This window comes from Herbaspirillum sp. C7C2 (assembly GCF_022627865.1).
GTDB classification, from domain to species: Bacteria; Pseudomonadota; Gammaproteobacteria; order Burkholderiales; family Burkholderiaceae_D; genus Herbaspirillum; species Herbaspirillum frisingense.
This window is the reverse complement of the sequence record NZ_JABXGI010000020.1, coordinates 1-56,382: the sequence shown is the minus strand read 5'-3', so window position 1 is coordinate 56,382 and position 56,382 is coordinate 1. Positions and strand designations below refer to the sequence as shown.

General features: G+C 61.8%; 50 protein-coding genes and 1 pseudogene (1 of these 51 only partly in view). 29 read left to right on the top strand and 22 right to left on the bottom strand.

What is annotated here, in order from left to right; all coding sequences use genetic code 11:
- From nagA to HWE04_RS19990, 6 genes are all read right to left on the bottom strand, one after another.
- Positions 1-1,014 carry the 5' portion of an N-acetylglucosamine-6-phosphate deacetylase gene (nagA, locus tag HWE04_RS20015; protein ID WP_241813500.1) on the bottom strand. Its footprint begins 114 nt before the window's first position, so 1,014 of the gene's 1,128 nt are visible here — the first part of the coding sequence; the start codon lies at positions 1,012-1,014; its stop codon lies off the left edge, out of view.
- The gene (locus HWE04_RS20010) at positions 1,011-1,955 is read right to left on the bottom strand and encodes a BadF/BadG/BcrA/BcrD ATPase family protein (RefSeq protein WP_241813499.1); all 945 of its coding nucleotides are present in this window, start codon (positions 1,953-1,955) and stop codon (positions 1,011-1,013) included. Before HWE04_RS20010 ends, nagA begins: the two co-directional genes overlap by 4 nt.
- Positions 1,956-1,958: 3 nt before the next feature.
- Complete coding sequence (locus tag HWE04_RS20005) at positions 1,959-3,092, bottom strand: ABC transporter ATP-binding protein (protein WP_241813498.1); 1,134 nt, start codon at positions 3,090-3,092, stop codon at positions 1,959-1,961.
- A 15-nt stretch (positions 3,093-3,107) separates the two neighbouring features.
- Positions 3,108-3,962: a carbohydrate ABC transporter permease gene (locus tag HWE04_RS20000; protein WP_102662666.1), complete on the bottom strand. Its 855-nt coding sequence runs from the start codon at positions 3,960-3,962 to the stop codon at positions 3,108-3,110.
- Between the two features lie 72 nt (positions 3,963-4,034).
- Positions 4,035-4,949 carry a carbohydrate ABC transporter permease gene (locus tag HWE04_RS19995; protein ID WP_006461227.1) on the bottom strand — a complete coding sequence of 305 codons (915 nt, stop codon included), beginning with the start codon at positions 4,947-4,949 and terminating at the stop codon, positions 4,035-4,037.
- 186 nt (positions 4,950-5,135) lie between these two features.
- Complete coding sequence (locus HWE04_RS19990) at positions 5,136-6,428, bottom strand: ABC transporter substrate-binding protein (protein ID WP_102662667.1); 1,293 nt, start codon at positions 6,426-6,428, stop codon at positions 5,136-5,138.
- 412 nt (positions 6,429-6,840) lie between these two features.
- Between HWE04_RS19990 and HWE04_RS19985 the strand changes: the two genes are divergently transcribed.
- The 4 genes from HWE04_RS19985 (at position 6,841) to mgrA (ending at position 11,752) form a co-directional block, all read left to right on the top strand.
- Complete coding sequence (locus HWE04_RS19985) at positions 6,841-8,235, top strand: ABC transporter substrate-binding protein (RefSeq protein ID WP_077234899.1); 1,395 nt, start codon at positions 6,841-6,843, stop codon at positions 8,233-8,235.
- Between the two features lie 59 nt (positions 8,236-8,294).
- A complete protein-coding gene (locus HWE04_RS19980) occupies positions 8,295-9,008 on the top strand; it encodes a response regulator (protein WP_006461231.1) in 714 nt (237 codons plus the stop codon).
- Complete coding sequence (locus HWE04_RS19975; RefSeq protein ID WP_446719243.1) at positions 8,992-10,545, top strand: ATP-binding protein; 1,554 nt, start codon at positions 8,992-8,994, stop codon at positions 10,543-10,545. The genes HWE04_RS19980 and HWE04_RS19975 overlap by 17 nt, the downstream gene beginning before the upstream one ends.
- Positions 10,546-10,717: 172 nt before the next feature.
- Complete coding sequence (gene mgrA, locus HWE04_RS19970; RefSeq protein ID WP_241813497.1) at positions 10,718-11,752, top strand: L-glyceraldehyde 3-phosphate reductase; 1,035 nt, start codon at positions 10,718-10,720, stop codon at positions 11,750-11,752.
- 60 nt (positions 11,753-11,812) lie between these two features.
- Here mgrA and HWE04_RS19965 read toward each other — a convergent pair whose 3' ends face one another.
- Together HWE04_RS19965 and HWE04_RS19960 are read right to left on the bottom strand one after the other, a co-directional pair.
- A complete protein-coding gene (locus HWE04_RS19965) occupies positions 11,813-12,280 on the bottom strand; it encodes a YbaN family protein (protein WP_241813496.1) in 468 nt (155 codons plus the stop codon).
- A gap of 6 nt (positions 12,281-12,286) precedes the next feature.
- Positions 12,287-12,877, bottom strand: a complete 591-nt coding sequence (locus HWE04_RS19960) for a biliverdin-producing heme oxygenase (protein ID WP_077234903.1) — start codon at positions 12,875-12,877, stop codon at positions 12,287-12,289.
- 401 nt (positions 12,878-13,278) lie between these two features.
- Between HWE04_RS19960 and HWE04_RS19955 the strand changes: the two genes are divergently transcribed.
- Positions 13,279-15,069, top strand: coding sequence for a methyl-accepting chemotaxis protein (locus HWE04_RS19955; protein ID WP_241813495.1), 1,791 nt, complete (start codon positions 13,279-13,281; stop codon positions 15,067-15,069).
- Positions 15,070-15,121: 52 nt separating this feature from the next.
- On the opposite strand, the gene HWE04_RS19950 is transcribed toward HWE04_RS19955, so the two are convergent.
- Together HWE04_RS19950 and HWE04_RS19945 are read right to left on the bottom strand one after the other, a co-directional pair.
- The gene (locus tag HWE04_RS19950; RefSeq protein ID WP_006461237.1) at positions 15,122-16,579 is read right to left on the bottom strand and encodes a sensor histidine kinase; all 1,458 of its coding nucleotides are present in this window, start codon (positions 16,577-16,579) and stop codon (positions 15,122-15,124) included.
- On the bottom strand, positions 16,579-17,253 hold the full coding sequence (locus tag HWE04_RS19945) for a response regulator (protein WP_180669520.1): 675 nt from the start codon (positions 17,251-17,253) through the stop codon (positions 16,579-16,581). The genes HWE04_RS19950 and HWE04_RS19945 overlap by 1 nt, the downstream gene beginning before the upstream one ends.
- A gap of 291 nt (positions 17,254-17,544) precedes the next feature.
- Between HWE04_RS19945 and HWE04_RS19940 the strand changes: the two genes are divergently transcribed.
- The 5 genes from HWE04_RS19940 (at position 17,545) to HWE04_RS19920 (ending at position 24,142) form a co-directional block, all read left to right on the top strand.
- Positions 17,545-18,516 (top strand): Bug family tripartite tricarboxylate transporter substrate binding protein, encoded by a 972-nt coding sequence (locus HWE04_RS19940; protein ID WP_241813494.1) that lies wholly within the window; start codon positions 17,545-17,547, stop codon positions 18,514-18,516.
- A gap of 79 nt (positions 18,517-18,595) precedes the next feature.
- Positions 18,596-19,702, top strand: coding sequence for an ABC transporter substrate-binding protein (locus tag HWE04_RS19935; protein ID WP_241813493.1), 1,107 nt, complete (start codon positions 18,596-18,598; stop codon positions 19,700-19,702).
- A 177-nt stretch (positions 19,703-19,879) separates the two neighbouring features.
- Positions 19,880-21,691 carry an ABC transporter permease gene (locus HWE04_RS19930; protein ID WP_241813492.1) on the top strand — a complete coding sequence of 604 codons (1,812 nt, stop codon included), beginning with the start codon at positions 19,880-19,882 and terminating at the stop codon, positions 21,689-21,691.
- A gap of 85 nt (positions 21,692-21,776) precedes the next feature.
- Positions 21,777-22,865 carry an ABC transporter ATP-binding protein gene (locus HWE04_RS19925; protein WP_102662675.1) on the top strand — a complete coding sequence of 363 codons (1,089 nt, stop codon included), beginning with the start codon at positions 21,777-21,779 and terminating at the stop codon, positions 22,863-22,865.
- 197 nt (positions 22,866-23,062) lie between these two features.
- The gene (locus HWE04_RS19920) at positions 23,063-24,142 is read left to right on the top strand and encodes a porin (protein ID WP_077234910.1); all 1,080 of its coding nucleotides are present in this window, start codon (positions 23,063-23,065) and stop codon (positions 24,140-24,142) included.
- 112 nt (positions 24,143-24,254) lie between these two features.
- Here the strand turns inward: HWE04_RS19920 and HWE04_RS19915 are convergent, their stop codons facing one another.
- On the bottom strand, positions 24,255-24,884 hold the full coding sequence (locus HWE04_RS19915) for a disulfide bond formation protein B (protein WP_241813491.1): 630 nt from the start codon (positions 24,882-24,884) through the stop codon (positions 24,255-24,257).
- Positions 24,885-25,234: 350 nt separating this feature from the next.
- Here HWE04_RS19915 and HWE04_RS19910 point away from each other — a divergent pair, with 350 nt between their 5' ends.
- The 4 genes from HWE04_RS19910 (at position 25,235) to HWE04_RS19895 (ending at position 29,800) form a co-directional block, all read left to right on the top strand.
- Positions 25,235-26,206: a 3-hydroxyacyl-CoA dehydrogenase NAD-binding domain-containing protein gene (locus HWE04_RS19910; protein ID WP_006461245.1), complete on the top strand. Its 972-nt coding sequence runs from the start codon at positions 25,235-25,237 to the stop codon at positions 26,204-26,206.
- Between the two features lie 65 nt (positions 26,207-26,271).
- Positions 26,272-27,201, top strand: a complete 930-nt coding sequence (locus HWE04_RS19905) for a LysR family transcriptional regulator (protein ID WP_077234913.1) — start codon at positions 26,272-26,274, stop codon at positions 27,199-27,201.
- A gap of 245 nt (positions 27,202-27,446) precedes the next feature.
- On the top strand, positions 27,447-28,796 hold the full coding sequence (locus HWE04_RS19900) for an MFS transporter (protein ID WP_241813490.1): 1,350 nt from the start codon (positions 27,447-27,449) through the stop codon (positions 28,794-28,796).
- Between the two features lie 20 nt (positions 28,797-28,816).
- Positions 28,817-29,800, top strand: a complete 984-nt coding sequence (locus tag HWE04_RS19895) for a M14 family metallopeptidase (RefSeq protein WP_241813489.1) — start codon at positions 28,817-28,819, stop codon at positions 29,798-29,800.
- A gap of 247 nt (positions 29,801-30,047) precedes the next feature.
- On the opposite strand, the gene HWE04_RS19890 is transcribed toward HWE04_RS19895, so the two are convergent.
- The 3 genes from HWE04_RS19890 to HWE04_RS19880 form a co-directional block, all read right to left on the bottom strand.
- Positions 30,048-30,527 (bottom strand): nuclear transport factor 2 family protein, encoded by a 480-nt coding sequence (locus HWE04_RS19890; RefSeq protein ID WP_102662687.1) that lies wholly within the window; start codon positions 30,525-30,527, stop codon positions 30,048-30,050.
- 9 nt (positions 30,528-30,536) lie between these two features.
- On the bottom strand, positions 30,537-31,148 hold the full coding sequence (locus tag HWE04_RS19885) for a TetR/AcrR family transcriptional regulator (RefSeq protein ID WP_241813488.1): 612 nt from the start codon (positions 31,146-31,148) through the stop codon (positions 30,537-30,539).
- Between the two features lie 211 nt (positions 31,149-31,359).
- Positions 31,360-32,253: a LysR family transcriptional regulator gene (locus tag HWE04_RS19880; protein WP_241813516.1), complete on the bottom strand. Its 894-nt coding sequence runs from the start codon at positions 32,251-32,253 to the stop codon at positions 31,360-31,362.
- 107 nt (positions 32,254-32,360) lie between these two features.
- Here HWE04_RS19880 and HWE04_RS19875 point away from each other — a divergent pair, with 107 nt between their 5' ends.
- From HWE04_RS19875 to HWE04_RS19840, 8 genes are all read left to right on the top strand, one after another.
- Positions 32,361-33,293, top strand: coding sequence for an NAD-dependent epimerase/dehydratase family protein (locus HWE04_RS19875; RefSeq protein WP_241813487.1), 933 nt, complete (start codon positions 32,361-32,363; stop codon positions 33,291-33,293).
- Between the two features lie 448 nt (positions 33,294-33,741).
- Positions 33,742-34,515: an enoyl-CoA hydratase/isomerase family protein gene (locus HWE04_RS19870; protein WP_241813486.1), complete on the top strand. Its 774-nt coding sequence runs from the start codon at positions 33,742-33,744 to the stop codon at positions 34,513-34,515.
- Between the two features lie 72 nt (positions 34,516-34,587).
- Positions 34,588-35,646 (top strand): ABC transporter substrate-binding protein, encoded by a 1,059-nt coding sequence (locus HWE04_RS19865; RefSeq protein WP_241813485.1) that lies wholly within the window; start codon positions 34,588-34,590, stop codon positions 35,644-35,646.
- Positions 35,647-35,810: 164 nt separating this feature from the next.
- Entirely contained in the window at positions 35,811-36,863 is a 1,053-nt protein-coding gene (locus tag HWE04_RS19860) for an ABC transporter ATP-binding protein (protein WP_241813484.1), read from the top strand.
- 12 nt (positions 36,864-36,875) lie between these two features.
- A complete protein-coding gene (locus HWE04_RS19855; protein ID WP_241813483.1) occupies positions 36,876-38,591 on the top strand; it encodes an ABC transporter permease subunit in 1,716 nt (571 codons plus the stop codon).
- A gap of 27 nt (positions 38,592-38,618) precedes the next feature.
- Positions 38,619-40,169, top strand: a complete 1,551-nt coding sequence (locus tag HWE04_RS19850; RefSeq protein ID WP_241813482.1) for an AMP-binding protein — start codon at positions 38,619-38,621, stop codon at positions 40,167-40,169.
- 58 nt (positions 40,170-40,227) lie between these two features.
- The gene (locus HWE04_RS19845; RefSeq protein WP_241813481.1) at positions 40,228-41,043 is read left to right on the top strand and encodes an IclR family transcriptional regulator; all 816 of its coding nucleotides are present in this window, start codon (positions 40,228-40,230) and stop codon (positions 41,041-41,043) included.
- Positions 41,044-41,151: 108 nt separating this feature from the next.
- Positions 41,152-41,643 (top strand): DinB family protein, encoded by a 492-nt coding sequence (locus tag HWE04_RS19840; RefSeq protein WP_241813480.1) that lies wholly within the window; start codon positions 41,152-41,154, stop codon positions 41,641-41,643.
- A gap of 59 nt (positions 41,644-41,702) precedes the next feature.
- Here the strand turns inward: HWE04_RS19840 and HWE04_RS19835 are convergent, their stop codons facing one another.
- The 3 genes from HWE04_RS19835 to HWE04_RS19825 all read right to left on the bottom strand — a co-directional run bounded on the left by HWE04_RS19835 (position 41,703) and on the right by HWE04_RS19825 (position 45,117).
- Positions 41,703-42,674 (bottom strand): PDR/VanB family oxidoreductase, encoded by a 972-nt coding sequence (locus HWE04_RS19835; protein ID WP_241813479.1) that lies wholly within the window; start codon positions 42,672-42,674, stop codon positions 41,703-41,705.
- 26 nt (positions 42,675-42,700) lie between these two features.
- Positions 42,701-43,855, bottom strand: coding sequence for an aromatic ring-hydroxylating dioxygenase subunit alpha (locus tag HWE04_RS19830; protein ID WP_102662697.1), 1,155 nt, complete (start codon positions 43,853-43,855; stop codon positions 42,701-42,703).
- Between the two features lie 140 nt (positions 43,856-43,995).
- Positions 43,996-45,117: an FAD-dependent monooxygenase gene (locus HWE04_RS19825; protein WP_241813478.1), complete on the bottom strand. Its 1,122-nt coding sequence runs from the start codon at positions 45,115-45,117 to the stop codon at positions 43,996-43,998.
- A gap of 271 nt (positions 45,118-45,388) precedes the next feature.
- Here HWE04_RS19825 and HWE04_RS19820 point away from each other — a divergent pair, with 271 nt between their 5' ends.
- The 4 genes from HWE04_RS19820 to HWE04_RS19805 are packed head-to-tail and all read left to right on the top strand — an operon-like array spanning position 45,389 to position 48,452.
- Positions 45,389-46,552 carry an alpha/beta hydrolase family protein gene (locus tag HWE04_RS19820; protein WP_241813477.1) on the top strand — a complete coding sequence of 388 codons (1,164 nt, stop codon included), beginning with the start codon at positions 45,389-45,391 and terminating at the stop codon, positions 46,550-46,552.
- Positions 46,549-46,854: a subunit of meta cleavage enzyme gene (locus HWE04_RS19815; RefSeq protein WP_006461264.1), complete on the top strand. Its 306-nt coding sequence runs from the start codon at positions 46,549-46,551 to the stop codon at positions 46,852-46,854. The genes HWE04_RS19820 and HWE04_RS19815 overlap by 4 nt, the downstream gene beginning before the upstream one ends.
- Positions 46,847-47,674 (top strand): DODA-type extradiol aromatic ring-opening family dioxygenase, encoded by an 828-nt coding sequence (locus tag HWE04_RS19810; RefSeq protein WP_241813476.1) that lies wholly within the window; start codon positions 46,847-46,849, stop codon positions 47,672-47,674. Before HWE04_RS19815 ends, HWE04_RS19810 begins: the two co-directional genes overlap by 8 nt.
- 1 nt (position 47,675) lies before the next feature.
- Complete coding sequence (locus tag HWE04_RS19805) at positions 47,676-48,452, top strand: alpha/beta fold hydrolase (protein WP_241813475.1); 777 nt, start codon at positions 47,676-47,678, stop codon at positions 48,450-48,452.
- Between the two features lie 101 nt (positions 48,453-48,553).
- On the opposite strand, the gene HWE04_RS19800 is transcribed toward HWE04_RS19805, so the two are convergent.
- The gene (locus tag HWE04_RS19800) at positions 48,554-49,564 is read right to left on the bottom strand and encodes a helix-turn-helix domain-containing protein (RefSeq protein ID WP_241813474.1); all 1,011 of its coding nucleotides are present in this window, start codon (positions 49,562-49,564) and stop codon (positions 48,554-48,556) included.
- Positions 49,565-49,887: 323 nt separating this feature from the next.
- Here HWE04_RS19800 and HWE04_RS19795 point away from each other — a divergent pair, with 323 nt between their 5' ends.
- The 3 genes from HWE04_RS19795 to HWE04_RS19785 are packed head-to-tail and all read left to right on the top strand — an operon-like array spanning position 49,888 to position 52,891.
- Positions 49,888-51,000, top strand: a complete 1,113-nt coding sequence (locus HWE04_RS19795; protein ID WP_241813473.1) for a porin — start codon at positions 49,888-49,890, stop codon at positions 50,998-51,000.
- A 41-nt stretch (positions 51,001-51,041) separates the two neighbouring features.
- Positions 51,042-52,313, top strand: coding sequence for an MFS transporter (locus tag HWE04_RS19790; RefSeq protein WP_006461269.1), 1,272 nt, complete (start codon positions 51,042-51,044; stop codon positions 52,311-52,313).
- An 11-nt stretch (positions 52,314-52,324) separates the two neighbouring features.
- Positions 52,325-52,891 (top strand): carboxymuconolactone decarboxylase family protein, encoded by a 567-nt coding sequence (locus tag HWE04_RS19785; protein ID WP_241813472.1) that lies wholly within the window; start codon positions 52,325-52,327, stop codon positions 52,889-52,891.
- 199 nt (positions 52,892-53,090) lie between these two features.
- On the opposite strand, the gene HWE04_RS19780 is transcribed toward HWE04_RS19785, so the two are convergent.
- The 4 genes and pseudogenes from HWE04_RS19780 to HWE04_RS24550 all read right to left on the bottom strand — a co-directional run bounded on the left by HWE04_RS19780 (position 53,091) and on the right by HWE04_RS24550 (position 56,068).
- Positions 53,091-54,437: a type II toxin-antitoxin system HipA family toxin gene (locus HWE04_RS19780; RefSeq protein ID WP_241813471.1), complete on the bottom strand. Its 1,347-nt coding sequence runs from the start codon at positions 54,435-54,437 to the stop codon at positions 53,091-53,093.
- 2 nt (positions 54,438-54,439) lie between these two features.
- Positions 54,440-54,700 carry a helix-turn-helix domain-containing protein gene (locus HWE04_RS19775; protein WP_102662707.1) on the bottom strand — a complete coding sequence of 87 codons (261 nt, stop codon included), beginning with the start codon at positions 54,698-54,700 and terminating at the stop codon, positions 54,440-54,442.
- 686 nt (positions 54,701-55,386) lie between these two features.
- Positions 55,387-55,662, bottom strand: a pseudogene (locus HWE04_RS19765) (IS3 family transposase); the annotation flags it as partial.
- On the bottom strand, positions 55,631-56,068 hold the full coding sequence (locus HWE04_RS24550; protein ID WP_446719242.1) for an antitoxin Xre-like helix-turn-helix domain-containing protein: 438 nt from the start codon (positions 56,066-56,068) through the stop codon (positions 55,631-55,633). The pseudogene HWE04_RS19765 and the gene HWE04_RS24550, both read right to left, overlap by 32 nt.
- Between the last annotated feature and the right edge of the window lie 314 nt (positions 56,069-56,382).

The following is a 56,382-nucleotide window of genomic DNA, read 5'->3' as shown; positions in this document are numbered from 1 at the left end:
GGACAGACCCAGATAATCGGCGGCATAGGTCGAGGTGCGTAGCGAGGCTTCGGCCACGTCCATGCCCAGCGTGATCAGGTTGCGCAGTGCCTGGTCCATGGTCAGCACGCTGCCGGCCAGGGTGCCGTCATCCAGTCGTACGCCGCCGGCGCACTTGTGCACCACCTGCCGGCCCAACGCGTAGTCGCCATCGGGCATGCCGGCGGCGGCCGTGGAATCGGTCACGCAGAACAGGCGCGGGATGGCACGCAGGGCGGCACGGATGGCACCCGGGTGGACATGCAGCAGATCGGGGATCAGCTCGGCATAGGTGGCATGTGCCAGCGCCGCGCCCACCATGCCGGGGGCGCGGTGATGGAAGCCGCTCATGGCATTGAACAGGTGGGTGAAGCCCGAGGCACCGTGTGCCAGCGCGGCCACGCCATCGTCATAGCTGCCGGCGGTATGGCCGATCTGTACCTTCATGCCGCGATGGGCCAGCTTGCAGACCAGCTTCAGGTGACCATCCACCTCGGGCGCGATGGTGATGAGCTTGAGCGGCGCCAGGCTGTTGAGGTAATCCACCTGCTCCAGCGAGGCTTCGATGGCAAAGTCGGGTTGCGCGCCCAGCTTGCCGGGATTGATGTACGGCCCTTCCAGATGCACCCCCAGCACCCGCGCCTGCCCCGGCTGGCGGCTGCCGCAGGCATCGGCGATGGCACGCAGGGCCACTTCCAGTTCCTCCAGCGGCGCCGTCATGGTGGTGGCCAGCAGGCTGGTGGTGCCGTGCCGCGCATGCAGGCGCGACAGCACCTGCACGGCATCGCCGCCTTCCATGACGTCACGCCCGCCCCCACCGTGCACGTGCAGGTCGATGAAGCCGGGCAGGATGTAGTCGCCCTCGTCGATGACGCGTGGTTCGCGGCGCAGCGGCCGGCCGTCGATGGCGCGGATGCGCTGGTCGAAGACCATGTTGCCCTGGATCCAGCCTTGCGAGGTCAGCACGTTGCCGTGCAGTTGGGTCGGTGCGTTCATGCCGGGGTTTCCTTTGGGTTTTCCGCTGGATTCTTCTGCTGCTGCTGCCGGGCGCGTTGTGCCAGCAACAGCGCACCGCCGGCGGCATCGGCTTGCGCCGGGACGATGCGCGCCTGCAGGCGTTGATCGAGGTAGGGTTGCAAGGCCGCCGCCAGCCCGCCGCACAGCGCCAGCGGCAGGCGCTGCGCCGGGTCCAGGGTGGCGATCATCAGGCCGATCTCGGCCGCTGCCGCCTGCAGGATGTCGCGGGCTGCCGCGTCCTGCGCAGCATGCATGACCACCGGCCGGGCAGCGCGGGCAAAGGCCGCCTGGTCGGCCTGGGCCAGCCAGTCCAGCAAGGTGGCGCGTTCTTCATTGGCCGTGGCGGCGGGGAGTTCGGCGCGACACAGTGCCAGCACCGCCTCGGCCAGGGGCCCACGGGCAGCGCGGCCATCCAGTGCGAGCTGGGCGTGATGCAGGGCGCGCAAGCCCATCCAGGCACCACTGCCGTCATCGCCGCTGGGAAATCCCCAGCCATCGACGATGCGGCGACTGCCGTCGGTGTCCAGGGCCAGCCCGATGGTACCGGTGCCGACCGCGACGATGGCGCCTGGCGCCCCGCCATGCGCGCCCAGCAGTGTGGCCACGCCATCGTTGACGATCTCCAGCGCGCCGAAGGCCGGCGCCATGGCGCGGAAGTCGGCCGACCACTGTGCCACGTTCTCGCCGGCGATGCCGATGCCGACCGCCAGCGCCGCATTGTCCGGCCGCGCCTGGGCGGCTTGCACAAAGACGCGATCGATGGTCTGGCCGATCACCTGCCAGGCCTTGGCCGCGCCGTTGCGCAGTGCCGAGGCGGTGCCGCTGGCTTCCTGCAGTACGCGGCCCTCGGGCGTGGCCAGCCGCACCAGGGTCTTGCTGCCGCCGCCGTCCACCCCGATCAGGTAGGCAATACCGTCCATGGTTCAGGCCTCGTCCAGGCGACGCGCCGATTGCAGGTTGCCCGGTTGACGCCGGCGCAGGGCCTCGCCCCGGGCATCGAAGAGATGGAAGGCCTGGCTCTGGACCGACAGCGCCACCTGCTCGCCGATGCGCACGCTGCGGTTGCCGTCGCCGCGCACCACGATGTCATGGCCGCCGTCCAGGCTGACGTAGAGGAAGTTGGCTTCGCCCAGGTGTTCCACCAGGTTGACTACACCGTGCAAGGGCTGGCCGTCGCCCAGGCCCTCGCGGATCTGTTCGGCACGCAGACCCAGCGTGACCGCCTCGCCGACCTGTACCCCGGTGGGGTCGACATCGGCCAGCAGTCGCAGTCCGCCAGCGATTTCCACTTGTACGCCGCGATCGTCACAGCGGGTGACCACGCCCTGGAAGAAATTCATCTTCGGTGAACCGATGAAGCCGGCCACGAACAGGTTCTGCGGCTGCTGGTACAGCTCCAGCGGCGTGCCCGCCTGCTGGATGCGGCCTTCGTGCATGACCACGATCTTGTCGCCCAGGGTCATGGCTTCCACCTGGTCGTGGGTCACGTAGACGATGGTGGCCGCCAGTTGGCGGTGCAGCTTGGCGATTTCCAGCCGGGTCTGCACCCGCAGGGCCGCGTCCAGGTTCGACAGCGGCTCGTCGAACAGGAACAGGCGCGGCTGGCGCACGATGGCGCGACCGATGGCTACGCGCTGGCGTTGCCCGCCCGAGAGCTCGCGCGGCAGGCGCTGCAGCAGGTGATCGATCTTCAGTATCGAGGCCGCATGGCGGATGCGGCGGTCGATCTCGCTCTTGCTGCTGCCGGCCACCTTCAGGCCGAAGGCCATGTTCTTGTACACGTTCATGTGCGGATACAGCGCATAGCTCTGGAAGACCATGGCGATGCCGCGCTCGGCCGGTGGCAGGTGATTGACCACCTGGCCGCCGATGGCGAGTTCGCCGCCGCTGATCTCCTCCAGCCCGCACAGCATGCGCAGCAGGGTCGATTTGCCGCAGCCGGACGGCCCGACCAGTACGCAGAATTCGCCATCGCGGATATCGAGGTTCAGCCCGGCCAGCACATCGGCGCGGCCGTCGTAGGTCTTGCGCAACTGCTTGATGTTGACGTGTGCCATGAGGTCTCCTTTGGATTATTTGACGGCGCCCGAGGTCAGGCCGCGGATCAGCTGGCGCGAGAAGGCCATGTACAGCAACAGCACCGGGATGACCGCCATCGACAGCGCGGCCAGCACCGAATTCCAGTCGGTGGCGTATTGCCCGATGAACTGCTGCACCCCCAGCGTGACGGTGCGGGTGTCTTCCCCGGGGGCGAGGATGAGCGGGAACCAGAGGTCGTTCCAGGCCGGGATCATGGTGAACACCGCCACGGTCGCGATGGCCGGGCGCAGCAGCGGCAGGATCACGCCGAAGAAGATGCCCAGCTCGCCCACGCCGTCGCAGCGCGCCGCATCCTTGAGCTCGCCCGGAATCTGGCGCATGAACTCGGACAGGATCATCACCGCCAGCGGCAATCCCTGCGCGGTATAGACCAGCACCAGGGCGGTCCGGGTGTTGATCAGGTCCAGCGCCACCACCAGCTGCAGGATGGAGACCGTGCCCAGCCGGATCGGGATCATGATGCCGACGGCGATGAAGAAGTTCAGCGCGCGGTTGCCGAAGAAACGGTACTCGGTCAGCGCCCAGGCCGCCATTGCGCCGAACAGCACGATCAGCACCAGCGCCGCCACGGTGACCACCAGGCTATTGCCGAAGTAGAGCAGGAAGTGGGTGCCGGCCAGCACCTTCTGGAAGCCGGCAAAGGTCAGCGTCTCGGCCGTGGGCAGGGCCATCGGGCCTTCGAAGATGGCGTTGCGGGTCTTGACCGAGTTGATCAGGATCAGCGCAATCGGAAACAGCGCAATCACCGCATACAGGCACAGCACCACATGTACCCAGAGATGACCGGCGGTGCCGAAGCTGCGTTGGATCAGCGTGGGTTTGCGCATGGTGTCGGGAGCGGTGGAAAGTGGGGAACGTGGGGAGGATGGGGAAGAAGCCAGCATGTCGTCATCCTCCCCTCACATCGCATAGCGTGTCAGGCGCCGCTGCACCATCACGAAATACGCGCCCACGCCACCCAGGATCACCAGGAACATCAGCGTGGCCACCGCCGCGCCCATGGTGGGGCTGCCAATCTGCGCCTGGTAGCCGAAGAAGGTGCGATAGAAGTAGGTTCCCAGCAGGTCGGAGGCGTAGTTGGGGCCGGCCAGCGCGCCCTTGACCGAGTAGATCAGGTCGAAGGCGTTGAAGTTGGCTACGAAGGTGAGGATGGTCACCAGTCCCAGGGTCGGATAGATCAGCGGCAGCTTGATCTGCCAGAAGATGCGCATGGCGCTGGCACCCTCGGCGTGGGCGGCTTCCAGTACTTCTTCGGGCACCGCCAGCAGGGCAGCGTAGATCAGCATCATGGGTATGCCCACGTACTGCCATACCGAGATCAGCGAGAGGGTCACCAGGGCGGTGGATTCCTGCCCCAGCCAGGGCGCGAACCAGTCGGCCAGGCCGACCAGGCCGAGCAGCTTTTCGCCCACGCCCCACAGCGGCGAGAGGATCAACTGCCAGATGAAGCCGATGATGACCACCGACAACAGCGTGGGCAGGAAGATCAGCGTGCGATAGGTACGCGCCCCGCGCAGGCCCTTGAGGCTGAACAGCGTCGCCAGCAGCAGGCCGATGGGGTTCTGCAGCAGCATGTGCAGGCAGAAGAACTTGACGTTGTTCCACATGGCATTCCAGAAGGCGGCCGACCAGTCGGGGTCGAACAGGATGGTGCGGTAGTTGTCCAGCCCCACGAAGCTGCGCACCCCGGCGTCATTGGCGGTATAGAAGCCCAGGCGCAGGGTGTCCAGCAGGGGCAGGGCGCTGAAGAGCGCGTAGATCAGCACGGCAGGCGCGAGCAGCACCGCCAGTTGCCAGGCGCGGATGGTTTTCATGGGTCTCCTGTTCCTGAAGGGGGAGCGCGGACATCTACTCCCGTTCGGACTGAGTAGGCCCGCGAGGGCCGTATCGAAGGCGCGCGGACGGTGCGCCCTTCGACGGGCTCAGATCAGGCTTCGATACGCGGTGTTGCCGCTACTCAGCCCGAACGGGCGGGTACTGCTTACCTCAGTGAAGCAGCCTTACTGCTGCGGCTTGTACCACTTGGCAAAGCCGGCCTGGATCTTGGCGGCTGCATCCTGCGGCGTGAGCTTGCCGTTGAGCACCTGGGCGTTGACGTTCCACATCTCGTTTTCCATGCTCGGCGTGCCACGGTTGAGGATCTGCGAATTGACGCGGATGGTGGAAGCGCAGTTCTTGCGCCAGCCCATCATCTGCTTGGCAATCGGGTCCTTCACCGAGATCAGGTGGTTCGACAGCGAGAAGAAGCCGGTGACCTTGTTGGTATAGAGATCGGCAAATTCCTGCGAGCCTAGCCAGGCCAGGAACTTGTAGGCGTCTTCCTTGTTCCTGGACTTCCTGTTGATGCCCATGCCGATGTCGTTGTGGTCGGAGATGTAGCAGGCATCGCCGTTCTTGGGCACCGGTGGCGGGAAGGCGGCGAAGTCCATCTTGCCGTTGAAGTAGGCGATATCCCAGGAGCCGGCCGGATACACCGCGCCCTTGCCCAGGGCGAACATGTTCTGGCTGTCGCTGTAGGTCTGGGCCGAGGCGCCCTTGGGCAGGTACTTGCCGAGCCTGGCTTCATACTCCCAGGCGGCCACGAATTGCGGATCGGTGAACTTGGCACGGCCGGCGATGAGCGCCTTGCGGCCTTCCTCGCCCTTCCAGTAGTTGGGGCCGATGCCGGTGAACAGCACCTGGTGCGATTCCCACTGTTCGGCCGTGCCCATCACCAGCGGCGCATACTTGCCGTTGGCCTTGACGGTATCGAGCAGCTTGAAGAACTCGGCCTCGGTCTTGGGCGGTTCCAGGTTCAGTTCCTTGAAGATCTTGGTGTTGTAGAAGAAGCCGTGGATCACCGAGGCCATTGGCATGCAGAAGGTGTCCTTCCCGTCATCGGTCTGCCAGGCGGCCTTGGCGGCCGGTGCGAAGTATTCCATGCCGGGTTTGCCGTCCAGCTTTTCCAGGTGGCCCTTGTTGTAGAGCGAGAGCGAGACATCGAAGGGGCGGCAGGCCACCAGGTCACCGGCCGTGCCGCCGGCCAGGCGCGCGGCCAGGCTGGAATCGTATTCGGTCGGGGCGGTGGGCGAGAACTTCACGGTGATGCCGGGATTGCTGCGCTGGAAGGCGGGGATCAGTACTTCCTGCCACAGCGGCAGGTCGTCCACGCGCCAGCTTTCGATGGTCAGCGTACCGGCCTGGGTGTGCGCGGCACCGAGACCGCCGGCCAGGCCCAGGGCGAGGGCGCAGGCGGCCAGCAGTGGACGGCGCGGGATGAGGGAAAAGCGACCAGGCTTTTTTTCGGTCTGCATCTTGGGTCTCCTTGGTGTTGTGGGGATCGCCGCACGCCAGCCGCGACGAAACGCCGTGACAGTAGCAGCGCCGATCATGTGATGCCAGCAACGCTGCCAGTACCCTTGGAGTATTTTTAAGTTGTTGATTTAAAAGAATAATTTAAGGATGGTCAGGATTCTTGCCATTACATATCCTTACATGGTCTGCAGCATGTGCAGGCGGTCTGGACGTCGAGGCAAGGGATGGTGATGCGCAGCATTGGCGTTGGCCTGTGGATAAGATAAGCAGAGCAAGGCTTACGTTTCTTAACAAGAGATAAACCGGCTTCATGCTTCGCAAGGCAGGATCGGGCTCCCGCCGGGGCGCATGCAAATTGCGCATTGGCATGCACCCGGCTATAGTCTCTCCCGGTTTGGAGACACGCACCCCATGATAAAAAAGAAACGGCCCGCGAATGCACGCACCGGCCCGGCCACCTGCTGGCCGGCCCTGCTGTGTCTGCTCGCGCTATGGCTGGGCTGGGGGTGGAATGGGGCGCAGGCGCAGTCGCTGCCAATGTCGAGCTCCGGCCCGGCTTCCGGCGTATCGCTATCCTCGTCATCCTCACCTTCACCGGTCCCGCCGTCCTCCGGTGGCGGCTCCCTGCAGGTGCTGCACTGGTGGACCTCGGCCAGCGAGCGCCAGGCCATCAACGTGGTGGTCAACCAGCTGGCGAAACAGGATATCCAGTGGCGCGACGTCGCCATTCCCGGCGGCGCCGGCATGGGTGCGGCCAAGGTCCTGAAGAGCATGGTGCTGGCCAACCGCGCCCCCGAAGTGACACAACTCAACGGCGTGGTCTTCGGCGAATGGGCCGACCTGGGTCTGCTGCTGGAGCTGGACAATGTGGCCGTGCAGGGCGCTTGGGAAAAGCAGATGTTCCCTACCGTCTGGTCGCTGCTCAACAACCACGGACACGTGGTGGCGGCGCCGCTGGGCATCCACCGCATCAACTCTTTGTTCTACAACACCGCCATCTTCAAGCGCTACAACCTGAGCCCGCCCAAGACCTGGGACGACTTCGACCAGATCGTCAAGAAGCTGCAGGGCAGCGGCATCACGCCGCTGGCGCAGAGCGCCGAAGCCTGGCAGCTGGCGACCCTGTTCGAGAACTTGGCGCTGGCCGAGAGCGGCCCGGCCTACTACCGGCGGCTGTTCGTGGAGATGAGCCCGGCGGCCTATCTGGATGCGCGCATGCTGCATATCCTCAAGCGCCTGCGCGGACTGTCGGCGGCGATGGCGCAGCCGGTACGCGAGCGGCCCTGGACCGAGGTGGCGCGCAGCATGGTCAGCGGCGAGGCGGCCATGCTCATCATGGGTGACTGGGCCAAGGGCGAGCTCAATGCCTGGGGCATGGAAGTGGACCAGCAGTTCGGCTGCGCCCCGGTCCCCGGCACGGGAGATTTCCACCTCTACAGTACTGACACCCTGGCCATGTTCGCCGGCAACTACGCGCACCAGGCCATGCAGGAAACGCTGGCGCGGCTGACCATGTCGCCGGCGGTGCAGTCCGAATACAATAGGATCAAGGGTTCGATCCCCGTACTGCGTGCGGCCGACCCGCACATGGACCGCTGCGCCAGGGATTCCTGGCGCGCCTTCAGCAAGGGTCCGGCCTGGCAGGCGCCCAGCCTGGTGCACCGCATGGCCACCGACGACACCACCAAGGATGCCATCGTGTCCGAGGTGCAGCGCTTCTTCCTGGACCGCAGCATCAGCGAAGAACAGACACAGAAACGACTTGCAGCGATTGCGCGCACCCTGTCGCGTAATCGCAATGATTAGGCTCATCGCATCCACGGATGTGAAATGAGTTCCAGGAAACACGGAGATGGAGCAGCAACATGACGCGCAAGATATTGATCGTCGACGATGACCAGAAGACCCGCACGCTCTTGAAGGCCTATCTGGAAAAGAACCAGTACGAGGTCCGCCTGGCCCATGATGGCGCGGCCTTCATGACCGAATTCCAGCGTTTTGCCGACGAGCTCTCGCTGGTGATCCTGGATGTGATGCTGCCGGATACCGACGGCTTCGCCCTGTGCAAGGCGGTGCGTCGCAAGTCCAATGTGCCGGTCATCATGCTCACCGCCAGTTCGGACGAGACCGACCGCGTGGTCGGACTGGAACTGGGTGCCGACGACTACATCGCCAAGCCCTACAGCCCGCGCGAGCTGCTGGCACGGATCAAGGCCATCCACCGTCGCATCGGCATCGACAGCAGTGCCGCACCGCGCTACTACCGCTTCTCGGGCTTCACGCTCGACACGGTGGAGCGCACTCTCACCGACAGTGCCGGCGCCATCGTGGCTCTGACCGGCATGGACTACCAGTTGCTGAAGTATTTCGTCGAACATCCCGGCGACGTGCTGGACCGCAACGTGCTTTGTGAAGAAACGCGCGGACGCGACGCCGGTCCGTTGGACCGCTCGCTGGACGTGCAGATCAGCAAGCTGCGCCTGCGACTGAACGATGGTGGCCGCCAGCCGCACCTGATCAAGACCGTGCGCGGTGCCGGCTATGTCTTCTCGGCCGACGTCAGTGCCGCAGCCGCCTGAGAGCGCGGCGCCGGAGACGGCGCTGACGCCTCCTGATGCAGCAGAAGAGACCCGCTCACCCAGCCTGCGCGGTCGCCTGGCCGCGCTGCTGGACTGGATGCTGCCGGATTCCCTGCTGGGCCGGCTGTCGGTGGTGATGATCTTCGGCGTGCTGGTCACGCAGGTGGCCGGCGGCCTGATCTGGGACATCCAGCTCCGCAGCAAGTCCGAGGCGGAAACCCGCGTAGCCGCGCAGCACCTGGCCCACAGCGCAGCCTCGGCGGTGCGTTACTTCATGACCCTGCCGCCCAACTACCGTCCGCTGATGATCCAGCAATTGCGCGAGATGGGCGGCACTCGCTTCTTCATCAACGCCAACAGCAGCGCGGTGCCGGTCAAGTCCATCGGCGAGAGCCGCCTGGCGAACCTGGCCATCGAGGTGACCGCGCAGACCCTGCGCGAAGACCTGCCTTTCCTGCCCGAAGCGCGGCTGGCCTTTGCCTGGCCGGACGGCCTGCCGGTGGCCAGCGATGGCCTCACCGTCAACGATCTGCCCGACAACTGGGTACAACATATCCTGCTGACCAAGCCCAACTCGGCGCCGGTGCTGGTGATCCAGATGCAGGTGGAAAGCGGGCGCTGGATCTACCTGGCCGCGCTGATGCCCAACCCCTACTTCCTCGACAGCGACAATCCGCTCTGGCTGGACCGGCTGGTGCTGCAGGGCCTGTCGCTGGCGGCGATCCTGCTGCTGACCATCCTGGTGGTGCGCTGGACCACGCGCCCGCTGGCCGCGCTGGCCGACGCCGCCGAAGCCTTCGGCAAGGGCGAGACCGTGCCCAGCCTGCCCGGCACCGGCAGCCGTGAATACGTCAAGACTGCGCGCGCCTTCTCCGGCATGCGCGAACGCATCAAGCGCTATCTCGAAGACCGCGAGCGTCTGTTCGTCTCCATCTCGCACGACCTGCGCACCCCCATCACGCGACTGAAACTGCGCACCGAACTCATGGACGACGACGCCATGCGCACCGATTTCCATGACGACCTCGACGAGCTGGACATGATGGTCAAGGGCGCCCTGCAATCGGTGAAGGACAGCGACATCCACGAGAACCGCACCGAGGTCCGCCTCGATGCGCTGGTGCTGCGCATGATCCGCGACGCCCGGCTGGCCGGCCACGAGATCGCCTTCACGCCCTCCGGCATCAATGTCATGGCCAAGCCGCTGGCCCTGAAGCGCGCCATCGGCAACCTGTTCGACAATGCCCTGTACTACGGCCAGAAGGTCGAGATCAGCATTCGTCCCTCGGCCGGTGCCGACGGCGACCTGGTCGAGATCGAGATCCGCGACCACGGCCCCGGCGTGCCGGAAGACGCCATGCGCACCCTGTTCCAGCCCTATGTGCGCCTGGAGCATGGCCGTGCCCAGAACAGCGGTGGCATGGGGCTGGGCCTGGGCATCTCGCGCAACATCGTGCAGGCCCATGGTGGTGAACTGCTGCTGCGCAACCATCCGGAAGGCGGCCTTGCCGCCACCATCATCCTGCCGGCCCGCTGATCGGTCGGCGCGAAGGCGGGAACGGGCCGGTAGATTGATCAGTCAGACAGATCAATTGCATCGAAATATTGCATTTAATGAATAAGCGACGGAAGCGTAGACTTCTGCGCACCACCACTCAGGAAGTGGTCATCCCCTCAATCCCTACAGTGGAACTTCCCCAAGGAGACTCATGAGCTATATCGCCGAACCCTCCCGCTACGATGGCCGCATGCCCTATCGCCGCACCGGTCGCAGCGGCCTGCTGCTGCCCGCCGTGTCGCTGGGCCTGTGGCAGAACTTCGGTGGCGTCGACAACTTCGAGACCGGCCGCGCCGTATTGCGTCGCGCCTTCGACCGAGGCGTTACCCACTTCGACCTGGCCAACAACTACGGCCCGCCGGCCGGTTCCGCCGAAGAGAACTTCGGCCGCTACATGGCCAAGGATTTCGCCCCCTATCGCGACGAACTGGTCATCTCCAGCAAGGCCGGCTGGCAGATGTGGCCCGGCCCGTATGGCGGTCCCAGCGGCGCGCGCAAGCACTTGATCGCCAGTTGCGAACAGAGCCTCAAGCGCATGGGCCTGGATTACGTGGACATCTTCTATTCGCACCGGGTCGATGCCGACACCCCGCTGGAAGAGACCATGGGCGCGCTGGCCCACCTGCATCGCCAGGGCAAGGCGCTGTATGTGGGCATTTCTTCCTATTCACCCGAACTGACCCGCAAGGCCGCCGCCATCCTCAAGAGCGAGGGGGTGCCGCTGCTGATCCACCAGCCCAACTATTCCATGCTCAACCGCAGTATCGAACAGGGGCTGTTGCCGGCGCTGGAAGAGCTGGGCGTGGGCTGCATCGGCTTCTCGCCGCTGGCACAGGGCCTGTTGACCTCCAAGTACCTGGCCGGCGTGCCGGAAGGCGCGCGCGTCACGCGTGCGCCCTCGCTGCCGCAGCGCATGCTGTCGGAAGACAACCTGGCGCGCATCCGTGCCTTGAACGAGATCGCCAGCCAGCGCGGCCAGACCCTGGCGCAGATGGCCATCGCCTGGGTGCTGCGCGATGTCCGCGTGACCTCGGCACTGATCGGTGCGCGCACCGTGGAGCAGCTGGATGATTCGCTGGATGCCGTGAAGAAGCTGGATTTCAGCGCCGATGAACTGGCCCGCATCGACACCCATGCCACCGATGGCGATGTCGATCTGTGGAAGGTGTCGTCGTCCATTACCTGAGCCCGGCCTGCAAGGGTGCGATCCAGGAAGCCTGTGCCGTCATCGCGGCACGGGCTTTTTTCATGAGCGCTCGCCGGGCTCGGCGTCTTCTGTGCGTTCCGGGCGCGACCACATCCAGGCCGCGCCCAGGGCCATGCCCAGCGTGGCCAGCACGATCACCCAGTGGCGCTTGACCGTAAAGAGCATGATCACCAGACACAGGCTCATCATCAGCGAGGCGCTGATCTTGGCGCGCCGCGCCACCACGCGGCCATGGCGCCAGTTGTGGATCATCGGGCCGAACAGGCGGTGCTGTTCCAGCCAGCGCTGCAGCCGCGGCGAACCACGGCCGGCGGCCCAGGCCGAGAGCAGCACGAACTCGGTGGTGGGGATGCCGGGGATGAAGAGGGCGATGATGCCGAGGCCCAGGCTGGCATAGGCCAGCAGCAGCCATAGCCAGCGCGTGCGCGGTGGCGCCAGCGAGCTGGCGTTGGGGGAGTGTTCTTCAGGAGCGGCGTCCTGCCGCGGATCCGGAGCCGGATGGTCCACGTTGCCTCAATCCAGCGCGAAATGGCGCCTGAGCAGCACGCCGAAACGTTCGAAGGCCGCCGTCGCGCCGGCCACCACGGCATCCTGCTCGGCCGTTGTCAGCTCGCTGGCATCGAGAAAGCCAACGAAGCGACGCCAGGCCAGCGCCCGGCCTTCCGGATAGGCCGCCAGGTGGCGTGCGCCGAAGTGTTCGGACAGGCCCAGCTTGTCCTGGACCTCCTTCAACAGGAAGGCCGCGCCCAGGGTCGATCCTTCCGACACGTAGAGCCAGCCCCAGGCTTGCGGCATCCTCACCGAGGCCGTGGCGATGGTCACCTCACCCGGAGCTGCCTGCAGGTCGGCCAGATCGGCCAGTGCCGCTGCTTCTCGACCACGTACCTGCAGATCGGGCAGGGCGGCCTGCAGTCCGGGGTCATCGAAGAGATGTTCGACGTCGCGCTGGAAATGATATTGCGCCGCCACAAAGCGGCTGTAGTGCAGGCGATCGGAAAAAGGCTGCGCCCTTTCCATGAGCGCGTGCATCTGCTGGTGCAGATCGGCGGTCTCGGACTTCAGGCGCACCGACAGTGGTGCGGGGTGGGGAGTGACTGGATTCATCGATGGTCAGGACTGGTCAGGCGCGGCACAGGGAGGAGTGGCTGGCGGACCCGGCCTGGCAGGGCGGAGAAGGCTGACGGCAACGCGCATTCTAACCCAAAGCGCCAGCGCGGCTGCGGGGCGACGGCCGGGGCGGGCGAGCAACGCTCAAGTAACGCGGGAAACTGCCGTTGACAAGCAACGCGCCGCAATTTATACCGATTGCATCGCACATGACCGGTCTCCGCTCTCGCCAATGGCGGCCGATCGATTGTCCTCAGGTAACAGATTGCCCGCGACCGAGCCGGTTGCTCGAAGGCGACACCCACAGGACCGCGACTGCAGACGCGCGCGGGTCCGGACTGGCAGCATGGTCCGGGCTTCTCTTGCATCTCTTCAATGCGACGAATGGGGGTCGACCAATGAAATTCAAGGATATCAAGATCAGCGTGCGCCTGGCCGCATGCTTTGCCATATTGATCGGCGTCATGTGCCTGATCACCGGCGTAGGCATGCAAAGCCTCAACAGCATCAGCAAGGCCTCCCGGATGGTGGTGGAGGACCGCTATGTGAAGATTTCGCTGGTGATGGAAATCCGCGAGAACGTCAACTCGGCTGCCCGCAACCTGCGTAATGCCTTGCTGGCGCGCAATCCCGAGGAAGCCACCCGCTACCTCGATCGCGGTGCGGCCAACTCCGCCAAGACCACCCAGGCGCTGGCCGATGTCGACAAGATGGTGAACACCGCGCGTGGCAAGGAATTGATGAAATCCATCAATGATGCACGCGCCGCCTACAACACCCCACGCGACAAGCTGCGTGAACTGATCCGCCAGCAGAAGAAGGAGGAGGCCACCGAGGTCCTCTTCACAGAAGTGATACCGGCGCAGGATCACTACTTCGAGGTGCTCAACGAATTCGCCGTCTTCCAGAAATCCCTGATGGATGAGAGTGTCATCGAGGGGCAGAACACCACCAACTCGGCCATCGCCCTGATGCTGGAACTCTCGGGCGTGGCCATCATCCTGTGCGTGATCGCCGCCTGGCTGGTGACCCGTTCCATCACGCGGCCCCTGAACGAGGCGGTCAACGTCGCCAGCGCCGTGGCCCAGGGCGACCTGACCGTGCAGATCGCCGATACCAGCAAGGATGAAACCGGGATGCTGTTGGCCTCGCTCAAGACCATGAACCAGAACCTGCATCGCATCGTCAGCGAGGTCCGCACCGGCACCGACACCATCAATACCGCTTCTTCCGAGATCGCCACCGGCAACCTGGACCTCTCCTCCCGCACCGAGGAACAGGCCGGTGCGCTGGAAGAGACCGCCTCGGCCATGGAAGAACTGACGTCCACCGTCAAGCAGAACGCCGACAATGCGCGCCAGGCCAACCAGTTGGCCGCGACAGCCTCGGAGGTCGCCGTGCAGGGCGGCAGCGTGGTCGGCCAGGTGGTGCAGACCATGGGCGAGATCAATGACGCATCCCGCAAGATCGTGGACATCATCAGCGTGATCGACGGCATCGCCTTCCAGACCAATATCCTGGCCTTGAATGCGGCGGTGGAAGCGGCCCGGGCCGGCGAGCAGGGACGCGGCTTTGCGGTGGTGGCCTCCGAAGTGCGTACCCTGGCCCAGCGCAGCGCCTCGGCGGCCAAGGAAATCAAGGCCCTCATCGATGATTCGGTGGCCCGCGTGGACAACGGCAGCCGGTTGGTGGAACAGGCTGGCAGTACCATGAGCGAGGTAGTGGCCAGTGTCAGGCGGGTGACCGATGTGGTGGCCGAGATTTCGGCGGCCAGCCATGAGCAGAGCGATGGTATCGAACAGATCAATCAGGCCATCGTGCAGATGGATGAAGTGACCCAGCAGAACGCCGCGCTGGTGGAGCAGGCCGCCGCCGCCGCGCAATCGCTGCAGGAGCAGTCGGTCCGCCTGAGCGAAACGGTGGGTGTCTTCAAGCTCAGCAGCAACGATGCCCCGCGCGCGCAAGCCGCACGCAAGCCGCTTGCGCCGCGGCCTGCGACGACCGCCCGCCCGGCGGCCAAAACAGGGCAGGCAGCAGCACCGGCTGCGACATCGCCCGCCGCGGCAACTGCGGCAACTGCGACACCTCCTGCCTTGCCGGCGGCCAGCACCAAGGCCATCAACAAGGCCAGTGCCAAGGCCGGCAGCAAGGCCGTGACTGCCGACGACGGGGATTGGGAACAGTTCTGAGAGGTATCGCTATGCCAACGGCTCCTGCGCCTGTGCGGCCAGGAGCCACGGCTCAGGTCCGCAACTCCACCACGCCCGGAAACGCGATCCGTACCACCAGCCCGTTGCCCCGCAACGGAGTCGCCAGTGTGACGCTGGCGCGGTGCATGGCCGCAATCTCGCGCACGATGGACAGCCCCAGGCCGGTACCGCCGGGATTGACGTGCTGGGTCGCGCCGGCACGGTAGAAGGGTTCGAACACGCGCTCACGCTCGGCCTCGGCAATGCCGGGGCCGTCGTCTTCCACTTCCAGCAGCGCACCGGTGGGCTGCCCCGCTGCACTGGCGGCCCGCACGCGCAGGATGACGTGACCGCCTGGCGGGGTGTAGCGGATCGCATTGTCCAGCAGGTTCACCATCAATTCATGCAACAGCAGGGCATTGGCCTGGATGCCGATGTCGCCCTCTTCCTCGAAGGCCAGGGCGATGTCACGCAGCACCGCCTGCTGTGACAGTTCCAGCGCCACCTGGCGCGCCGCATCGGTGAGCGAGACGCGCATGGTGCCGCCTTCGGCCGCGCCATGTTCGGCACGCGCCAGGGTCAGCAGGCGATTGGCCAGATGCACGGCCGAGTCGGTGGTGCGCGCCATGCCCTCGACCAGATCGCGCAGTTCGCCGGCATCGAGGCGCTCACGACGCAGTTCGCGCAGGGTCAGTTCGGATTGCGTCTTCAAGACCGTCAAGGGCGTGCGCAACTGGTGCGAGGCATCGGCGATGAAGCGCCGTTGTGCGCTGATGAGCGCCTGCAGCCGGCCCATGTAGCCATTCATGGCCTGTACCAGCGGACGCATTTCCTTGTGCACCAGCGCCGGATCGAAGCCGGACAGGTCGGTTGGCGCGCGTGACTCCACCTCCCCCTTCAACTGCATCACCGGCCGCAGCACGAAACGCACCGCGAACCACACCAGCAGCGCGGCCACCGATACCAGCGTGCCTTGCCGCCAGAGCGTGTCGAACAGGATCTTGCGCGTCATGCCGTTGCGTCCCTCCATGGTCTCGCCGACCTGGATCAGGGCGATGCCGCGCATGCTGTCGTCATACACCGGCTGCAGCAGGGCGGCGATGCGGATCGGTTGCTCGTGGTAGTCCGCCTGGTAGAACCGCACCAGGGCCGGATAGACTTCCGAGCGCTTGACATTGGCCGGCACCGGCGGCAGGTCGTCGTAGCCCGACACCAGCTCACCCTTCAAGCCGGTGACCTTGTAATAGATGCGGCCCAGGTTGTCGGTCTCGAAACTGTCCAGCGCCACATAGGGCACATCGGCCGTGACGTGACCATCGACGATGGAAACCCGCTCGGCCAGTGCCCGGGTCGAGGCCAGCAGTGAACGGTCGTAGGCCAGGTCGGCCACTTCCAGCGCGTTGTAGTAGACCGAGACCGCATCCACCGCCACCAGCAGCGTCAACGGGATCAGCAACCAGCGCACCAGCTGGCTGCGCAGGTTGCCCAGGCGCCGGATCGCGGTTGCCATCACACTGCCTGCAACAGATAGCCCAGGCCGCGCAGGGTGGTGATGCCGACCTTGCCGGCGCCATCGCGTTCGAGCTTCTTGCGCAGGCGGTGGATATAGATCTCGATGGCATCCACGCTGGCATTGTCGTCCAGCGAAAACACCTGCTGGAACAGTTTTTCCTTGGGGACGGTATGCCCATGGCGCACGATCAGCGCTTCCAGCACGGCATGCTCACGGGGCGTGAGCGCCAGCAGTTCGCCGCCATAGGTAAAGGTGCGCGAGACCGTGTCGAAGCTGAGCGCGCCACAGGTGACGGTGACTGCTTCATGGCTCTGCGAGCGGCGCAGCAGGGCCTTCACGCGGGCTTCCAGTTCTTCCAGTTCGAAGGGTTTGGCCAGGTAGTCGTCGGCGCCCATGTTGAGGCCGCTGACGCGGTCAGCCAGGCCGCCGCGTGCGGTCAGGATCAGCACCGGGGTGCGACTGCCACGGGCGCGCATGCGCTTCAGGACTTCCAGTCCGTCCATGCGCGGCAGGGTCAGGTCCAGGATCACCAGCGCATAGTCCTGCGTCAACAGCAGGCTGTCGGCATCGGCGCCGTTATGGGCGCATTCCACGGTCAGGTGGGCGTCGCGCATGGCCTTGGCCAGCCAGCGGGAAAGTTCGATATGGTCTTCGACCAGCAGGATGCGCATGATGCTGCCTTTTTATTGATGTAGGTCCGGTGCGGCTTGTCTCCAGCGCGGATGCTAACAGAAGGCCGTCGCCCTTTGAAATGGCCGGCGCAGCAATTGCGGAAAACGCGTAGCCGCCATTGTGGAGAGAAAGCCGCATTGCAGGCTTTACTGAAAGCCGGCTGAAAGGCTTTTCTTGTACGATGCGCCCATATCAAAAAAGATCATGCAGGAGACACATCATGACCGCCCTGTCCGTCGGCCCTGCCGACACCGCCCGTCCCGTATTGCATCCCCTGTGCCGCTGACGCCATGAAGGCGAACCGCTGGCACCGCTTTGTGGCCGCTTGCCTGCTGGCATGCGCGGCGCCGTGCGCCCTGGCGGTGGAATGCATCGTGCCGGCCAAGCCTGGCGGTGGCATGGATGCCTCGTGCAAGCTGTTGCGGCGGGTGATGCAGGAACAGGACGGTCGCGACGCCCAGGGCAACGTGAAGGTCGCCTACCTGCCCGGTGGCATCGGGGCCGTGGCCTGGGGTTCGGTGGTGTCGCACCGCCGCGGTGGTCCGGATTCGCTGGTGGCGTTTTCAGGCGGTTCCCTGCTGGGACTGGCGCAAGGCAAGTACGGTCGCGCCGATGCCGGCGATGTACGCTGGGTGGCCGGGGTCGGGATCGACCACGGCATGATCGCAGTCCGTAGCGATGCGCCCTGGCGCAGCCTGAAGCAGTTGCTGGAGGCCATCCGCAAGGATCCCTCGGCCACCACCATCGGCCTGTCCGGCACGGCCGGCAGCCAGGACTGGCTGAAGGTGGCCATGCTGGTCCAGCGTGCCGGCATGGCACCGCGCCAGTTCCATTTCGTGGCGCTGGAAGGCGGTGGCGACTCGTTCGCGGCCCTGCAGGCCGGCCACGTGCAGGTGATTTCCGGCGATGCCTCGGAGGCCGCCCATTTCATCGCCGAAGGCAAGGTGCGCATCCTGGCGGTACTGTCCGAGCAGCGCCTGCCGGGGCCGCTGCAGGAGGTGCCGACCGCACGCGAGCAGGGTTATGACGTGGTGTGGCCCATCATCCGCGGCTTCTACATGAGCCCGTATGCCAGCGAGGACGATTACCAGCGCTGGGTGCGCTATTTCGACAAGGCGATGGCCGATCCTGCATTCGATCGCCAGCGCAGTATCGGCGGCTTGCAGCCCTTTGCCATGACCGGCAAGCCGCTTTCGGATTACATCGCGCAGACCGTGGCGCGATATCGCAAGCTGTCCCAGGAGTTAGGCCTGGTGCGTTGACAGTGCGGGTGGGCAGGCGCCGTCAGGCGCTCTCTGCTGACTTGCCGGCGCGGGCCATTTTCATCATCAAGGAGAATCCATGTTGCACAAACGTCGCCTGAGCATCGCGCTCGGCCTGGCCCTCGCTTTGCCCGTCGCCTTGAGTGGAGTCGCTCATGCCGATACCCCTGCCGGCTATCCGGCCGACTACGCCAAGATCATCGAAGGCGCCAGGAAGGAAGGCAAGGTCGTGATCTACAGCACCACCGATTCCAAGGCCGCCGAATCGCTGATCAAGGATTTCAGTGCGCTCTATCCGGCCGTCAAGGTCGAGTACAACGACATGAATTCCACCGAAGCCTACAACCGCTTCATCTCCGAGGCGGCCGCCGGTGGCGCCACCGCCGACGTGATGTGGTCGTCCTCGATGGACCTGCAGGTCAAGCTGGCCGCCGAAGGCTATGCGCTGCCCTACAAGTCGCCGGAAGCGGCTGCCGTTCCCGCCTGGGCCAACTGGAAGGACACCGCCTACGGCACCACCTTCGAGCCGGCGGCCATTGTCTATAACAAGCGCCTGGTGACCGAAGCCGAAGTGCCGACCACCCATGCCGACTTCACCAAGCTGCTGACCACCAAGCAAGACAAGTTCAAGAACAAGGTCACCACCTACGACATCGAGAAGTCCGGTGTCGGCTTTAGCCTGATGACCTACGACCTCAAGCACAATCCGCAGTTCTGGGACTTCGCCCGCGCCATGGGCGGCGTGGCGGCACGCGTGCAATCCTCCACCGGTACCATGCTGGAGCGCATCTCTTCCGGTGAAAACCTGATCGGCTACAACATCCTCGGTCCCTACGCCCTGGTGCGCGCCAAGAAGGACCCATCCATCGGCGTGGCCTTCACCAAGGACTACAACCTGGTGCTCTCGCGGGTGATCTTCGTCAACAAGGCCGGCAAGAACGTCAATGCCGCCAAGCTGTGGGTGGACTACATCCTCTCCAAGCGCGGCCAGACCATCATCGCCAATGACGCGCAGCTGTTCGCCATCCGTGGCGACGTGACCGGCGCTACCACCTCGGCCGAGCTGACCCAGCAACTGGGCGCGGCCCTGAAGCCCATGCCGGTCTCCACCGAACTGCTGGAATACCTGGACCAGAAGAAGCGCCTGGACTTCCTGAAGCAGTGGAAGGAAGCCACCAAGAAGTAAGCCCCTGCCCCGTCCGGTCCGGGGAGGTCCGGGCGGGGTCGTCCAAGCAGCCAGGTTCCATCCGTCTGAATCATTGCTCTCCCGGAGCGCCTCTGTGCGGCTCCGTGGGAGCGGTATTGCCGTCGCTTTGCCAGTTCTGATCCTTTTGTCCCGATTTGCCTATTCATGAGGCGCACCATGCAAACCTCCACAACGCTAGCGCGCAGCGAGCAAGCCCTGCCAGTCCGCCGCTTCCGGCTGAACTGGCCACGCGGCCTGGTCGTGCTGCTGGCAGCCCTGGCCATCTTCGTGCCGCTGCTGCTGATCTTCTACCAGAGCTTCCTGTCGGCGCCATTCTTCGCGCCGGTGAAGACGCTGACCCTGGATTCCTACCGGTTCATCTTCGACGATCCGGACTTCCGTCAGGCCTTCATCAATGGCTTCACCCTGGCCGCCGGCCTGACGTTGATCGCCGTGCCGCTGGGCGGCATGCTGGCCTTCCTGATGGTGCGGACCGACCTGCCCGGTCGCAGCCTGATCGCCCCGGCGCTGATGGTGCCGATCTTCGTTTCGCCCATGGTGATCGGCTTCGGCTACGTGGTCTCGATGGGACCGGTGGGCTTCTATACCGTGTGGATGAAAAACCTGCTGTCGGTATTCGGCTTCGAGGGCGACCCCTGGAACATCTATTCCTTCACCAGCATTGTCATCATCGCCGGCCTGACCCACGTACCGCACGTCTACCTGTACGCTTCGTCGGCACTCAAGAGCCTGGGCTCGGACGTGGAGGAGGCCGCCCGCGTGGCCGGCGCCTCGCCGCTGCAGGTGGCCTTGAACGTGTCGCTGCCGATGATCACGCCGGCCCTGGCCTATTCGGGCGTGCTGGTGTTCTTCCTCGGTTTCGAAGTGTTCGGCCTGGTGCTGGTGCTGGGCGATCCGGAAGGTCACCTGGTCCTGCCGACCTATCTCTACAAGCTCACCAACAAGCTGGGGACGCCGTCCTATCATCTGATGGCGGCAGTGGCCGTGTGCCTGGTGGCGGTGACCATGCCGCTGGTGATGATGCAGCGCTGGCTGCTGCGTTCGGCCAACAAGTATGTCGCCATCAAGGGCAAGGGCGCGCGCCAGAAGGCTCTGCCGCTGGGCAAATGGCGCTGGGTGGCGTTCGCGCTGATCGCCGGCTGGCTGCTCTTCACCGTGGTGATCCCGCTGTCGGGTATTGCCCTGCGTACCTTCGTCTCGCACTGGGGTGACGGCGTGAACCTGCTGGAAGTGCTGACCCTGGACAACCTCCTGAACGTCTGGGACCAGCCCTCGCTGGTGCGCGGCATCATCAACACGGTGCTCATCGGTGTCATCGGTGGCGCCCTGGCGGTGGCCTGCTATACCGCCATCGCCCTGGCCATGCACCGCAAGCAGGATGGCATCACCCGCTTCCTCGACTACAGCGTGCTGGTGCCGCGTGCGGTGCCGGGCCTGCTGGCCGGCCTGTCCTTCCTGTGGGTGTTCCTGTTCGTACCGTCGCTGCTGGATTCGGCCCTGAAGGGCATCGATAACCCCATCGCCCTGTGGCTGGTGGACAGCTTCATCCCGGCGCTGCGTGGCCTGCGTTCGACCATCTTCTCGGTCTGGCTGGCGTATTCGGTGGTGTGGATGGCCTACGGCCTGCGCCTGATCAATACCGCCCTGCTGCAGGTCGGGCCGGAACTGGAAGAGGCGGCCCGCGCCGTCGGCGCCTCACGCTCCCGTGTCACGCGTGACGTCACCATCCCGCTGGTGCGCTATGGGCTGATCGGCGCCTGGCTGATGGTGTTCCTGATCTTCGAGCGCGAATACTCGACCGGCGTCTACCTGCTCTCGCCGGGCACCGAGGTGATCGGCTCCATGATCGTCTCCATGTGGGCGGCCGGCGCGGTGGAACTGGTGGCGGCACTGTCCTTCATCAACATCACGCTGGTGGCCGTGGGCCTGGGCATTGCGCTGCGCTTTGGCGTCAAGCTGCACGACTGACTCCGACAACCGAATCTATCCATTGCATGCGTCGGGCGCCCGGCTGCCCGACGCCCCTTAAGCAAGCGTCTCCAAAGGAATCATCATGAGCGAACTTTCCGTCAACGACCTGCACCTGGACTACGGTAGCGGCGCCCACGCCAACCCCATTCTCAAGGGCGTCTCCATGGAACTGCAGCGCGGTGAAGTGGTGGCCCTGCTGGGCCCCTCCGGCAGCGGCAAGACCACCCTGCTGCGCGCCGTGGCCGGGCTGGAATCGCCCAAGGCCGGCAGCATCGACATCGGCACCCGCCGCGTCTTCGATGGCAGCCGCAACTTCGAGATGCCGGCCGAAGAGCGCAACCTGGGCCTGGTGTTCCAGTCCTATGCGCTGTGGCCGCACAAGACCGTGGCCGACAACGTGGCCTATGGCCTGAAGTTGCGCAAGACACCCTCGGCCGAGATCGCCACCCGCGTCAAGGCGGTGCTCTCGCAACTGGGCCTGGGCCACCTGGGTGAGCGCTATCCGCACCAGCTCTCCGGCGGCCAGCAGCAGCGCGTGGCCATTGCCCGTGCCCTGGTCTACAACCCGCAGGTGATCCTGCTGGACGAACCGCTCTCCAATCTCGACGCCAAGCTGCGCGAGGAAGCCCGCGCCTTCCTGCGCGAACTGATCGTGCGCCTGGGCCTGTCGGCCCTGATGGTGACCCACGACCAGGGTGAGGCCATGGCGATCTCCGACCGCATCCTGCTGCTCAACAATGGCCGCATCGAACAGCAGGGTACGCCGCAGAGCATGTACCAGACCCCAGATACCCTGTTCACCGCCGAGTTCATGGGCAGCAACAACAAGCTGGCCGCCGAGGTAGTCAGCCGGGATGGCGAGCGTGTGACCCTCAAGCTCGATGGCGGCACCGCTGTTGCCACCCTGCGCGGCCGCAACGATGCCCAGCCGGGCCAGCAGCTGACCGGCATCATCCGCGTCGAACAGGTGCGCGTCTCCGGCGAGCAGACCGGCAATGCCATCCGCCTGCCGCTGTCAACCTGCATGTACCTGGGCGACCGCTGGGAATGCCTGTTCAAGGTCGAGGGCGGCCCGGCCGGCGCGGTCGGCCTGCGTGCCTACGCGCCGCAGCGTCTGGAGCAGGGCGAGTACTGGCTGTCGCTGCCGGAACAGGCGCTGTGGGCGTTCTGACGCGCTGACGTTGCTGCAGCTCGCCCAGGCTATCAACGGTTCATCCCATCGATGAAGCAAGGGAGCGGACGGCTACCCGCCGTTCTTCCCGCTCGTCCGGCCGGCTCGTCGGCGCGGCAGGGCGCAATACCAGAAGACGTCGCACGGCGCGCCCGTGCCGACGCAAACCATCCAAGCTTTCAACCAAGGAGACCTCAGTGCAAAGGAATCACCTCGCCGCCAGCATGCTGGCAGCATTCGCCACCCTCGCCACCATGGCCACGACCGGCGCCCAGGCGCAGTCGTCGGTCACCGTCTACGGCCTGATCGATTCGGGCGTGGAATTCGTCAACCACGCCAATGCGGCCGGCAACAATGTCGTGCGCCTGAGCTCGGGCATGATGAACACCTCCCGCATCGGCTTCCGTGGCACGGAAGACCTGGGCGGTGGCCTCAAGGCCGTGTTCCAGCTGGAAAACGGCTTCAAGCTCGACACCGGCAGCTTCGACGGCGACACCAACCAGCTCTTCAACCGCCAGTCCACCGTCGGCCTGGAAGGCGGTTTCGGTCGCGTGGTCATGGGTCGTTCCTTCTCGACCACCTATGACTTCATCCTGCCCTTCGATCCCATGGGCTATTCGGCCAACTATTCGTGGGTGACCTCGGCCGGCGCCACCGGTAGCCGCAAGGATGGCATGCCGACCGGCGTGTCCAACCTGGTCAAGTACCAGGGTGAATTTTCCGGCGTGAAGGTCGGTGCCATGTATGGCTTCGGCGAAGTGGCTGGCGACACCAGCAACGGCGCCAAGTATGGCGTCGGCCTGGGCTGGGGTTCGGGTCCGTTCAGCGTGGCCGCGACCTACGACCGCGTCAACAGCACCACCGCCACCAGCGCCGCCTACGACCGCGCGACCAGCGCCCACCTGGCCGCCGGTTACCAGTTGTCGGATGCCTGGAAGTTCAACCTGGGCTACCGCTACTACAAGAAGAGCCTGGCCACCGGCGCCACCGACCTGCGCAGCGATTTCTTCTGGGGTGGCGTGACCTACAAGTTCACTCCGGCCATGAGCGTGATCGGTGCCATCTACTACCAGAACATCAAGAACGTAGCCAACGATGCCGATCCGATCATGTACTCGTTGCGTCTGAAGTATGCGATGTCCAAGCGCACCGACCTGTACCTGAGTACGGCCTATGCCAAGGCCAAGAACAACCAGCTGGTCGGCCTCTCGCGTGACGAGGCTGGCTTCGCCAACAGCCAGTTCGGCATGGCGCTGGGCATGCAGCACCGCTTCTGATGTACTGATGTATTGAAGCAAGGTCCGGGTGGCAAGGCACCCGGACTGGATAGTCTTGAGTCGTTCATTGCACGGCGCATCCCCGTCATCAGCGGGGTGCGCCGTTTTTTTATTACGGGATAGGGGTATTGCCGGCCTGGAGCTGCAGGCGGCCGAACAGATTTTCGTCGCAGATACCGGGATCGCAAGCGGCCATCGTGGCGGCCAGATGCGCGCCCACCAGGAGGACGAAGGCCGCGCATGTCGTGATCCTGGCCCAGGGAGTACGGACCTGTATATCGGGCTCCTCGGCCATCTGCATCAGCACCAGGGTGGCCGGATATTCCGCGCTCTTGACGCCCAGCAGGCCGGCGATGGTGGCCAGCGCAACCAGCGAAAACAGCGCCGAGAGCGTGTAGAAATGCATTCCCAGCAGCACTGCACCCGGTGCATCCTGACCTGGCAGACCTTCCAGCGTCAGTTGGCGCAGCGCGCTCACGCCGGTCAGCAGGGCGCCGATCACCGCCATGCCGTAGTGCGCGCTCTTCACGCCAAAGCGCAGGTTGCGCATGAACCCGATGCCGGTCAGGATGATGCCCGTGCGCTGCAGGAGGCAGAGCGGGCAGAGCGGTTCCTGCAGGGCCCACTGGAAGTAGAGCAGCAGGCCCAGGCAGCTGCTGATGGCCAGCAGGCAGACGCAGTTGAGGAAGACCCCGCCCGGCAGGATAGGGTCACGCGGAGTAAAGACGATGGAACGGTCCATGATCGCTATCCATCTCTAAAGTACGAAACCCGGGTTACCTTGTATGTGCTGGCTGAACCACCACAAGCTCACCCCCACGCTTGCCAACCATAGCTTATTGCTTAATGACCTCCACCCCAGTGCGATCACCACGACGGTCAGAAATGCCAGCAGGAAGGGGATGTACAAGAACATGAAAGCGCCTGGAGTTGGTTCGGACTCGTGTCCGATTTATTGTTTTGTATGGTTTGTACGGCATCGTAGCTGAAGGCCCGTAGGAATCTCGCTAAAATTCCTCGAATAAAATCGAGAAATCATTACTTTATTTGAGTTCATTTCACTTCCCATCAGGGCAAGAAGAGGAGATACAGATGCAAGAATCAACATCCGGCGCCGTCCGCGGCAAGCAGGGCGTGCGGCGTGTTGCCGTGGTGGGTACCGGGGTCATCGGCGCCAGCTGGGTGGCCTATTTCCTGGCACAGGGACTGGACGTCTCGGCGACCGACCCCATGCCTGGCGCCGAAGAGAAGCTGCGCCAGGCCGTTGCGCGCCATTGGCCCAGCCTGGAAGTGCTGGGGCTGGCGCCGGGCGCGTCGCTGGATCGGCTGCGTTTTTCGGCGCAGCTGGAAGAGGCGCTGGCCGATGCCGATTTCGTCCAGGAAAATGGCCCCGAGCGTGAAGACCTCAAGATCGACCTGTTCCGGCGCATGGATGCCGTGCTGCCGGCTGACGTGGTGCTAGCGTCCAGTTCTTCGGGCCTGTTGATGAGCAAGGTGCAGGCCGCCTGCCGCCATCCCGGCCGGGTGGTGCTGGGCCATCCCTTCAACCCGCCCCATCTGATCCCGCTGGTGGAAGTGATCGGCGGTGAACAGAGTTCGCCCGAGGCGGTGCAGGCCGCGCTGGACTTCTACACCGCCATCGGCAAGAAAGCCATCCACGTGCGCAAGGAGGTCAAGGGGCATATCGCCAACCGGCTCCAGGCCGCCTTGTGGCGTGAGGCTTTCCATCTGGTCGAGCAGGGCGTGGCCAGTACCGAGGACATCGACACCGCCATCGCCTACGGCCCCGGCTTGCGCTGGGCGCTGATGGGCCCCTATCTGAACCTGCACATGTCGGGCGGCGAGGGCGGCATCCAGCACATGCTGGACCACCTGGGCCCCCCCATCGAGAGCTGGTGGGCCGACCTCGGAACGCCTGCCATCACCGACGCACTCAAGGCCCGGATCCGTGCCGGCGTGGAAGAGCAGATGGCCGGCAAGACCTCTGCTGCGATCGCCGCCGAGCGCGATCAGTTGCTGGTGCAGCTGCTGGCGGCCAAGGGGCGGGCCAAGGTCATTCCCTGAGAGCCAAGGGCCGCGGAAAGCAGCATGGACGAGTATCGCCAACACCAAACTCCAGAGGTGGCATTGTGCATTTGATATGGCTGGAAGACTTCATCGAGCTGGCACGCACGCGCAGTTTTTCGCGGGCCGCCGAGAATCGCTTCGTTACCCATCCGGCCTTCGGTCGGCGCATCAAGGCGCTGGAGCAGTGGGTCGGCGCGGAGCTGGTGGTGCGCGCGCATCCGGTGTCACTGACCGCCGCGGGCAGGCTGTTCCTGGATGCGGCCACGCATTCGACCGACGTGCTCTACGCTGCCCGCGCCCAGTTGCAGGATGCCTCCAGCCCGGTGGAAAAAACCTTGCGTGTGGCCACCGGGCGCACCCTGGCGCGGACCTTTTTTCCGGACTGGTACGAGAGCATCAACCAGCGCTTCGGGCCGTTTCCGGTGTCGCTCAGTACCGGTGGTGCGCAGGAGGTGATCCTGCGACTGGGCACGGGGGATGCCGATCTGCTGGTGATCTATTCCAGTCCCACGACGCGCCTGCTGATCGACCCGATGCGCTACGAGTCCCTGACGCTGGCGCGCGAGATCCTGCTGCCGGTGGCCGCCGTCGATGCCAAGGGACGGGCGCGCTTCAAGCTGCCGGCAGCCGGTACGGGCGGTGCAGCCGCGCTGGCGCCGATTCCATGGCTGGGCTTCTCGCAGTCGCTGACCTTGCGCGGGGTGCTGGCCAAGCATCTGGCGGGCCTGTCGAGAAAGATTGCCTTGCGCATGGTGTATGAAGCCGACTCCTACGAATCCATCCACGAGATGGCGCGTCGCGGTGCAGGCGTGGCCTGGCTGCCCCAGCGGCTGGTACAGGAAGACCTCAGCGAGCGCCGCCTGAAGATCATCGGCGAACCCGAGATGCGCGTGAACTTCGACATTTCGCTCTATCGCATGCGGGGCAACGACAATGCGCTGGTCAATGCCATCTGGGAGGGCGTCTCCGCGGACGCCATCGAGCAGGCCTGATAGGCGCCGGCCCGTCCCAGACCCTTCCTGCCGCAAAAAGCACAGGCTTGTGCCGAAACGGCAATCGCCAGAAAAAGCGGCTCCCTATACTCCCTCGACGTTCTCGGCATGCCTTCCGATGCGTCTGGAAAGTGCGCGCACTTTTCCGGACAGATCAAGCGTGCGAGCCAAATAGAACAGGCGGCGCAGCCAGGATTGCTAACGCAGCAGCGATGCGCCGCCCACAGAGAAGAGGGAGCCATCGCATGTCAGCTGAACTAGAGCCATCCGCCGCAAGTGTCGCCAACGCCAGCAGCGCCACCAGCGCCTCCGCCCAGCACGCAGCCCGCCGCAAGAACCCCTGGAAGGAAATCTGTGCCGCCAGTATCGGTAACGCCCTGGAGTTCTACGATCTGCTGATCTACGGCTACTTTGCCGTGGTGATTGGCAAGCTGTTCTTCCCGGCGCAGGACGATACGACCTCCTTGCTTCTCAGTGTGGGTACCTTCGGGATTTCCTTCGTCATCCGTCCGCTCGGTGCCATCGTGCTGGGGTCCTACGCCGACCGTGCCGGTCGCAAGGCCTCACTCACGGCATCGATCCTGATCATGATGGTGGGCACGGCGATGATCGCCTTCGCGCCGACCTATGCACAGATCGGCATCGCTTCTCCGTTGATCATCATCGTCGCGCGCCTGCTGCAGGGTTTCTCCACCGGCGGAGAATTCGGTGCGGCGACGGCCTTCATGGTCGAGCATGCCGACGCCAAACGACGCGGCTTCTTCGCCAGCTGGCAGTTGTCTACGCAAGGCCTGGCCACGGTACTGGCCGCCGGTGTCAGTGCGCTGCTCAGCTATCTGCTCACCGAGACGCAACTCAATGAATGGGGCTGGCGCGTCGCCTTCTGCTTCGGTCTGCTGGTGGGTCCCGTGGGTCTCTATATCCGCAGCCAGATCGATGAAACACCGGAATTCAAGAAGGTCGCGGCAGCAGCGACCCAATCCGAAAAATCACCGCTGGTACTGGTGCTGGTACGTGATCGCGCCAAGCTGCTGCTGGCCATTGGCGTGGTCGCCGGTGCCACTGCGTTCAACTACGTGCACAAGCTCTACATGCCGACCTATGCGTTGAAGCAACTGCACATTCCTGCGACCTCATCCTTCATCGGTGCCCTCATCACCGGACTGGTACTGATGCTGACGGCACCCGTATTCGGCACCCTGTCGGACCGCTATGGGCGCTTCCGCGTGCTGACCATCGCCATGGCGGCGATCGGGTTGAGTTCCTATCCCCTGTTCATGTTGCTCAACACCTGGCCGACCATGTCCACCCTGATTGCGGTACAGGGCATCGTCGGCGTACTGATCGCGGCCTGCCTGGGTCCGATCCCGGCCCTGCTGTCGGATATCTTCCCGACCCAGACCCGTGGCACGGGTCTTGCGTTGAGCTACAACTTTTCCGTGACCCTGTTCGGCGGCTTCTCCCCGCTCATCGTGACCTGGATGATCGCGGCCAGCACCAACAACATGGCACCGAGCTTCTACGTCATGGCGACCGCACTGATCAGCCTGACGGCCGTCATCGTGCTGGGCCGCCGAACGGGACGCGCCCGATAAATCAAGCTGGAGCCTGTTGAATGAAAACCCTGGAACAAGTACGCGCCGCACTGAAGCACTATCCCGTCGAAGTGGCCTTTCCCGACATCGCCAAGTGGCAGCACGGCAACACCGGTGTCGACTACTTGCACAGCATCGACAGCGGCGTGGCCGGCCCGCACGTGATGATCCTGGCGCTGATGCATGGCAATGAGGTCAGCGGCGCGATCACCGTCGACCGCTTGCTGCAAGCCGGCCTGAAGCCGGTAAAGGGACGTATCACATTGGGCTTTGCCAACGTAGATGCCTATCGCCGCTTCGACGCCCGCGACCCGGATGCGACGCGCTATGTGGATGAAGACATGAACCGGGTCTGGTCGCCAGCGCGCCTGGATGGCGCCGACGACAGCCTGGAGCTGCGTCGCGCGCGCCAGCTGCGCCCCGTCATCGACACGGTCGACTACATGCTCGACCTGCATTCCATGCACGAAGAGGCGGTACCGCTGATTGTGAGTGGTCCCCTGGACAAGGGCATCCGCTTCGCCGCGGAGGTCGGAGCACCGGAACATGTGATCGTCGACGTCGGGCACCCGAATGGTGTGCGCATGCGCGACTACGGCGGCTTCGGCGATCCTGCCAGCGCGAAGAATGCGCTGTTGATCGAGACCGGCCAGCACTTCTCTGCGCGCAGCCGGGATGTGGCGATGGACTCGGCCTGCCGCTTCCTGATCGCGACCGGCGTGATGGAGAAGGCCGCTTTGATGGCCTTCATGTCAGCCGGCGAAACGGTAGCGCAGCGTGTCATCAAGGTGACCGAGCCGGTGGTGGCCACGTCCTATGACCTGGAATTTGCCGAAGACTATCGCGGCATGGAGATCATCGCCCAAGCCGGGACCGTCATCGCCCGCGAAGGTGAGCGGGAATTCGTCACGCCCTATGACAATTGCGTCATCGTCATGCCGTCCCTGCGCCAGCTCGGGCCCGGGGTCACCGTGGCGCGGCTGGGGCAGGTGGTCACGAGTTGACCGACATTCCACTTTGCTTGCAATTTGACAATTGCCGTTCGATATTCTTCTCGAACAAGACTGCTCTCGTCCGCTGGCCAGTCCTGTCGACTCCCATCGGGCCCTGGCACCGGGCTGATGTTCCTCTCAGGTCTGCTGCTCATCGCATTCCTGATGACCGTGTTCATCCGCATCAAGGAAAACAGAGGTGTCGTCGCGCCGGACTTGCGTACGGCCGGGCCGAAGTAGGCGCGACGGCGAGACCAGCTCAGAGTCCCAGTTCGGACAGGCCGGGGTGATCGTCGGGGCGACGTCCGAGCGGCCAGCGGAACAGCCTTTCGCTTTCAGTGATGGGGCGGTCGTTGATGCAGGCGTAACGGTTCTGCATCAGCCCGTCTTCATTGAATTCCCAGTTCTCGTTGCCGTAGGAGCGGAACCAGTTGCCGGAATCGTCGCGCCATTCATAGGCATAGCGCACGCCAATGCGGTTTCCGTTGAATGCCCACAGTTCCTTGATCAGGCGATATTCCAACTCCTTGGCCCACTTGCGCTCGAGGAAGGCACGTGCTTCGTCCCGGCCGTTGGCGAACTCGGCGCGATTACGCCAGCGCGTATCCAGGCTGTAGGCAAGCGAGACTTTTGCTGCATCGCGGGTGTTCCACCCATCTTCGGCCAGGCGCACCTTCTGGATGGCGGACTCGTGGGTGAACGGCGGAAGGGGCGGGCGAATTTCAGTATTGGATGACATGATATGACCTCAATGGTGAAGTGAATGTTTAGGTGAAACGGACCCCGCCTGCTGCTGCAGGGTGGATAAAAGCAGAGCGGCCGCTCTACCAGCGCTATCGGCGGCGCCTGTATCGCCAGTGACCATGGCCACTGCAGTTGCGCCGTCGATAAGAATCAGAAAATAGTTCGCGATTTCGTCCGGATTGTTCAGGCCTGACGCATTGGTCAGCTCACGGAGATAGGAGAGCAAGCGTTGTTTGTGCAGCGCCGCTACCGCACCAATCTCGGGATTGACCCCGCCAAGCTCACCGGCGGCATTGATAAATGCGCAGCCGTGGAAATCCTCGGTTTCAAACCATTGGCGCAGCGCAGGAAAGATCGCCGCAAGTCGCTCAAGCGGAGCACTGGTTTGCGAAGTCGCATCGATAAACCACGCCATCCACCGCTGGTCTCTCGCCAGCAGCGCGGCCGCGACCAAGGCTTCCTTGTTTGAGTAGAGCTGGTAGATACTGCGCCGCGCTACACCGGACGCCTTCACGATGGCATCCATCCCGGTGGCGTGAATGCCCCCTGAATAGATGAGTTTCTCGGTCGCGGCCAGTAGCCGGGCGGTGAGAGGGGAGTCGTCAGTAGTATCCATGTGAACCAGATGAGAATGATCGTTCTATGTATAGTAGAACGATCATTCTCAGTGGTCAACAACTTTCGTTGCGATGGGGAGAAAGAAACAACGGGCGTTGTGGTTGTTGATCAATTGCGAATGCGCAATGGATCGCTGTCCGGGCAGAGGGGAGGAATACCCGGCGCCCGAGAAAAACCGGCAGAAGCTGCCTGAACGCCCGACGCAGAGGTCAATGACGTATATAGGCGCCCAGACCCTTTACCAGGGCGGCAAATGTCACAGCGCAGCGCGGACTTGCTCGCAGGTCCTCATGCATGGCGACCCATGTTTCCATCTTGAGCGAGAATTGCCTGGGCAGCAGACGCACCAGTGCGTCGTCCCTCGCCGCCAATGCCACCTGGCAGATACCGATGCCGAAGCCGGCGCGGATGGCGGCCAGTTGTGCGAGGTCGCTATCGGTGCGGAACGCCAGGATGGCACGCGAAAGCCAGGGGAGCTCTTTCAATACCTTGCGCACATAGGCGCTTTCCTGGTCGAAGCCGATGAGCGCATGCTCGGCCAGCGCGTCGAGCGAGCGCGGTGTGCCGTGGGCCGCAAGATAGCGCTGGTGGGCATGTAGCCCCACTTCGATGCTGCCCAGCCGCCTGGCGATCAGCGCATCCTGCGACGGCTTGAACATGCGCACGGCGATATCGGCCTCTCGGTTCAGCAAGTCATCGGGCTTGTTTGACATGACCAGTTCGACGCGCAACTCCGGATGCTCCCGTTTGAGTTCGGTCAGGATGGGCGGCAGCACTTCCACGCTGATGACTTCGCTGGCGGTCAGCCTGACGGTCCCGCGCACTTCCTTGCCCTGGCTGCTGGCGACCCGGCGCAATGCAGCGGAGGTGGCGGCAATCCCGGCTGCATAGGGTTTCAGTTCCAGTGCTGCGTCAGTGGGCGAAAAGCCGTCGAAGGAGCGAACGAAGAGTTTCAATCCCAGCGTCGATTCCAGCTGGTCGATATGGCGGCCCACGGTCGGTTGCGTCAGACCCATCTCGCGTCCGGCCGCTGACAGCGAGCCCGTCTCCAAGACCTTGAGGAAGGTTCGGTACCACTCCCAATTCGGTTCGATGTCGGCCATGGTATTCATTTATGTATAGATGCTAGGCTAATTTATGCAATTTTCACTGATGCGTCAATTTTGCATACTGGAGCTTCTTCCATCACACGCTACCCAAGGAGAAGTCCATGTCCAAGATTGCCCTGTTCGGTGCTGCCGGCGCCATCGGTCGCAGCATCGCTGCCGCCATCAGCGCGCAAGGCCAGCATTACCGCGTTGTCGGCCGTAGCGAAGCGAGTTTGCGCAAGACCTTCGGGTCAGATCCGCTTGCCGAAATCGTCACCTGGTACCCCGATTCACCGGCATCGGTGGAATCGGCCGCGCATGGCGTCGATACGCTGATCTACCTGGTCGGCGTCAACTACACGCAGTTCGAGCTGCATCCAGAACTGATGCGCAAGACCCTGGCCGGCGCCATCCGCGCCGGTGTCAAGCGCATTCTCCTGATCGGCACGGTGTACCCGTATGGTGTTCCGCAGACCACACCGGTGCGTGAAGATCATCCACGCCAGCCGCATACCTTCAAGGGGCGCATGCGCAAGGCGCAGGAAGATCTGCTGATGCAGGCGCACGCCGAAGGGCGCATCCAGGCGGCGGTACTGCGCCTGCCGGACTTCTACGGTCCTGGCGTCGAAGCCAGCCTCTTGCACGGTGCGATCAAGGCAGCGGCGCAAGGCGGCAGGGCGGACATGATCGGCCCGCTGGATCGGCCGCACGAGTTTGTGTTCGTGCCGGACGTCGGTCCGGTCGTGGCCAGGCTGGTCAACACGCCTGCGGCCTTCGGCAGGATCTGGCACCTGGCGGGGGCGGGCGTGACGACGCAAAAAGCGCTGGTGGCGGAAATGGAGCGCCAGACCGGGCGTAAATTGAAGATCCGGGTGGCGGGCAAGACCCTGCTGCGGCTCATCGGAATGTTCAATCCCTTGATGCGCGAACTGGTGGAGATGCACTATCTGCAGACGCAGCCGCTGATCATGGACGATTCGGCGCTGCAGCAGTTGATCGGGCCGATAGAAAAGACTTCCTATGCGGAGGGTATCCGGCTGGCGCTGAAGGGCTAGCGCCGGTTCACATTCAATCACTCGTCGATTGAATGTAAACAGGCCCTGGATTTCTTGCGGTATCAACGCCGTAGCGCTCGGCGGTCCTACCGCTTCAGGCAGCCATCCGGTACGCCAGTAGATCCACCGGGAAACGCCCGCGTCGCCGGACCGGGTGTCCACCCTCACCGAAACACGCTCCTCCCCCCACCCTTTGCGCAGCACACTGGGCACACAGCACTGGCCACCAGGCCGACTGCCAGCCGCGTTCCCACCATCCTCTTCCCTCAGGCCAGCCCTTCGCCTTCGCCCATTCATTGTGCGCAGCGCCAAATTTCAGGGATTCGCCTCGCTCCCAAAGATAGCTAATGGTGCATTTAACGCCTATTGCATCGCATATAGACAGGCACATTTGTTGCTATATCATTTTATGGCACATTAAAACATTAGTTATTACATAGGAATAGTTATGGAAAAATACATCAGGACTTCACGGGACGGCAATGTCGCCATCATCACGCTGAACCGGCCCGAGAAACTCAATGCATGGCACACCGCCATGCGCAACGAGATCATCGCCGCACTTGCCGCTTTCAATACAGATACGGCGATCGGCGCCATCGTCATGACCGGTGCCGGTGACCGGGCCTTCTGCGCGGGTCAGGATCTGGAAGAAGCCCATGGTTTCGACCAGGCGCGCGCCGATGAATGGATGACCGAGTGGGAAAACTACTACCGCACCATCCGTACCCTGCAAAAGCCATTGATCATCGCGCTCAACGGAACGGCAGCCGGCTCGGCCTTCCAGGTGGCGCTGTTGGCTGATATCCGCGTCGGCCACGCCGGCTCACGGATGGGGCAACCCGAGATCAATTCGGGTATCCCCAGCGTCACCGGTCCCTGGATCATGAAACAGATGCTGGGTATTTCCCGCACGATCGAACTGACGCTGACCGGTCGCATGATGGAAGCGGCTGAAGCGCACGCCCTGGGCCTGATTCACCACCTGGTGGAGCCAGCAGAGGTGCTGCCCAAGGCGCTGGAAATCGCACGCGAACTGGCCGCCAAACCGTCGGTGGCAATGCGCCTGAACAAGCAGCGCTTCTGCGAAGTGTCCGAAGAAGGCTTCGTCAAGACCATCGCGGCAGGACGTCGTATCCAGATGGAAGCCTACGCCACTGGAGAGCCGGCACGCATGATGGAAGAGTTCTTCAAGAAGCGAGGCCACAGCATCACAAAGTAAAACGCTACATCGTCGGTAACAGCAGCAGGGAATGCAGGTTTTGGATCAACTACTCTATTCAGGGAGCATGGTATGAAACAGCCCGTCAACAACAAGCGTCGTGGAGTGCTCAAGGCAGCAGGCGGCACGGCATTGGCAGTCGCAGTACCGATGGTCATCGCACAGAACAAGACACTGGTGGTGTCCGATCCGGGCGGCCCTTACACGACCGCGTATCGCAAGGCGTTCTACGATCCGTTCGAGAAGGAAACCGGTGTCAAGATCGTCAACGTAGCGCGCGAGTCCCAACCCGTGGCCCAGTTCACCGCGATGGTGAAGGCCAGGAACTTTGTCTGGGACGTCACAACGCTCACGCTGCAACAAGATATTCCCATCCTTGAAGAAGGTGGACTGCTGGAACCGCTGGGCCTGGTGCCGACTGACTTCAAGAACATGCTGGCCGGTACTGTCACCCCCAATTTCCTGGGGGTGGATGTCTACGCTACCATCCTGGCCTACCGCACCGACAAGTACGCCAACAATGGCCCCAAGACCTGGGCCGATTTCTGGAACGTCGAGAAATTCCCCGGCCGCCGCTCGTTGCGCCGCAATGCCATCGATACCCTGGAACAAGCCCTGATGGCTGACGGCGTCAGCCCCGACAAACTCTATCCGCTGGATCTGGATCGCGCCTTCAAGAGCCTGGACCGTATCAAGAAACACGTCGCGGTATGGTGGACCAGCGGTGCGCAATCGATGCAGCTGATCCAATCCGGCGAGGTCGACATGATCTCGATCTGGAATGCGCGCGCTCAAACGGCCATCGAAGGCGGCGCACCGGTGGCCATCAACTGGAACCAGGGTCTGTATTCGGTAGAAGGTTGGGGGGTGCCGAAGGGTACGCCGAAGGCGGCCATCGCCAGGGACTTCGTCAAGTTCTGTGCCGACGCCAAGCTGCAAAGCGCATTCACCGATACCTTGGCCTATGGTCCGACGGCGCTGGAGGCGTACAAGGACATCCCGCCCAAGCGCGCGGCGATCCTGCCGACCTCACCGGAAAACATCGGTCAGATGCGCCCGCCAAACGGCCCCTGGTGGCACAAGAACCGTCTCGCCGTGTCGGATCGTTTCAACGCCTGGCTGCTCAGCTAGGACCGCACTGCCGCACTGACGTAAAGCCGCGCCGCAGCGCCAACACCAACACCAACACCAACACCACATGGCGTCATGCGGCGCAGCCAGACCTGTTCCCCTCGCACCGTCGTCCGCGCGCTTGTCAACTGCGCCGCGCGGGTGCATGAACTGAATGACACATCATGACTGCACGATTGCAAACACTGGGTATCTGCAAACACTACGACAGCGTCACCGCGCTTTCGCCGACCGACCTGACGGTGCAAGATGGCGAGTTTCTCACCTTGCTCGGACCCTCTGGCTCGGGCAAGACCACACTGCTTCAGATCATCGCTGGTCTGGTCGAGCCCAGCGCAGGCCAACTTATCATCAGCGGCAAGGAAGCCACCCACAAGCCGGCCGGTGAACGCGGCATTGGCATGGTGTTTCAGAGTTATGCCCTGTTTCCGCATTTGTCAGTGTGGGAGAACATCGCCTATCCGCTGCGCATGCGCAAGATGGACAAGGCCGCGATCACTGCCGCCGTCCAGGATGCGCTGGACATGGTGCAAATGGGTGCCTATGTACACCGCCTGCCACGCGAGCTGTCGGGCGGACAACAACAGCGCATCGCGCTGGCGCGCTGTTTCGTCTACAAACCTTCCGTGATCCTGCTCGACGAGCCGCTGGGTGCGCTGGACAAAAAACTGCGCGAACACATGCAGGCCGAGATCCGCAAGCTGCACAAGGAGCTCGGCGCCACCTTCATCTACGTCACACACGATCAGGAGGAAGCGCTCAACCTCTCCGACCGTATCTGCCTGATGAACAATTCAAGGATCGAGCAACTGGGTACACCAGAAGATCTCTACGATCGCCCGACCACCGCCTTCTCGGCGCAGTTCATCGGTTATTCCAACCTGTTGCGAGGAACGGCACAACGCGGTGCCGGCGGCGTCAGCGTATTGCATCACGGCCGCCACACGCTTCCCCTGGACGCGGCGGCCGCGCGCGAAGGCGCGGCGCAAGCATTGGTGGTGCGACCCGAGCAGGCCACGCCGTGCGGTGCGACGGAAGCGCTGCTCAACGGCCAGGTCACCGAAGTGGTGTTTGCCGGATCCGATTACCGCGTGCTGGTCGACGTCGGCGGTGACGAGCCTTTCCTCTTGCGCTGCAGTCGTCGTGATGCGCCGGAGGTCGGCGCCAACATCGGCCTGCGCTGGAATCCGGCCCACGCCGCAGTGGTCAATCTATAAGCGGAGCACATCATGCCTGCATCATTCATGAAGACCCTGCGCGCACTGTTGCCAGCTGTGCCTTGTCTGTTGTTCCTGGTGATCTTCTTCTGTCTGCCGGTGGTGGAGATCCTGCAAACCAGCGTACTCGATGCCGATGGCCATTTCACCACCGCGCAATATGTGCGCCTGGGTAGTGACTTCGTATTCTTCAAGGTGCTGTGGACGACCTTCTCGATCTCCGGGATGACCGCGCTGTTCTCCGTCCTGCTTGGTTTTCCGGTGGCCTATTTCCTTAGCCAGCTGGACGATCGGATACGCGAGCGCTGGATCATGTGGATCATGATCCCCTTCTGGACGAGCTATCTGGTCAAGACCTTTGCCTGGATCCTGGTGCTGTCCAAGACCGGGGTACTGTTTTCCCTGGCACACGCGCTGGGCATGGTCGATGACGGGCGCGCCCTGGTACCGTCCATGTTCGGTGTCATGATCGGCATGGTGCACGCCATGTTGCCGCTGGCCGTCATCAACATGCTGCCCATCATGCGCAGCGTCAACATGCAATTGATGCATGCGGCCGAAACGCTGGGGGCCAGCCCGTCGGTATCATTCTTCTCGATCTTCCTCCCCATGGCGGGGCCGGGCGTGGCCGCTGCCGGCTTGCTGGTCTTCATCACCAGCCTCGGCTTCTTCATCCTGCCGGCCTTGCTCGGCGCGCCCAGCGAGACCATGGTGGCGCAACTGGTGATCCAGGCCATCAACGAACTGTTCAACCTGCCCTACGCTGCGGCCCTTTCGGCGGTACTGCTGGTGGCGGCCATCCTGATCTTCATGCTCTACGACAAGCTGGTCGGTCTATCGTCCTTAAGTGGCGAAACGCGGACCCGGTCGTCCAGTGGCGGTACCTGGAGCAACACCCTCTTGATTGCCATCGGGCGCTTGTTCAGCGGGCTTCGCCGCGCCACCGATGGGCGTCGTCCGATCATGAAGGTCTATGGCTTCGGCATCGTGGCATTGCTGTCCCTGCCGATCATCGTGGTGCTGCCCATTGCCTTCACCGATTCTGCCTTCCTGAGTTTCCCACCCAAGGGACTCAGCCTGCGCTGGTTCAACAGCTTCTTGTTCTCGGAAGTCTGGCAGACGTCGTTCCTGCGTTCATTTGGCGTCGCCACCGTCACCGCGTTGGCCTCTACTGCATTTGGCATCGGCGCAGCGTTGGCGCTTCCCCGCTTGCCTTCGCGCTGGACCAAGCCGTTCTTCGCCTTCTTGCTGGCCCCACTCATCGTGCCACGCATCGTGGTGGCAGTCGGTCTGTTCTATCTCTTCTCCCGGTTGAGCCTGGTCGGCACCGATATCGGCCTGGTCATCGGTCACACCGTACTGGCCATCCCCTATGTCGTGGTGACGATGGCGGCCGCACTCAAGCGCTTCGACTGGCGCCTGGACGACGCCGCGCGCATCCTCGGCGCGTCGGCCATGACGCGGCTGCGCACCATCCACTTGCCGATCATGATCGGCAGCATCGCAGCGGCGTTACAGATGGCATTCATCATTTCGTTTGACGAACTGACCATCGCCATCTTCGTCAGTGGTGGCCTCAAGAACACGCTGCCCAAGCAGATGTGGGACGACATGATCCTGCAGGTGAACCCGACGCTGGCCGCCGTATCGCTGGTGATGGTGGTGATCATTTCACTGCTGGTGGCGCTCCCGTCGCTGCACAAGAGATTACGCATGGCCCGTAGCTGACTCCATCCCTTTTGAATAAGAATCGACATGCACGTCTATCCACATTACTTTCCCGTTCGTGACGCCGCTGACAACCTCGATGTTGTGCCGCTGCTGCAATCCGGTTTTGCCGCCCATGCAGAGCGTGCGCAAAAGACGCTCATCGAGTTCAACGGTGTACCCACCTCCTATGGCGAGATGGCACAGCGTGTCGCACGCATGCGAACCTGGCTGGCGCACCAGGGTATCGGCCACGGCGACCGGGTTGCCCTGATGCTCGAAAATGGCCTCGAACACATGGCGCTGATCTATGCATTGATGCTGAGCGGAGCAGTCTGGGTGCCGGTCAATACGCGCCTCAAGGCGCCCGGTATCGACTATCTGCTCGGCCACTGCGAGCCCGATCTCTTCATTACGCAACCCAGCTTTGCCCAGGCTCTCGCCGGCCTGGAACAGGAACCCAAAAAACTGGTCTGGCTCAATGAGCTGGAACTGCCGGCCGCTGAAGCGCTGCCGCCCATACCCATCGCATCGGACGACACGCTCTGCCTGATCTACACCTCCGGCACCACCGGCGCACCCAAGGGCGTCGTATTTACCCATCGTATGATGCGCATTGCCAGCGAGGGCACGGTGTTGGTCTCTGGTGTGAAGCCGGGCGACCGCATGTTCGTCTGGGAGCCGTTGTGCCACATCGGTGGCGCCCAGCTGCTGCTGGTTCCCTTCCTGGCCGATGTCAGTCTGCAGGTGGTCGAACGTTTCTCGGCCAGCCGCTTCTGGCAGCAGATAGAGCAGGCCCGCTCGACCCATTTGCATTACCTCGGCGGCATTCTCGATATCGTCTGCCAGCTGCCACCCGAATCCCAGCCAGCGCAGCACACGCTGCAGGTCGCCTGGGGCGCCGGCGTATCGACCAAATCGTGGGACAGCATCGTGCAACGCCTGGGGATTACCTTGCGCGAATGTTATGGCATGACCGAGGTGTCGAGTTTCACCACCGTCAACTACAGCGGAAAACCAGGATCGATCGGCCGCGCCTTGCCCTGGCTGCGTGTCGAGCTGCTCGATGAAAACGACCAACCCGTACCCACCGGCGAGCTCGGCCAGATCGTGGTGTCCACCGATGTCGAGGGATGCTTCCTGCCCGCCTATCTGGACAACCCGAAAGCCACCAGCGAAGCCCGCCGCCACGGCAAGCTCTACACGGGTGACATGGCACGCTCGGACGACGAAGGCGATCTGTTCTTCGTCGGCCGCAAGACCGACAGCATGCGGGTACGTGGAGAAAATGTGTCGGCCTGGGAAATCGAACGCATCTTCGTCATGCACCCTGCCATCGCCGCCGTCGCCGCCATCGGCGTGGCCAGCGATGTCGGCGAACAGGAAATCATGCTGTTCGTGCAATTCAAGGAAGGGATGAAGCTCCCATTTGACGAACTGGCTGCCTGGGCCAGCTCGCGCCTGGCGAGTTATCAGCTGCCGCGTTACTACCAGCAGACGCAAGGATTCGAAACCACGCTGTCAGAACGCATCCGCAAGCATTTGCTGAGCCGTGATCTGTCGTTGGCCTGGGATCGTGCCAGTAGTGTGCTGAAGTAACGCGGGAAGCGGCGATAATAGTGTTTTTTGACAGATGCCCCGCCGCAATGCGGGGCCAATGAGCGAACGCATGGCCACAAAAAAAGACACCGCCCGCACAGGCAACGAACTGACGGGCGCAGACTCGCCGCTGTACGTGAACTCGGTCGAGAAGGCGATGAAGGTACTGATGGCCTTCGACGGCCAGCAGCGGCAGTTGTCGCTGACGCAGATCGCCGCCCTCACCGGGTTCGATCTCAGTACCACGCAGCGTTTCACCTACACGCTGATGACGCTGGGCTACCTGAGCAAGGATGAGGCCGTGCGCAAGTACGAGCTGGCGCCACAGGTACTCAACTTCGCCTACCACTATCTGTCATCGAGCGACCTTGTGCTGCGCGCGACGCCCTATTTGCAGCAACTGAGCCGGGAAACCGAGGAGACCACCAATCTCACCATCCTCGATGGCACCGAGATTGTTTTCGTCCAGCGTATCGTCAGCAGCAACGTGCTCAATCCGACGGTGGTGACCGGCACGCGCTTGCCTGCTTTTTGCACCGCCAGCGGTCTTGCCATGATGGCGGCGCTCGATCCCCATGAGGTCGACGACATTCTCGCGCGCAGCGACTTGCGCATGTACACCCCCTACACCGTGGCCGACAAGGCTGCGATCAAGCAGCGGCTGATCCGTTTTCGCGAGCAGGGCTACGCACACAGCCGCGAAGAATATTTCCTGGGCGATATCTCGACGGCAGCGGTGGTGATGGATCACCGTCGCGGCCGCCCGGTCGGGGCGGTCAACCTGGCCATCGTGACAGCCCGTTGGGGCGGCGACGTTGACGAGCGCCGGCACGCCGATCTGGTGATGTCTGCTGCACGTGCCATTGCCAATTGATCATCTCATTTCCCTGTTCAGAAACGCCGGCTTCATCCAGCGTGACGCCGTCGAGTCGCACGCGTTTCCCGGATGAGGTATCGTGCAGCGCTGAGGAGGAGCTGGAAAATGGACTTGTTTAACATCCTGGAATACAAGAGTTGGTCGGACCGACGCATTCTTGACGCGGTAGCGCAACTCACCCAAGCGGAACAGAGAAGCGCCCTGGATTTCGCTCGGCAACAGCTGAACCACATGGTTCGCGTCGAGGAGTTGTTTCAGGCCAGATTGCGCGGAGTTGAAGACCCCCATGACTCCACCAATACCGAGGATCTGCCGGAATTGGCCGAGCTGGATTCCAGGCTGACGGCGGCAAACCAATGGTCGTTGGCCTATGCCAGGAGCCTGACGTCCAGTAGTTGGAAGGAGAGCATTTCTTTCACGTTTGTCGATGGGAAGCGGGGAAGACTCAGCCGCGAAGAAGCCCTGTTCCACCTCATCAATCACGGAACCTACCACCGAGGGGCGATTGGTCATGCTCTTGATCTGGCCGGTGGTCATCGTCCGGCCGATACCTACAACGTATTCATTCATGCTGCCGAGCCGGAGAGAAGGGGCTGATCCCATGCCCCGCCCCCCCATCAGCAACCCTGGCAGGCCACGGCGCCCCTGACGGGTAACTACAAATCCAGTTCAATCATCTGGCAAGCCGCTCTGGAACAGCATGGCGTGAATTGGTCATTGCGGCGCTTCTCTTCGTCGCTGAGAATGAAATCGCGGTGGTCGATGCTGCCGCTCAGGACGCGGGTGATGCATGTCCCGCATATCCCTTGCTCGCAGGAAGTCGGAATTTCGATGCCATTTTCTGCCAATACCTGAACGACTGAATTATCTTCAGGGATGTGGAAGACATCGCCGGTGCTTGCAATCCTGACGTCAAAGCTAGCGCCGCTTTTTTCCTCGACCGACGGTGGGGAAAAATACTCCTTGTGGAGCTGTTCTTTTTTCCAGCCCAGCCGTTCCGATTCGCCCAGGACGAAGTCCATGAAGCCGGTCGGCCCACACACGTAGAGGTGGTCATCGGGTTGACGAGACCTGGCGATGTCAGCCAGGTCGAGCTTCTGGCCCTCGTTATCGAAGTAGAACCGCACGTCCTTGGCAAAGGAGGGTTCGGCAAGACGCCGGCGAAACGCTGCGCGAGCGGGTGACCGGGCGCTGAAATGAAGTTCGAATGCCTTGGATTGAGCGTGTAACTCCTCTGCCATGGATAAAATGGGCGTGATGCCCACGCCACCGGCCACCAGAATCGACCGACCGGTGGTAGGTACCAGGTTGAAGTTGTTTCGGGGCGCACTGATACGGATCGATTGGCCGACTTCAATCGCATGCATGCCCCTGGAGCCGCCACGGGACGGCTCTGTCAGAAGCACGGCAATTTCGTATTCGTTCTCTTGTCCCGCCACGTTACACAGCGAATATTGGCGGACCAGGTTGGGAGCGACTTCGACATCTATGTGCGCACCGGCAGTGAAGCGGGGCAAGGCCTCACCACCGGCTGCTCTGAACCTGAACGAATAGATTCCATCCGCTTCCAGGACCTTGGCCGATACGGTCATGGTCATCCACAAGTTACTGCCTGCATCGAGCTTCATATTCTCATTCCTGCTGACTTCCGGATTCAGGACTGCTGCATCATCACCACCTGGGGGAAGCCGGCACCGGTCGATGGCGGAGCGTTTTCCTTATCCTTGGCTTCCTGGTCGGCCCGTCCTTTGAGATAACGCCGCATGGCCACGCCGAGCGCATCGCTGGCGATGGAAATCTCGTAGAGATCGTCCCCCTGTTCTGCGATCACTTCTTCGAGCAAGCTCAGGCCGACCACGTCTTCATCGAATGCCTTGAAGAAATTCGTGGCCATGAATTGCGTCGCTGCCTCGTCGGTCTGGGCAAAGTCACGGCCCAGATAGATGAAGTAATGGGTGGTGTTGTGCGTGGCAGGTGTGGCCATGTGAGCGACCTTGATGAGGAATTCCGGACGTTCTCCTTCGGCAAGTGCCGAATCGTACAAGCGTGTGGTCACCTCGTAGAGCGCAGGTGTCAGGAACTCGTTGCGAACGATGCGCGATGCGGTTGGCACACCGTCCAGGCCAGTCGGCTTTCCCCAGACCGGTGGCAGTTTGGTCGGCGACACCGTGCGTACCAGGGCAAACCTGCCTTCACCCATTTCGGATGTGGTGGGGGCTTTCACATAGTCGGGTGAACCGATGGTGTTCGCATGCATGTAGCTCAGGTGCGAGGTGTCCAGCAGATTTTCGTGCAAGTAGACGTAACTGGACTTCAGGTCGTAGTAGCCCTTGGCGCCTGCCCACTCACTATCCATCATCCAGGGCAGCGCCGGAACCTTGGACTCATCAGCCAAGGCGGGGTCACCCATCCAGATCCAGATGACCGGGCCACGCTCCGCTAGCGGATAGGTACGTACGCCGATGTTCTTCGGGCATTTTGCAACTGCCGGGGCTTCGATGCAGTCACCGGATGCGTCATAGCGCAGGCCATGGTAGCCGCAGACGACGGTATCACCGTCCAGCTGACCTGCGGACAGAGGATAGGAACGGTGTACGCAACGGTCGTCCATGACGACCGGATTGCCAGCTTCGGTGCGGTAGAGGATCACGCGTTTGCCGAGCAGGGTGCGTTTGAGCAGAAAACGACCTACTTCATCGCTGAAGGCTGCGACATACCATTCGTTGAAGATAAACGGCGTATTGCGGTCGGCGAGGCGGCTCATGGCGACTTGTGCGCCGCGGATGATGTCGTGAGATGGCTGTGTCATGCGGGTCTCCACTTTGTAGTGATTGCTAGGTGCAAATTCCGATATTAGTCTTCTCGCCTGCTAGATTTTGTCTCTATGCGAAGCAGGACTTGCCCGATTTTGCCGCGCACAGAAACGCCATGCTGCTCCAGGAGACGGCGTCAGATCGGCTCTGCCAGGACCTTCAGGGATTGTTCGACAAGCACGGTCTGCTCGGCAATCGGCCGACCGGCCTGTTCGCGTCGCCCAATTTCCAGTGAGTTCTGCACCACCAGCAGGCAGCGCTCATAACGCCGGGACATGTAGCGCATCAACGCACGGTCGATATCCTGGCCGTCACCGAATTCTTCCGCCAATACCAGGGCATCTTCCGCCGCCAGACCCGCACCGGACGCCAATTGAGGCGTCGTCGGATGGGCGGCATCGCCGATGAGCAGGACTCGGCCCTTGAACCACGGACCCGGCAGTAGAAAGGCTTCCAACGGCCGATGGACGATGGTGTTCTCCGCGCTCAGAGATTTGCCGATTTCACGGATGATGCCGCCATAGGAGCGAGTCAGACGTTCCAGTTCTTCAGGAAGGGACTCTTCCGGGAGCCGACGTTTTTCCTTGGCGTTTTCCAGGAGAAACATGTACATCCGCTCCTTGGATACGGGTGTCAAACCGACCTTATACGGGCCGCCCAGGAAGAAATGGCGCCGGTCAATTTCGGGAGGGCGAGGCAGTTGGGCGCGCCAGGCGCTCTGCCCGGTGTACTCGGGAGTGGGGGCGTCCGGGAAGAGCAGGCTCCGGATACGCGAGAACAGTCCATCCGCGCCGATCACCAGGTCATAGCTGGAGCGGGTGCCGTCGGTCAGTTCTACGTCGACCTGGTCATGGCCTTGGTTGAACTTCTCAACCGAGAGTCCAAGACGCACATTCACGCCAGCAGCCAGGACTCTGGCCGACAGAATCTTGTGCAGCACCGGCCGCATGATGCCGCCGCAGCCGGGAATGCCATCCTCTGGTCGTACGGGGGTGGGCAATACTGCCAGACGCGCACCGTCGGTAGAGCACACCTGAATGCCGGCGCCGGTATAGGCCTGCGCTTCAATGTCCGGTAGCACGCCCAGCGCCTTGAACGCCCGCAGTGTAGGGCCAGTGATCGTGATGCCGGCGCCGTAGACACGCCATTCCGGGTCCAGGTCGATGAGCTCCACCTGGTGACCGAACCTGGCCAGCGATATGGCGGCAGACATACCGCCAACCCCACCGCCCACGATAAGAATCTTCTTCTGTTGCATCTACACAAGTCTCCAGTTACCGGACCCAGCACGACCGCAGTCGATACGAAAGGCCAGGATGTTGTTCACACTGGCAGCGTAGCGGTATGCATGGATGAAATTTGCCTGAACTGGCCGTGCAATTTGTCTCGGAGCGAAGGAGGCAGACAGCGATGCTGCGCTGAGGGTCAAAAGGCGCAGCACAGGGGGCAAAGTAGCTGGCCTTCGCGCGCCTACGATATCAGTCCCGGGCCCACATCGATAAGGGCTTGCAACTGACAGAGGTGACGAATTGAGCGAGAACGTAGAGAATGCCGGCGCCGTGCAGGGCCGCCCCAAGACCCTGGCCGAAGCCAAGCAATGGATGCTGGGCAAGCTGGCCGCCAAGGTGCACCCGATGAATCTGGTGTCGAAGGAAGACGGTGAGCGTCTCATTGACTCCCTTCAGGGTCTGGATGGCGCATCGTGGGCGGCCGTCTGGGGCAAGGCCGGTGACGAAACACGCGCGCTGGCGGACCGCGCCCGTGACAGCGCCAACGACGCAGAAGCCGCCGCGCTCTACATGAAGGCGAGCGGCTTCTATTTCATGGGTCGATTCCCTTGCCCGAATCATCCTGACAAGGAGCGTTGTGCACGCGCGGAGCGCGAGACCTATGTCCTGGCAGGTTCGTATTGGGATAATCCGGTGCAGCGCGTCACCATTCCCTTCCAAGGCCGCAGCGGTGAAGGCAAGGAAATCGTGTTCCTGATCCGTCGTCCGAAAGGTGTGGAGCGCCCGCCTGTCGTTGTCATGTGGGGCGGGGTGGATGCGTGGAAAGAACAGATGACCGCCGCATGCAATGCCTTCCTGGCGGCCGGCGTGGCGACCATCGCCATGGACAATGCAGGCACCGGCGAGTCACCGGTGAAGGGTGTTCAGGATGCAGAGCGCCAGTTCCTGCCCGTCTTCGAGTGGGCCAGTCGTCAGGGTGACCTGGACGGCGCAAAGGTCGGCATCCTGGGGCGCTCGTTCGGCGGCTACTGGGCGACCAAACTGGCGCACTTGCAGCCGGAACGCATTGCGGCCGCTGTGAACTGGGGCGGTGGTGCCCACTATATGTTCCAGCCAGAGTGGGTCGAATCCTCCCGCTACCCCGACAGCTACCTGATGGAGCTTGTCGAAACGCGTCAGCGCATGTTGGGCGTGACCACCGACCAGGAATACATTGACGGCTTCAAGCGCCTTTCTCTGGTGGACCAGGGGCTGCTTGACCAACCCAGCGCGCCGATGCTGCTGGTGAACGGCAAAGAAGACAAGCAGTGTCCCATCGCTGACCTGCATCTCCTGATCGAGCGTGGCACTCCCAAGGCCGTTCGCCTGTTCCCGGGCGGACACATGGGAAATACGCCGCAGACGCTGCCAACGATCGTCCAGTGGCTGTCCACCCACGTCAAAAACCAGGTGGGGGCCGCATGAGTGGAAACTGGGTCCAGCAGATTCCATCGCAATCTGCCTACTGGTTGAACAAGGTGCTGTTCGAAGTCCATCACAACGATGGGCAGCTCAAGCGCTATCTGGCATCTCCGGGCGAGTATCTGTCGACCGTACCGATGCCGGAAAACCTCCGGGAAGCGGTTCGTACCAATGATATTGGCGCCATGTATCTGGCGGGTGCCAATCCCTATCTGTTAAGGGCGCATTGCCTGGGATTGCGCATTTCGGAACAGGAATTCCTTGCATCACTGAAGGCCGTCGCAGGAGGGCAAAAGAATGGCTGAACTCGTAGGAATCTATGCGGCGAGCCACACGCCCGTCATGCTGAATTTTCCGGATGCCATCCCCGGTGAAGACCGGGATGCGATCTTCGCGGCGTTCAAGGAGATGGGGCGGCGCATCGCCGAGTCGCGGCCCGATACCGTCATCGTCATTTCCGATGACCATGTCCACAACTTCTTTTTCAACAATTTTCCTGCCTTCTGCATCGGTGCCGCCGAGAGCTACCAGACGCCTGTGGAACACTGGCTGAAGGCTGAGAAGCAAGTCTTGCCGGGGAATGCGGCATTGGGCGCGCACCTCCTGGGTGAAGCGCTGCAAAACGGGTTTGACCCGTCCTTCTCGATCGAGCTGGTGCTTGACCACGGCTCGCTGACCCCGCTGTTGCTGGCCGGTCTGGTACCTCACGTACAAATCGTTCCATTGCTGGTGAACTGTGTCCAGCCACCCTTGCCCACGATGCGCCGATGCGTCGACTGGGGCAAGTTCCTTCGCAAGGCGATCACCCGCTTTGACGCCAGCAAGCGCATCGCGATTCTTGCCACCGGTGGCATCAGCCACGATATCGCCACGCCGCGAATGGGCATGGTCAACGAGGAATTTGACCGCCAGTTCCTGGCCAACCTGGGCAGCGGCCATACGGATACGATTGTTGAGCACGCGACAAACCATGTCGCTGCTGCAGGAAATGGTGCGGAAGAAATCCGCAACTGGTTGATTGGCCACGGTGCAGCAGACGGTGCCCAGTTCGAGTCGCTCTACTACAAGGCAGTCTCCAAATGGTACACAGGGATTGGTCTGGCCCAGTGGAAAGTGAAAGGCTGAGATGAACGCAGAAATTGTTCCACTTGCAGCCGAGTCACTCGGCAAGGATGAACATCACGCGGTTGTCTTGCTGCATCCCATCTGTGCGAATCGCGATATCTGGCGCCTGCAACTGCCAGTCTGGTCAAAGTCGTTCCGGCTGGTGCTGGTTGATCTGCCTGGACATGGCTTCAGCAAGCCGCTCGGGGGGACGCCAACACTCACGGACTTCGCCCGGCAACTGGCTGTGACTCTGACGAGGGCGGGGGTTGACCAGGTATCACTGGTCGGCGTGTCGCTTGGCGCAATGCTTGCACAGGCTTTTGCACTGGAGTTTCCGGAGCGAATCCGAAAGCTCGTCCTTGCCAACGCGGGAGCGGTCACTCCTGAACCCGTGGTGGCGCTCTGGAATGAGCGTCAGAGGAGTTACCGCGAGTTCGGCGCCGAGCAGCATGTACGTTCGACGATAGAACGCTGGTTCGATGATGACTATCGCGCCCGTGCGCCGCTGACCGTGAAATGGATTGAATCCCTTGTGCGAGGTACGACCCAGGCGGGGTACTTTGAGGCAGTCGATGCCATCAAGGGAATGAACCACGTAGCGCGGCTGCAGGAGATATCAGCACCCACGCTGGTCGTCGCCGGTGAGAAGGATGCCGCCGTGAAGCCGGAGATTTGTGCAAAGGTCGCCGAGGCCATTACGGGCGCCAGATCTGTGGTGTTGCCGTCGGGTCATATCAGCAATGTTGAAGCCGCTGCCGAATTCACGGAAGTCGTCGGGCAATTCCTGCTGAGCTGAGTCAGGAATCAGGAGTCAGGCAGCTCCTGACAGCCGAGGCCCCAATCCGTTGAATGCGGATTGGGGCCTTGCCACATGGCCCTGCCACATCCATGCAGGGCTTAGCCGTGCACCTTCCTGTACTCCCGAGGGGTCATGTCGAACTTCTCCTTGAAGGCACGACTGAAGTGGGCCACATCGCTGAAGCCCCACCCATAAGCCACCTCCCCGATGGGCCGGTTCGATAGTTGACGCGATACCAGATCTTCACGGCATCGCTCGAGACGCTCGGACCACACCCACTTCATCAGCGACGTCTGTTCTGCGGTAAAGAGCTGATAGATGTGCCGCGTCGACAGGTTGACCGCCTGCGAAATCATCTCCGCATCCAGCGACGAATCGTGCAGGTTGTCACGAACAAACGCACGGATGCGCTCAAGGTGAAAAACGTGCAGCTTGGAGGGCAGGGCCGTCATTTCCTTGTCGCAGAGGGACAGCGCAACCGCAAGCGTGTAGGGAAGGGCTTGCGCAATACGCGCGGCCGTATTTTCATCGAGATCCGATGCCATGCCGAACATCTCGTCATTCATTGCCCGGAAGATTGCCCCCGGGCCACCGGCCGTCTCGATTCGCCTGGCCGTGCGCAGATGCGCATCGGGAACCACCCTGCGCAACAGCTCCGAATCCACATAGGTCGAGTGCGTCACCATATGCCCGGTTTCGATGTGGAAGGGGGATGCCAGGTCGATAAGCACCATGTCTCCAGGTCGTACACGGGCGCTGCGCCCACCTTGGGAAACATGCGCCTCACCTTCCTTCTGGACAGTCACCAGCCACCGACGGGTGTCTTTATGTGTCGCCGGTGCGGACGTCTCATGGGGAGAAAAGCGGATGGATGCAAACTGCAGGCTTCTGCCGCAATAGGCTTGCATCTGGGTGCTCAAGGGCTCGTCTTTTCCGGAGTCCAGTGACAGGCCGATCGAAAAAAGGCTGGCCATCTGCCTTTCGAACAATCGCGCGCCCTCACGGGACGGACTCTCGGCGGTAGAGAAGGTGCGGATAAAAATGGCTGTCTCCTTGGTCGTTGCGGCGCTCTTTTTGTTTTCATCTGATGGGCGAAATGCGTTCGCCATTGATGTCGCCTTATTAGTCAAATTCTAGCGCGGACTGAAGCAAGATGGGGAATCGTAAAGGAATAGATTAACGCTACTCCCACCGGGAAATGGGAGACGGAAATAGTTTGCTCGCATCAACATAAAAAGCTGCTCATGAATGTGGCTCATTAATGTAGCTCCTAAACGCAGCTCATCGGAGACCTTTACCCACTTCACCACGCGGCGCTCAGCGCCAGATGCATCGTCGTCTTTGACGACGAGCTACAACCATAACAACGAAACCGAATGTCGCACTTGGCCGATAGGGCGTCGTGCGTCCTTCTGAAAGAGGAAAGAGAGACATGCAAAAAATCAAATGGAAATTCGGCGCAATTGCTGCCCTTGCTACGCTGCCCGTCGCCTCCTGGGCTCAAAGCAGCGTCACCATCTCGGGCATCATAGATGCCGGGGTTTCATACGTCAGCAATCAATCCGGAAAAAGCAATCTGCGGGCCGATAACGGCATCGGTGTCCCGAATATCCTGTTCATCAAGGGACAAGAAGACCTGGGTGGAGGCACTGCGGCCATCTTCCAGCTTGAGAGCCAGTTCAATCTCAGCACCGGCGCATCCTTGCCCGGAAACAATCTCATCTTCGGCCGCCAATCGCTGGTGGGTCTGAGGGATAACAAATGGGGCACACTCACCGCCGGCAACCAGTACGAATTCATGCACGACTCGCTGTTATTCGGCGGCTTTGATTCCGCGCTGACCTATGGCGGGTACTACACATTCCGCCAGGGACCGTTCAATGCCCTGGCGGTGCCGAACAACCCAACCGGCGCCTCGGACTTCGACCGCCTGGCCGGCCTGGCTCGCGTCGCCAATTCCGTCAAGTATCTGAGTCCGGATTTCAATGGCGTGACGTTCGGTGGGATGTACGGCCTCGGCGAGGTAGCGGGAGACACCTCGGCATCGCGCACCATCAGCCTCGGCACCAACTATGCCAGCGGTGCATTCGGCCTGGCAGCGGCATATACCGATGCGCGCTACTCCACCATGAGCAACGGCCACGACGGTATCCGCAACTGGGGTTTGGGCGCGCGATACCGGATCGGCGACTACAAGCTCAATCTGCTCTACACCAACACCCGCAATACCCTGACCAAGGGCGAGGTGAACGTCTATCAAGCCGGCGTCAACTGGCAGATGGATGTTGCCTGGAACCTGGGCGTCTCCTATGAGTACATGAAGGGGAACGCGCAATTGGCGCACAATTACGCCCATCAGGGGAATGCGACGCTGCAGTATTGGCTCTCGAAGCGGACCGATATCTACCTGCAGACCGTGTACCAGAAGGCAGGCGGCGACAACGCCACTACCCAGGCCTGGATCAACGGCCTGTACGGCCCGGGGTCCGCTTCCAGCACAGGTAGCCAAGCCATCTTCCGGATCGGCATGGCAACCCGTTTCTGAGCAGCCTGAGCCCTGAATTAAAAGAACAGAACGGAGATAGTATGAACATGTTGTCCAGTGGGACTGCCGCCGCGACGGTCGGAGAAGAGTCCTGGCGGTATCGCGGGTGGGTGGTGGTCCTTGCGTCGATGATTGCCTTGATGTTCGGGCCCAGTACCGTGGCGGTGCTCAGTCTGGGGCTTTTCATCAAGCCCCTGGAAGCCGATTTTGGCTGGAGTCGCACCCAGATCGCGCTTGCCAGCTCTATCGTGTCTTATACGGTGATGTTCATTTCCCCGATTCAGGGCTACCTGACGGACCGCTTCGGCGCGCGGGCCATCATCATTCCGTGCATCCCCTTGTTCTGCGTCGCCATAGGTCTGATGTACTTCATGCCGCCGGTGCCGTGGATCTACTACGCTGCGTGGGTTGCTCTGCCGGCTATCGGTATTGGCATCTTCCCACTCTCGTATCTGCGCGTAGTCAGTTCCTGGTTCGACAAGCGCCTGGGGCTGGCGATCGGCATCGCCAACGCGGGTATTGGCATCGGTGGCGCAGTGATTCCGCTCGTGATCGGAACGGTGATCGTTCAACAAGGCTGGCGTGCCGGATTCGTGGGCCTGGCCGTGCTGGTCGCACTGACGCTGCCCATTGCGTTCTTCTTCATCCGGGAAAAGCCCGGTACCGAGCCCAGAAAGGGGAAAGCGCAGAGCGTTCCCGGTGTTGATTTCAAGGAGGCCGCGCGTAGCAGGCAATTCAAACTGCTGGTCGGCATCTTCATGCTGCTGGGTATCATCAATACTGCATTGATTGTTCACCAGATCCCGATGTTGATTGATGCAGGCGTGACCCCACAGCGCGCTGCGGTGGTACAGGCGACCTTCGGCATCTTCGTCATCGTGGGCCGCCTGCTCACCGGTCTGCTTATCGACTACATCTCTGCGGCTTTGGTCATGTGTGTCCTCGCATTGGGTGGCACGATTGCCTGTGTGCTCTACGCGTACGGTGTCACCGGCGACGTGGTGTTCCTGTGTGCCGCATTGCTGGGAATGGTGCTGGGGGCAGAGTTCGATGTGCTCAGCTACCTTTTGAAGCGCTATTTCGGTATGCGCTCATTCGGCAAGCTGTATGGCGTGATCTTTGCAGTATTCCAGTTCGGTGCTGGTGCCGGCGCCGCATTTCTTCCCATCATGCGCCAAGCCTCGGGAAGTTATCGCACCGGTCTGTTAAGCTTTTCAGCCGCCACCCTGGTTTGCGCATTGCTGCTCGTCATGCTCCACCTGTGCGGTCGTATCGGGCAACCTCAAGCACACCCCCATCATTCGAGTATCTGACAAGGAAGTCTATGGAACAAAAAGCAGGCGAACCTCGGCTGCCAGTCGTCGACGTTGCAACAGCCTCGCAAGAACAGAAGCGCGTTCTGGATGACATCTTGAACGGGCCGCGCGGTAACCTGGCCGGTCCGTTCCTCTCGTGGATTCATAGCCCTGAGCTGGCACAGCATGCACAGAAGCTTGGTGCATTCTGCCGCTATCACACGAAGTTGTCGTTACGGCTCTCTGAGCTGGCGATCCTCTGTACGGCTTCGAAGTGGCGAGCGCAGGCAGAGTGGCAGATTCACTATCCTATTGGCATCGATGCTGGACTGGATGAACGGAATATCGAACTGGTGCGCCTGGGCAAGGAGCCGAAGTTCGCGCTTCGTGAAGAACAGTTGATTTGGGAGCTGGTGGAGGAACTCTATGAAACGAAGCGAGTTTCAGAGCCGCTCTACAAAGAGGCAGAGCAGTACTTTGGTATCGAGGTACTGGTGAATCTTGTTGGGCTGCTGGGTTACTACGCGTTGGTTGCCATGACGCTGAATGTTTTTCAGGTGCGCCATGGAGATGGACAGCTTCCGTTTGAAGGGTAGTTGTCTCTGATACTGATTCTGGCTTGGCCATACGGGGGGCAGGCAATGGTGGCGGTAGTCGCTAACTAAGAGGAATCGGACCCACTGGACCGGAGGCCCCGTTATTCGGGGCTTCTGCTTTTGGTTATGCCACCACTACTTCAGGCAGAGAAGCTCAGTGCTTCTTACCTTTCTATTCGTAGGAAAGGTATGCCCTGATTCAGGTGGCCGGCATTGCTTCCAGAGCTTTCGCGGCGGCGAGAAGCCCTCCGAGAACCTTATCGGCGACCCTTTCAGAGAAGCCTTCAGGTAGGTCGTTGCGCACCTTTTCTACAATTGCTGGTGTGCGGGCTATGAAGTCGGTCAGCAGCGGCTCTGCATCCGCGCCGAAGCCGACGGCCTTGGCGGTGCTGTTAAAGTGTCGACGCAGGATAGTGTGCGCGAGATAGTGCTTATTGGCGCCTTGTAGGGCCATCGCCATCTTTAGCCTGCGCTCATCCCATTGGTTCGGACCTGGGCCGATGACGGGGTAGGCGGACATGACGTCATAAATAGGGGTTAGCCTGAAGCGCCCGCCGCCAGGCAGTAGTTGGATACTGAAATTTTTCGCATGGCCATCTGGGGCAAGTAGCATCCAGAAGAGGAGCTGTGAAGCCATAACGGTGCGCATATCATCTACGGCCCGCTCTGATTGCTGCAACAGGGTGAACATCGCGTTCAAGCCAGGCCCGCCTTCATTCTCATATTTCCTGTGCGGAGAAGTGCCAGTAGCCTGGCAAAAGTCTTCCTGGACACGCCGGAACAGCCTCTTGCCGTCGCTTGATACTGCGCGGTCGAAACGCTCTACGACGAGCACTCTTTGTTTGCCGAACCTTGCAATTTCGGCGTTTGCCGTGTGGAGGCCGAATTCCTTGAAGAGGCGCAGGCATAGCCACTCGTTGTCGACCGACGTGGTGAAGTCCGCCTTCTTTCCACCCACCATCCCGATGGGGAGTTTGAATATGTGTGTTGTCGGCGTGGCTCCTCGCGGCTTCATCCATTTCCCGTCCCACCATAGGAAAGCGTCCTTCTCTTGCGCCCCGGCCAGAGAAATCCGGAAGTCATCGCCGGGGTCTTCTGGCGCGCCATGCCGGTCTATGTTGACCACTTCAAGCAGGTGGCGCTCAATGTCATCTTCGCTAACAGGTATCCCATCAACCTGCTCCAGCCCTTCTGGTTTGATACCCTCTGGAAGGAGCTGTAACGCACCGACGCAATCTCTGCCAATGGCCGACAGCAGGTCGAACGAATCAAGGGAGCCTGTTTTAAATCGCTCCGCAACACGCTTGCGGATGCTATCGCTATCGGGCAGCAACCCTTCGAAGTAATTCGTGACATTGGGCCCCTTAATCGGCTCGTTATGCATATTGAACGGCAACGAGAGCGAAATTGGGCGTCCGGCCGCTGAGCTCTGCCAGTCGGTGTCGTAAGCCAGTTCGGAGACCCCGTGACTGTTGAGCGTCCAGCGTCCAACATAGGCCCCATTGGCCCAGAGATGGAGTGTTTGGCTATGTGACCGACGTCCCATAGTTACCACTCCAGCGCGGTGTTGAGCGGTGCCGGCGCTCTATCCCCAAGCCTCAGGTCCAGCTCAAGCGCTGCGCACCAAGTGAATAACTGCTTGGCACTGATTTCGTCTGGGTTGTGTTCCAGATGAGAGATACGATTTTGGCTCAGGCCGAGACGGGTCGCTACCTCCGCTTGCGTGAGCTTCTTCCTCTTGCGTGTCGACACGAGTAGTTGGCCGAGCTGGGATGTAGTGAGGAGGGGATGGGAGATATTGATAGCCATGGTAAGAATATCCGATATCGAGATAAATCTATTTTATCTGAATTACAGATAAAGTAAATATATCTGAATATCAGATAATATTAAAACATCTGAATATCGGATATTCCTAAAGTATCTGCATATCAGATAAAACGAATGCGGCCTAGCTAGGGGGTAGTAGAAGCGTCAATGAGTCGAGGATGTATTTGCGGCTCCGAAGGGGATTTGTCTGTTGATCTGCTCGCAGAATTGACCCTCTCCAGTTGACCCACTTTCCACTGCCTTCCAAAGGCGGCCACACGGTCGTACGACCCTTCATATCCCAGCTCTTTCAGCTCCAGAAACATCTGTTTCGGGGTTCTTCGTTGCTTGCGAGATTTGACGGATTCAGCACTCAGCCAAGCAGAGAGCCTGGAGCGAACTCATCAAGAGAGCTAGGCGAATGCCTTGCTGGGTATGCTGGTTCGATCGCATCCGAACGGATATAACGGCGAACTGTATTGCGGGAGATGTCCAGTCGGCGCGAGATTTCCTAGATAGAGATATGGTCTCTGATGTACCAGCGCCGAATAATTCCCAGTAAGGCCACGTCTATCACTCCGTTCTTCTGCTCGCTGTCATGAGCAGGATTGTGGTCTAAACATGGGGCAACTTAGGATGCAAATTTCCTGAGAAAAGTGGGGGTGCGGCGTAAAACTTGGACTGGCTTAAGCCGCAAATCCAAGGCTCTCCCGATATTCAATGGGGCTACGTGAGCCAAGGGATATCTTGATACGCTTCTCGTTGTACCAGCGGGTGTAAGAGTCAACCGTCCGAATGAACTGTTCGATAGTAATGCCCTGCCAGTTTCTTGGATAGAACAGCTCTGTTTTGAGCCTCCCGAAGAAACCCTCGCAAGCGGCATTGTCTGGTGAGCATCCTTTGCGTGACATCGATCGAACAAGCTTCGCGTTATGTACCCTTGAGAGCTTCCACGGTATCCAGATAACTTGCAGGCGCGGCACCGCCCAGCGCCGGCAGGGGAGAGAGCAGCCAGTTTGACAGCCATTTTGCAGCATCAAAATTAGGGCTGTTCTCTAGGTTAATCATGGCCTGCACTTGGCCGATCAGCATTTGCATGCCTAGTACGCGTTCGGATTCTCCGGGTGACAATGTCCGCGCATACTGCGTTCTACGGTTAATGTTGGAACGGGAAAGACCCAGCGACTTTATCAACACCTGTTTTGGCATATCCATGATTAATGCCAGTTCGCCTACGTGCTGCGCTGGAACTCCAGAGCGGATCAGGCGGATTTTGTCGGGGAAGTCCATCTTATAGCGGTCGATGAATTGTCCAGTTTTGACGGTCCGCTTGGCTAAATGCTTGGTGATTTTGGGGCGCTCGGACATGTGATCTCCTTTGAGGTCAGCAGCTTCTACAGTATCACTGCCGGTCCAACTAATGAGTAAGGAGCGCTGTGAATTAGAGCAAATGGATTGAGTACGAGAGATGCCCTTAATTCTTAGTTAAGTAATCGTGTAGCATCCGACGTGAGGGACTCTCAATCCAAGGTCGGGAGTACGCAGAAACGCTTGCGGATAAGAGTATAGAGACAACTATCGCCTCATAGAAGGGGAGCTTGATTTTGTTGAATTGCATCGAAAACTGACCCACTTAAGCCAGAAATTTGCATCCTAAGTTGACCCATGTTTAGACCACAATC

What these genes read in the sequence shown, in the direction of transcription:
- HWE04_RS19805 (WP_241813475.1), top strand. Translation starts at nt 47,676, where the DNA reads ATGAACGCAGAAATTGTTCCACTTGCAGCCGAGTCACTCGGCAAGGAT.
- HWE04_RS19860 (WP_241813484.1), top strand. Translation starts at nt 35,811, where the DNA reads ATGACTGCACGATTGCAAACACTGGGTATCTGCAAACACTACGACAGC.
- HWE04_RS19950 (WP_006461237.1), bottom strand. Translation starts at nt 16,579, where the DNA reads ATGGCAACCGCGATCCGGCGCCTGGGCAACCTGCGCAGCCAGCTGGTG.
- HWE04_RS20010 (WP_241813499.1), bottom strand. Translation starts at nt 1,955, where the DNA reads ATGGACGGTATTGCCTACCTGATCGGGGTGGACGGCGGCGGCAGCAAG.
- HWE04_RS19885 (WP_241813488.1), bottom strand. Translation starts at nt 31,148, where the DNA reads ATGGATACTACTGACGACTCCCCTCTCACCGCCCGGCTACTGGCCGCG.
- HWE04_RS19940 (WP_241813494.1), top strand. Translation starts at nt 17,545, where the DNA reads ATGAAGGCGAACCGCTGGCACCGCTTTGTGGCCGCTTGCCTGCTGGCA.
- HWE04_RS19785 (WP_241813472.1), top strand. Translation starts at nt 52,325, where the DNA reads ATGGAACAAAAAGCAGGCGAACCTCGGCTGCCAGTCGTCGACGTTGCA.
- HWE04_RS24550 (WP_446719242.1), bottom strand. Translation starts at nt 56,068, where the DNA reads ATGTCCGAGCGCCCCAAAATCACCAAGCATTTAGCCAAGCGGACCGTC.
- HWE04_RS19775 (WP_102662707.1), bottom strand. Translation starts at nt 54,700, where the DNA reads ATGGCTATCAATATCTCCCATCCCCTCCTCACTACATCCCAGCTCGGC.
- mgrA (WP_241813497.1), top strand. Translation starts at nt 10,718, where the DNA reads ATGAGCTATATCGCCGAACCCTCCCGCTACGATGGCCGCATGCCCTAT.
- HWE04_RS20000 (WP_102662666.1), bottom strand. Translation starts at nt 3,962, where the DNA reads ATGCGCAAACCCACGCTGATCCAACGCAGCTTCGGCACCGCCGGTCAT.
- HWE04_RS19835 (WP_241813479.1), bottom strand. Translation starts at nt 42,674, where the DNA reads ATGAAGCTCGATGCAGGCAGTAACTTGTGGATGACCATGACCGTATCG.
- HWE04_RS19930 (WP_241813492.1), top strand. Translation starts at nt 19,880, where the DNA reads ATGCAAACCTCCACAACGCTAGCGCGCAGCGAGCAAGCCCTGCCAGTC.
- HWE04_RS19910 (WP_006461245.1), top strand. Translation starts at nt 25,235, where the DNA reads ATGCAAGAATCAACATCCGGCGCCGTCCGCGGCAAGCAGGGCGTGCGG.
- HWE04_RS19945 (WP_180669520.1), bottom strand. Translation starts at nt 17,253, where the DNA reads ATGCGCATCCTGCTGGTCGAAGACCATATCGAACTTTCCCGCTGGCTG.
- HWE04_RS19810 (WP_241813476.1), top strand. Translation starts at nt 46,847, where the DNA reads ATGGCTGAACTCGTAGGAATCTATGCGGCGAGCCACACGCCCGTCATG.
- HWE04_RS19855 (WP_241813483.1), top strand. Translation starts at nt 36,876, where the DNA reads ATGCCTGCATCATTCATGAAGACCCTGCGCGCACTGTTGCCAGCTGTG.
- HWE04_RS19895 (WP_241813489.1), top strand. Translation starts at nt 28,817, where the DNA reads ATGAAAACCCTGGAACAAGTACGCGCCGCACTGAAGCACTATCCCGTC.
- HWE04_RS19790 (WP_006461269.1), top strand. Translation starts at nt 51,042, where the DNA reads ATGAACATGTTGTCCAGTGGGACTGCCGCCGCGACGGTCGGAGAAGAG.
- HWE04_RS19830 (WP_102662697.1), bottom strand. Translation starts at nt 43,855, where the DNA reads ATGACACAGCCATCTCACGACATCATCCGCGGCGCACAAGTCGCCATG.
- HWE04_RS19925 (WP_102662675.1), top strand. Translation starts at nt 21,777, where the DNA reads ATGAGCGAACTTTCCGTCAACGACCTGCACCTGGACTACGGTAGCGGC.
- HWE04_RS19795 (WP_241813473.1), top strand. Translation starts at nt 49,888, where the DNA reads ATGCAAAAAATCAAATGGAAATTCGGCGCAATTGCTGCCCTTGCTACG.
- HWE04_RS19915 (WP_241813491.1), bottom strand. Translation starts at nt 24,884, where the DNA reads ATGGACCGTTCCATCGTCTTTACTCCGCGTGACCCTATCCTGCCGGGC.
- HWE04_RS19935 (WP_241813493.1), top strand. Translation starts at nt 18,596, where the DNA reads ATGTTGCACAAACGTCGCCTGAGCATCGCGCTCGGCCTGGCCCTCGCT.
- HWE04_RS19875 (WP_241813487.1), top strand. Translation starts at nt 32,361, where the DNA reads ATGTCCAAGATTGCCCTGTTCGGTGCTGCCGGCGCCATCGGTCGCAGC.
- HWE04_RS19890 (WP_102662687.1), bottom strand. Translation starts at nt 30,527, where the DNA reads ATGTCATCCAATACTGAAATTCGCCCGCCCCTTCCGCCGTTCACCCAC.
- HWE04_RS19960 (WP_077234903.1), bottom strand. Translation starts at nt 12,877, where the DNA reads ATGAATCCAGTCACTCCCCACCCCGCACCACTGTCGGTGCGCCTGAAG.
- HWE04_RS19840 (WP_241813480.1), top strand. Translation starts at nt 41,152, where the DNA reads ATGGACTTGTTTAACATCCTGGAATACAAGAGTTGGTCGGACCGACGC.
- HWE04_RS19955 (WP_241813495.1), top strand. Translation starts at nt 13,279, where the DNA reads ATGAAATTCAAGGATATCAAGATCAGCGTGCGCCTGGCCGCATGCTTT.
- HWE04_RS19870 (WP_241813486.1), top strand. Translation starts at nt 33,742, where the DNA reads ATGGAAAAATACATCAGGACTTCACGGGACGGCAATGTCGCCATCATC.
- HWE04_RS19845 (WP_241813481.1), top strand. Translation starts at nt 40,228, where the DNA reads ATGAGCGAACGCATGGCCACAAAAAAAGACACCGCCCGCACAGGCAAC.
- HWE04_RS19990 (WP_102662667.1), bottom strand. Translation starts at nt 6,428, where the DNA reads ATGCAGACCGAAAAAAAGCCTGGTCGCTTTTCCCTCATCCCGCGCCGT.
- HWE04_RS19980 (WP_006461231.1), top strand. Translation starts at nt 8,295, where the DNA reads ATGACGCGCAAGATATTGATCGTCGACGATGACCAGAAGACCCGCACG.
- HWE04_RS19825 (WP_241813478.1), bottom strand. Translation starts at nt 45,117, where the DNA reads ATGCAACAGAAGAAGATTCTTATCGTGGGCGGTGGGGTTGGCGGTATG.
- HWE04_RS19900 (WP_241813490.1), top strand. Translation starts at nt 27,447, where the DNA reads ATGTCAGCTGAACTAGAGCCATCCGCCGCAAGTGTCGCCAACGCCAGC.
- HWE04_RS19800 (WP_241813474.1), bottom strand. Translation starts at nt 49,564, where the DNA reads ATGGCGAACGCATTTCGCCCATCAGATGAAAACAAAAAGAGCGCCGCA.
- HWE04_RS19985 (WP_077234899.1), top strand. Translation starts at nt 6,841, where the DNA reads ATGATAAAAAAGAAACGGCCCGCGAATGCACGCACCGGCCCGGCCACC.
- HWE04_RS19880 (WP_241813516.1), bottom strand. Translation starts at nt 32,253, where the DNA reads ATGGCCGACATCGAACCGAATTGGGAGTGGTACCGAACCTTCCTCAAG.
- HWE04_RS19780 (WP_241813471.1), bottom strand. Translation starts at nt 54,437, where the DNA reads ATGGGACGTCGGTCACATAGCCAAACACTCCATCTCTGGGCCAATGGG.
- HWE04_RS20005 (WP_241813498.1), bottom strand. Translation starts at nt 3,092, where the DNA reads ATGGCACACGTCAACATCAAGCAGTTGCGCAAGACCTACGACGGCCGC.
- HWE04_RS19865 (WP_241813485.1), top strand. Translation starts at nt 34,588, where the DNA reads ATGAAACAGCCCGTCAACAACAAGCGTCGTGGAGTGCTCAAGGCAGCA.
- HWE04_RS19850 (WP_241813482.1), top strand. Translation starts at nt 38,619, where the DNA reads ATGCACGTCTATCCACATTACTTTCCCGTTCGTGACGCCGCTGACAAC.
- HWE04_RS19815 (WP_006461264.1), top strand. Translation starts at nt 46,549, where the DNA reads ATGAGTGGAAACTGGGTCCAGCAGATTCCATCGCAATCTGCCTACTGG.
- HWE04_RS19995 (WP_006461227.1), bottom strand. Translation starts at nt 4,949, where the DNA reads ATGAAAACCATCCGCGCCTGGCAACTGGCGGTGCTGCTCGCGCCTGCC.